We start from the raw sequence: 57,671 nt of genomic DNA on the forward strand, positions 1-57,671 counted from the left end.
ATGATTTCTACTTGATCTCCACTTTGCAATTGATGCGACAATGGATACAATTTTCCATTCACTTTTGCACCCAAACAATGGTCACCAACGTTGGTGTGAATAGAGTAAGCAAAATCCAACGAACTTGCTCCTTTTGGCAACGAATGCAAGTCTCCTTTTGGCGTAAAAACATAAATCTCTTTGGAGTACAAATTGAACTTGAAATTATCCATAAACTCAATCGCATCCTTTGTATCTTCTTGCTCCAACATTTCACGAACTTGATGAATCCATTCATCAACTTTCGTTTCGTCATCCGAGACATTTTCTTTGTATTTATAATGCGCAGCGATACCCATTTCGGCAACTTCGTCCATTCTTTCAGAACGAATTTGTACTTCTACCCAACGCGCTTGTGGTCCCATAACCGTTACGTGAAGCGATTCATAACCAGTTGTTTTGGGTTGAGAAATCCAGTCGCGCATACGTTTTGGATTTGGAATAAATAAATCCGTTACCAACGAATAAATTTTCCAAGCTAAGAATTTTTCATTCTTTTTATCCGAACGATAAATTACACGAATGGCAAACAAATCAAAAACTTCCTCGAAAGGAATTCCTTGATTAACCGTTTTTCGATAAATTGAATTGATTGATTTTGAACGACCTTTTATCTCAAATTCTAAACCTTCGGCTTCAAGTTTTTCTGAAATAGTCTTACAGAAATCATCAATGTATTTTTTTCTTTCGGCTTCAGTTTCTGTTAATTTATGTTCAATATTAAAATATGCATCTGGTTTAGTGTATTTCAAACTCAAATCTTCCAATTCTGATTTGATGTTATACAATCCCATTCTATGAGCCAAAGGCGCATAAATAAAAATGGTTTCGGATGCTATTTTCAACTGTTTATCCTCGCGCATACTTTCTAACGTACGCATATTGTGTAGACGATCGGCAATTTTGATCAAAATCACACGAACATCTTCAGATAAAGTCAGTAATAATTTTTTATAATTTTCTGATTGTATCGAAACATCTTGTTTATTTAAGACCGCAATTTTTGTTAATCCGTCTATAATTTTTGCAATCTTTTTACCAAAAAGTTTCTCAATATCTTCTAACGTAAATTCTGTATCTTCTACCACATCATGCATCAAAGCAGCGGCAATAGACGTAGCTCCAAGGCCAATTTCGTCGGCTACAATTTTGGCAACAGCAATCGGATGATAAATGTATGGCTCGCCTGTTTTTCTACGCTGATCTTTGTGCGCGTCTACAGCCAAATCAAAAGCTTTACGAATCAGCTTTTTGTCTTCATCTGATAAAGTGACATATGTATTTTGAAGCATCTCTTTATAACGTCTCGTTATCTCAATGTTCTCTCTCTCTAATTGTTCGTCTGTAATAACATGAGGCGTATCCATCTTTCTTATGTTTTTGTTGATTTAGAAAAAAGCGTTAATTCCCTTTATATATCTGCTTTCTTCGAAGGATTAAATATACAATATTTTATTTTTTATAGACTATAATATTCAACTGATTTTATCGCTTATTTTAAGTCATTATTTTTATTCAATATAAATTTATAATGTATTTTTTACACTATTAATTTAACAATAAAAGTTGATTAATACAATCTGATTTTATCAATTTACAATTAAATACTACTTTTTATTGTATAGTTGATAAATATTTAAATGTCCTAAAACAAACATTTTAAACTTTATTATTAATTCTAAACATTTTTCTAACTTAACAAAACAAATAAAACACAACACACACATAAATGGATTACAAAACTTTATACTCAAAAAGTATTGAAGAACCTGAGCTTTTTTGGAAGGAAGAAGCCCAGAAATTAGCATGGTCAACTTTTCCAGAACAAATCTTAAAACAAAATGAAAACGGATATTATTCATGGTTTGTTGATGGAAAAATAAACATGAGTCGTTTGGCTTTGGAGGAAAATATAAAAGCTGGACGTGGTGAACAACTTGCTTTAATTTACGATTCTCCTGTTACAGAAGTTGTTCAAAAAATTACATACAATCAACTTTTAGAAAAAGTGAGTCGATTTGCTGGAGGTCTTACATCATTAGGTTTATCAAAAGGTGATACAGCAATTATTTATATGCCAATGATTCCAGAGGCAATTGTTGCGATGCTTGCTTGTTCGAGAATTGGCGTTATACATTCTGTAGTTTTTGGAGGTTTTGCTGCGCCAGAATTAGCGATTCGTATTGATGATGCGCAACCAGACGTTATTATTTCGGCATCTTATGGAGTAGAAATTAATCGTCAAATTAATTATAAACCATTGATTGATGAAGCAATTGAATTAACGCTTTACAAGCCAAAAAACATTATCATTTTTGAGCGACCAAATCACACCGATGATTTATCAGCAGATAATGTGCATACTTATGATGAAATGTATCAACATCAACCTGCAGAACCTATCGAAGTTTCGAGTACACATCCATTATATATTTTGTATACTTCCGGAACAACTTCTACGCCAAAAGGTGTCGTACGTGATACGGGAGGTTATGCAACTGCTCTAAATTCGACGATGAAATATTTTTATGATTTAGAACCAGGTGATACAATTCTTACAGCAAGTGATATTGGTTGGGTTGTTGGGCATTCTTATATCGTTTATGCGCCATTAATTTATGGTGTTACAACGGTTATTTACGAAGGAAAACCAATCAAAACTCCTGATGCAGGCGCTTTTTGGAGAATGGTTGAAGAACATAAAATCAAAAATATTTTTACGGCTCCAACAGCAATTAGAGCAATCCGAAAAGAAGATCCAGAAGGAAAATTATTCCAAAAATATGATACATCAAGTCTGAAACGTTTATTCTTAGCGGGAGAACGTTGTGATACATCTACTTATTATTGGTTAAAAGAAATTTCAAAATTGCCCGTAATCGATCATTGGTGGCAAACAGAAAGCGGTTGGCCAATGTTAGGAATTTGTGCTGGAGTCGAAAATATAATGCCTGAACCTGGTGCAGCTGGATTGCCTGTTTTTGGCTATAATATTAAAATTGTTGACGACGAAGGTCAAGAAAATGATACGCGAGAAGAAGGTTCTATTGTGATTCAGCTTCCACTTCCTCCTGGTTGTATGACAAGTTTATGGCGAAATGAACACCGATTTATAAAAGGTTATTTTCAACAATTTCCAAATCATTATTTAACTGGTGACGGAGGTTTTAAAGATGAAAATGGTTTTGTATTTATTACAGGTCGAACAGATGATATTATTAATGTTGCTGGTCACCGATTAAGCACTGCAACAATGGAAGAGTTGGTTTCTTCTCATCCTGATATTACTGAATGTGCAGTTGTAGGAATTAAGGATGAATTGAAAGGTCAAATTCCAATCGGATTGATTGTTACAAAAGAAAATGCATCGAAATCGGAAGAAGAAATCGAAAAAGATTTGATTGCTTTATTACGCAAAGAAATTGGCGGAATTGCTTGTTTCAAAACATCTATAATAGTTAGCCGATTACCAAAAACGCGAAGTGGAAAAATATTACGCAAAACTTTATCTCAGATTGCAGACGGAACACCATTCACAATTCCATCTACAATTGATGATCCTACAGTTTTAGATGAATTAATTCACGAATTTTCAAGAAGAAATGTTGGCGTAGCCTTTACAACTTCGTCAATATAATCCATTTATTCATTCACTATTTCTAAAGCAGTATTCTTAGGATTACTGCTTTTTTTGTTCATTTTTACATAAATTTGGATTAGAAATATCATTCAATGCCAAATCAATCAAAATCATTAGAAGATGTGCACGAAAGTGTTCAAATCAAAAAAGGAAAGTTTAGAAAAATTCTAAGTTTTTTTGGACCGGCCTACTTAATAAGCGTTGGTTACATGGATCCAGGAAACTGGGCAACCGATTTAGCGGGTGGTAGTCAATTTGGTTATACTTTGATTTGGGTTTTGTTGATGAGTAACATTATGGCTTTGTTATTACAAAGTTTGTGTACACGTTTGGGAATTGTTCGACGAAAAGATTTGGCGCAATGCAACCGAGAAACTTATCCAAAAGGAATGAATCTCGTCTTGTACATTTTAGCCGAAATAGCAATTGCAGCCTGTGATTTAGCAGAGATTTTAGGTATGGCAATTGGTCTAAATTTACTTTTTGGAATTGATTTAATTTATGGTGTTTTAATCAGTTTCTTAGACACTTTTCTTCTACTTTATCTTCAGAAATTAGGCATGCGAAAAATGGAACTTTTCATTGTTGGTTTAATCACAATGATTGGTTTATGTTTTTTGACGGAAATGTTTTTAGCAAAACCAGATTTTGGAGAAGTTGCAAAAGGATTTATTCCATCTATTCCAAATAGCGCTGCATTGTACATCAGTATTGGGATTATCGGTGCAACTGTAATGCCTCATAATCTTTATTTACATTCTGCTCTCGTCCAAACGCGGCAAATAAAACGAGATGATTTTTCAATCAAAAAAGCACTCAAATATAACTTTTGGGATAGTGCAATTGCTCTAAATTTAGCCTTTTTTGTTAATGCTGCAATCTTAATTTTAGCTTCATCCGTATTCCATAAAAATGGCTATCACGATGTTGCTGAACTAAGTGATGCTTATAGACTATTGGGAACAACTTTAGGAACAGATTTGGCTCCAAAATTATTTGCAGTTGCTCTAATTTTAGCTGGACAAAGTTCAACAGTTACAGGAACTTTAGCTGGACAAATTGTGATGGAAGGATATTTACATTTGCGTATTAATCCTGTTTTGAGAAGAATTTTAACTCGATTATTAGCCGTTGTTCCAGCTGTTGTGGTTATTCTTATTTTTGGTGAAAAAGAAGTTGGATCTTTATTGATTTTCAGTCAAGTTATTCTAAGTATGCAATTGGCTTTTGCCGTAATTCCATTAATTCATTTTGTGAGTGATAAAGCGAAAATGGGGAATTTTGCAATCAATACAACAACCAAATTTTTTGCATGGACAATCGCTTTTATTATTTCATTTCTGAATGCGCAATTAGTGTATGAAGAGGTGAATAAATGGATGACAAATAGTGAATCTTACACTTTAAACATTTTTCTTGTAGCATTAGAAATAGGGCTTTTAGTTTTATTATTGCTGACATTTTTTATTCCAATTATGTTGAAGAAAAATGAAGAAAATCAAAAAGAAATTCATGAACCATTTGAAAAGTTTACGTTAGAAGAAATCTCAAATCAACATTTCAAAAAGATTGTGGTTGCGTTAGATTTTTCGAAAACGGATCGAAAAGTTATCAATTATGCGACGCAATTAGCTACTACTGAATCTGCCATTATTTTGGTTCATATTGTTGAAAGTGCTTCTGCGAAATATACGGGAGAGCGTACGAATGATGAGGAATCTTTATCAGATTTGAAACGTTTGGAACAATATGCAGAAATCATTCGTCCTTTGTTTAATGAAACTAAAATCGAACTAGGTTACAATAATCGAATCAATTCGATTGCTGAAATTTGTAAACGAAATCAAGCAGATTTGTTGATTGTTGGTTCGCACGGACACCGAGGTTTTATGGATTTTATTTTTGGCGAAACGATTAATAAATTAAGACATCGCGTTAATATTCCGGTGTTTATTGCGAAATAATAAAAAGGCATTCAGAGAAATTTTGAATGCCTTTTTGATTAGATTAAAAATATAAAAATTATTTGATCGATAATAACTCGATCATTTCTTTATTTTCTTGTAGAATAGCATGATCTAAAGCAGTTTTACCATTATTATCTTTAATGTTTAAATCTGCACCAGCTTCGATTAGTTTCTTAGCAATTTCGTTTTGACCAAATGTTACTGCAAAAATCAAAGCAGAAGCGCCATTGAAATTCACTTGATTGACATCAGCTTTATTCGCAATTAGTAAATTTGCCATTTCAGGAAATCCTCTAAAAGCTGCGCCCATCAACGCATTATTTCCAGATAAATCTTGCGCATTAGGGTTTGCTCCTTTTGATAATAATACTTTCGCAGCGTCTGAACTATTGTTATAAATGGCTAGAATTAAAGGTGTAAATCCGCGTTGATTTGCTTCATTTACATGCTTTCCATTCGAAATTAATTCTTCTATTTGCTTCACATTATTTTCTCTCGCCGCACTAAACAAATCTTGCGCATAAATTGAAGAAAAACTAAATAGAAATAAGGCTAAAAATATATACTTTTTCATGATAATATTGATTTTATGAAAGTCATGGAGTCGAACTCAATCGACTCCAATCCAATAGAAATTATTTTGGTAAATATTGCTTTACATCGTTCATAGAAGTATTTGTAGCCTTCATCAAACGTGTTCCATATTCTGTATTTGCTTGGTAAAAATGTGCAATCATTTTATGAACAATTACTTTATTTTTAACCGCATTCAAAGCTCCTGATAAATTTTTGATTAAGTTATCTTGATCTTTTTTAGAGAATGATTTGTACAAATCTCCAGCTTGCACAAAGTTATTTTCTTTATCAATGACGTGCTGAGTTGTTGTTGCTCCCGCAGGAAAAACAGATTTTGAATACTTAAATTTTGCATTGTCTACAACCTCAGGAAGATTAGTTGAAGGTTGATAATTTACATCACCTTTTTGCTCTCGGATCGAAATATAACCATCTTGATTGTATGTTTTCACACTGTTTTTTGGCGCATTTACAGGAATTTGTTGAAAATTACCCGTTAAACGGTGACGTTGCGTGTCAAAATATGAAAACAAACGACCTTGTAATAATTTATCTTCAGAAGCTTCAATTCCTGGAACCAAAGAGGCTGGAGCAAATGCTGCTTGTTCCACTTGTTGAAAATAATTCGTTGGATTTTCATTCAATGTCATTGTTCCAACTTTAACTAATTTTGCAACAGATTCTGGCCAAATTTTCGTTACATCAACAGGATTGAAATCTAATTTATCAAAATCTTCTCGTTTCAATAATTGAACATATAAATCCCATTTCGGAAAATTTCCTTTCTCAATTTTATTACGTAAATCTAATGTTGCATGTTCTATTGCAGTCGATTGAATTTTATCCGCTTCTTCTTGCGTTAAATTTTTAGTTTCTTGTTGAGGAACCCATTTGTATTTCACATAAGTTACTTCACCTTTTGCATTTACCCATTTGTAAGCATGTACGCCATTTCCTTCCATTTGACGAAAATTTGCTGGAATTCCGTAATCTGAAAACAACCACGTTAACATATGCGTAGATTCTGGCAAATTAGAGAAGAAATCAAATACACGATTTGGATCAGATGCGCCATTTGTTACAGGAGAAGGCTTGAAAGCATGTACCATATCAGGGAATTTGATCGCATCTCGAATAAAGAAAACAGGTAAATTGTTTCCAACTAAATCGTAATTTCCTTGTTCTGTGTAAAACTTAACAGCAAATCCACGTGGATCACGATAAGTTTCTGGCGAACCTTGTTGATGTGTTACAGTAGAAAAACGTACAAATAATGGTGTTTTTTTGCCAGCTGTAGACAAGAAATCAGCCATCGTTACATCAGAAAAATCTTTATCAGCTACAAATTCTCCGAAAGCTCCAGCTCCACGCGCATGAACAACACGTTCTGGAATACGTTCGCGATCAAATGCTGCTAATTTTTCAATTAAATGAATATCTTCCAACAAAACTTGTCCGTTGTTTCCGATTGTTTTAGAATTTTGATTATCTCCAACTGGAGCACCTGTGTTTGTTGTTAATTGTTGCGCAAATCCAATCGTAGAAAAGAATGTTAAACTTAATACTAAACTTCTTTTGATCATAATTATAGTTTTATTCTTTATTTATCATTTTAAGACAGAGCAAAACTAAATCGGCTACAACTATAAATCAAATCTATAAAATCTATGAGATATAATTAATTTTTATAATAATTACATTTCAATTATTTACAAGGAAGAAAAAGGTGATATATTATTTCGCAATAAATCAATAAAAAAAAATGATGAAGAAGTTTAGAAATAAAAAAACCGCTAAATAAGCGGTTTTGAGATATATTATTTAATTTTTTCTAAATCGTTGAAAAGACATAGAAGGTTTTATTTTTATCGATTCATTAGCGATTAATACCATTAAATTCAAGTGTTGATTAAACTTCCATAAAGAGTTTCCTTCAACCTCTACTCCTTGTGGAGTTCTGATAAGTTCTAAATTTGTGTACATCATAATCGATAATTTTTTGGTTGACGCTAATATTGTGTTAAAAATATTTATTTATGTTAATTTTATTTAACACAACTGATAAAATTAAAAGTTTCTAATAAAATTCAGTGTTTTATATTTGTTTTTAATTTACCATAAATTATACCAAAAAAATCATCTAATCATATCCTTAATGTTAAATTTTATGAAATTTGACTCCATCCTACTTTATCTTTATGATTTTCAATAAAATATTTTTTTGTTGGTTCGTAAACTGGTGAAGAAAGTGTCGGATCTTGCGAAAGAATAGTTTCCACACATTTTCTTGCTGCATACAAAACCTCTTTGTCTTTCGCTAAATCAGCAATTTTAAGATTAAGAACACCACTTTGTTGCGTTCCCATCATATCTCCAGGACCACGCAATTCCAAATCGACTTCTGCTACCTGAAAACCATCATTTGTTTGACACATCGTTTGTATACGGCGTTTCGAAACTTCGTTCAATTTTCCACCTGTCATCAAAATACAATAGGATTGTTCTGCTCCACGACCAACACGACCACGAAGTTGATGCAATTGAGAAAGTCCAAAACGTTCAGAATTTTCAATAATCATCACCGACGCATTTGGGACATTTACACCAACTTCTATCACAGTTGTTGCAACCAAAATTTGCGTTTCATTATTTTTGAAACGATTCATTTCATATTCTTTATCCGCAGGTTTTTGACGACCATGCACAATACTTATTCCATATTCTGGCAACGGAAAAGCACGAGAAATACTTTCGTAACCATCCATCAAATCTTTCAATTCTAACTTTGCAGATTCTTCAATCAATGGATAAACCACATAAATTTGACGACCTTTCGCAATTTCATCTTTCATAAATTTGAAAACACTCAAACGATGTGCATCAGTTTTATGAAGCGTTTTAATTGGTTTTCGTCCTTTTGGCAATTCATCGATCACCGAAACATCCAAATCGCCATACATTGTCATCGAAAGTGTACGTGGAATTGGTGTAGCTGTCATCACTAAAATATGTGGTGGAAGTTTAGCTTTTCTCCAAAATTTAGCACGTTGAGCGACTCCAAAACGATGCTGTTCATCAATAATAGCTAATCCCAAATTCTGAAAAATCACATTATCTTCTAACAAAGCATGCGTCCCGATAATTATTTTAAGGTTTCCATTTTCAAGGTTTTCTAAAATTGGTTGACGTTTTTTCTTTGTCACCGAACCAGTCAATAATTCAACTGAAACATCCAAACCATTCAGCAATTCTGTAATGCTTTCGTAATGTTGTTGTGCAAGAATTTCGGTTGGCGCAATTAAAGCCGCCTGAAAACCATTGTCAACTGCAATCAACATCGTTAACAACGCAACCATCGTTTTTCCAGAACCAACATCACCTTGCAACAAACGATTCATTTGCGCAGGTTGACGAAGATCAAAACGAATTTCTTTTATCACTCTTTTTTGTGCATTTGTCAATTCAAAAGGTAAATATTCATTGTAAAATGTATTGAAATAATGACCAATTTCTGGAAAAGGATTACTTCTATTCTTTTGTTTATTGACTGCTTTTTGAGAGAGATTAGCAAGATTTAGAAAGAAAAATTCTTCAAATTTTAGACGTCGAATTGCCGAATTTAATTCTGTTACATCTTTTGGAAAATGAATTGCTTTTAAGGCTTCATTTCTTCCAACTAATTTATAATGATCGAGAACATTTAATGGTAAATTCTCAGGAATATCATTATTTTCAGCAAAAAGATTCATCATCATTTTCTGAAGAACACGATTCGTTATTCCTTTTTTTGTCAACTTTTCGGTACTCGGATAAACTGGAAATAATCCAAGCGGAATATTTTTAGCATCTTCAACTAATTCAATTTCAGGATGTGTGATACTGAAATTATTATTGAATACATTTGGTTTTCCGTAAATGACAACTTCTTTGAAAAGATCATTTCTCAATTTCTCCTTTTGCCAAGAAGAAACTTTGAACCAAACCAATTCTAAAGTTCCTGTCCCATCTTGAAATTTCCCAACCAAACGTTTTACTTTTCCTTGATTAATTTCTTCTAAACTAACAATTTTACCTTTCAATTGAATTTCGGCAGCTGTTGAAGAAATTTCAGAAATTTTATAGAATTTTGATTTATCAACATAACGAAAAGGAAAATGTTGTATCAAATCTTCGTATCTAAAAATTCTGAATTCACTTTGCAATGTTTTAGCACGCTCAGGTCCAGCACCTTTTAAATATTCTATTGTTTTTTTTAATGGATTTTGATACATTTTTCTACTTTCGAAAGTCGCAATTTACCAATTTTTAACGACAAACAATGTCATCATTGTTACAAAATAAGCTCGTAGAATTGCATTATATTTGTAACAAATTAGAATCAAATGAATTTAACAGAATACATCAACAAAGGTTTATCATACGAAGATTATATCACACGCGTTGAAGATGATTTGGAAAACGAAATCGAAAACGATGATCCGAAAGAATATGTACAATATTATGCTTTGGGATTGCAACGCATGAACAGAATTTTTAAAACATTCAAATTAAATCCTGCGCAAGAAACACGCGTTAAATCAACTTCAAATAATTTAAAATTATTAGTCATTACAGAAGGTTGGTGTGGAGATGCATCTCAAATTTTACCTGTTGTAGAGAAATTGGCAAATGCGCTTCAAGTTTCGACGCATTATGTTTTACGTGATGAGAACTTGGAGTTGATGGAAAAATACAAAACAAATGGAGCGGCTTCTATTCCAATTATTATTGGAGTGAATGAAGAAAATGAAGAAGCTTTCCGTTTTGGTCCTCGTCCACAAGCTGGAATGGAAATGTTGGCGCGTTTCAAAAGTAATCCTGATACGTATTCGGCAGATGATTTTCACGAAGATTTACAAAAATATTACAACAACAATAAAGGTGAAGACATTGTAAATGAAATTTTAGATTTGATTGACGAAAACATCGGTAATTAATCATTTTTTTCAATTTGTTCAACTTGTTATTTGTTCGCATCTTTGTGTAAGATTTTATTGAAAAAGAAAAATGAAAGGAAATAAGCAAATTATTTTTGCCATCGTTGTAGTTGTCGCTTTAGTCGCTATTATGTTTACGCCAATTGGGACATTTTTTAAAGGTAAAATGGAAGACAATAGCCACGTTGCAGGCTCTGATATAGAATTAACAGAAAGTGATTATGATATTGATTTAATTGGTCATAACGGCGCTGCGAATACAAACTTGATTGATTTCAAGAAAAGTGGTGAAGTTGTTTTCCTAAATTTTTGGGGAAGCTGGTGTCCTCCTTGTGTTGCAGAAATGCCAACAATTCAGAAATTGTATGAAGCAAAAGGACAAAAAGTAAAATTTGTATTGATTGCAATTCAGGATAAACCAACGGTTTTTAATCCGTTTTTGCAAAAAAATAATTATACAATGCCAGTTTACGAGCCAAATAGTCCAATTTCAAATAATATGTTACCAAAGGTTTTTCCAACAACATATATTTTAAATAAGAAAGGTGAAGTTGTGTTGAAAGAAACAAAAACAAGAGATTGGAATGATAAAGAAATTAATGATTTATTAGATAAATTAATCGCTGAATAATTTTATTCAAAAACATAAAAAAGCCGTTATTAATTGATTAATAACGGTTTTTTTTATATCTGTAAGTTAACTCTCTTTTTAATTTTCTCTCATCAACGCTAATTGCAATAAAGCAGTTGTTGTATTTTGATTACGGGTTGTAGCACTTACATTTAGTAATTTTTCGAAAAAATTATTGGTCAATTTTGTTTTTCCATAACCAGAAGGACAATATAAATAAACAACATCATCAGCAACAAAATATTGTTCATCTTCAGTTTTTGAACTTTCAACTTTTTCAGTATTTATTTCCTCAGGTTTATTTGCCAAAAACGTATAATGCAAAAACTCTTTATCAATGCTCAAATCCTTTAAGAATGGATTATTTTCAATAATGTTTTTTAATTTTTCGATGGTAAGAATCAAAACTGGAACTTCAAAAGATAGACTTTCAACAATTTTATCGTGAATTAAATCTCCAATTTCTTTGATATCAGTCAAATTTGTCGAAAAAACCGCATTACCACTTTGCACATAAGTCGTCACATTTTCCAGTCTAAGTTCCTCCAAAAGTTTGGTCAAAACATCCATTTTGATGATTTTTTTACCACTTACATTTATACCTCTCAGGATTGCAATAAAAGTATTCATAAAACTATCTCTATTTACGAGAAACTTTGTTTAAAATTATGAAAATAAATATAATAGAAATTTTAAAACAAATCCCTAATTGTTACAATAATTTTGATAAATTAGCATCATTCTGAATAATAAAAAACTAATAAAACCTATGACTACAAATAGATTAGAAGCTTTTAGCGACGGCGTTCTTGCTATTATTATTACCATTATGGTTTTGGATTTGAAAGTTCCTCTTGGAGATGATATCATGAGTTTGAAACCTTATATCCCAAAATTTCTGAATTATTTGTTCAGTTTTATTTATGTTGGAATTTATTGGAACAATCATCATCATCTTTTTCAGGCAATTGAAAAAGTAAACGGCGGAATTTTATGGAGTAATTTACATCTACTTTTTTGGTTGTCTTTGCTACCTGTTTCGACTGGTTGGATGGGCGAAAATTACGACTCAACTTTTCCTGTTGCTTTTTATGGATTTGTCCTATTTATGAGCAGTGTAGCATTTATGATTATTGAAAAAATTGCTATAAAACAAGAAGGAAAGGAATCTGTTATTGGAAAATCTGTGAGTAGAAGTTTAAAAGAAAAAACCTCTAGTATTGGTTATTTAGTCGGAATTGGAATTTCATTTGTAAAACCAGAAATTGGTATTGTCATTTATGCTTTAATCGCTTTATTGTGGTTGATTCCAGATAGAAGAATTGAAAAATCGATGCGATAATTATTGATAATTTTCCACTGAATCGATTAATTTTTGAAGAAGATTTGATATAGAATCTTCTTCAAAATTTTTAAAAGATTGTCCTAACCATAAATTCGTGAACGCTGTATTTTCATTTAATTTCGAAGCGTTTCTCAATGGATTAGTCAATTTATTTTGATAAGGATAAGGTAAAACAAACTCGGAATTTTCAAACAAACGAATAAATTCATTCTCAATTCCTCGTGCATATCTTCCGGAAAAACTTTTTGTCAAGATAATTTCATTTTCCTTTACATTTTTTAATTGCTCTTTTTCGAACGATTTTAAAGCACTTTCATTGGAACACAAAAACAAACTACCAATCTGAAAAGCGTCTGCACCCAACTGTTTAGCTGCCAAAAGTGTTTTCGCATCATAAATTCCACCAGCAAAAATCAACGGCTTTTTCACAACATCTTTTACTTGCGAAACCAAAGAAAAACCACCAATTTGAGGCAAAATATCTGGATTAAATGTTCCACGATGTCCACCTGCTTCAATTCCTTGCACACAAATCACATCAATATTCGACTTTTCCAATTGTATCGCTTCTTCCAGCGTCGTACAAGTCCCTATTAATGTCACATCATGTTCTTTAAGACGATTAATTGAATTATCATCTAAATTACCAAAAGTAAAGCTCAAAATTTTACATTTTTCTTGTAAAATTACATCTATTTGCTCCTTATAACCATTTGGTTTTACAGCTTCAATCTCAGGAAAAACAACTGCAAAGTTTTGTTGATGCGAAAGCTCAATTAACTTATCTTTTGTTGCATTATACCTTTGTTTTAATTCTGGTGTAATTTCAGGAATATCGTTTGCAAAAATATTGACAGCAAAAGGTTTATTCGTTATTTTTTTGGTTTGATAGATTCGTTTCAACGAATTTTCTGAATCCAAATCGGCAATTGGCAAAGAACCTAAACAGTTACAATTACTCGCTGCAGCAACCATTTCTGGTGTCGTTACTCCAAACATTGGTGCTTGAATAATCGGATATTTTACACCAAATAATGCTGTTAGTTCATTTTGCCAAATCATCTTTTTTTATTTTAAATTTTCTTTCAATTTAGGCATAAAAGCTTTAATTGCAGGAAGTAAATCCTCAAAAATTGGATTATTTTTATTCTTCATTACCACTTCCAAAAATAACTTCAAACCTATTGCAAATTCCACTGATTGATTTTCATTTTCGAACGGGTTTTTAGATTTTATCATTTCAATAATCTTAAAAATCTCATCATGATTCATAAAATCTAAAACAATTGGAGCTTGTAATGGCGCATCTTTGTCTAATAATTCGGTCTGTTCTAATGTTAATTTGTAGTGATTTCCTTTTTTTGTCATAAATCTAATTTTTCCAAAAGTAACAGATTAGAATTATCAAAAATCAAAATGATTATTCGTTTAATTGATTGAATAAATCAATAATATTTATTCAAAAAAAGAGTCACATTTTTGCAACTCTTCTTTCGTTATTTATCAACTCCCTGATTTACTTGATTATGACGTTCATTCATTGCTTTCATTTCCGCCATAAATTCTTTGTCTGTCACAACTTTTCCCTTTGTTGGCAAAGTAATCACAACATCTTTATCTAAAATTTCGATTTCTTTCATCGTAAAAACAGCCTTGAATTCATCTGTTGACATTTCTGCTTTCACAATCAAGCCTGGTAAATTAGCATAACGATAAGGACCATCTCTATAAGGTAAACTCGTTGTATACCACGCAATCACCTCTTTTCCATCCTCGTCTATTCCAACTGCTTTTGTCGCGTTATAACCTGCTATTTCTGTTTTTTCTTTGGTGATTTTCCATTGATAATCAAAAATTTTATCTTTAATCAAAAAGGTTTTCACACCAAAATCTTTCACATTATAAAATTCATTTTTTTCATAATCTTTATATTGTGGATTTGCTTCTGCAGCAATAATCATCTGCGCAATAGAATTGTCATTAGATTGATTATTATCAATTTTAATTTCAGGTTTGAAAGAAGACATTTTTCCATTACTCTCCAATACAAATTTCACCGAAATTCCGCGATCTATTTCACTTTTGAAACTCGCTTGATACGCAGCAGGAATACTACTTTTGATTTTATCGAAATCTAAAATAAAATCTGTGTTATAGATTACTTTTATGTTCTCCTTTTTAGCTTGTGCAAACGAAGCAATACAAGAAATAGTCGTAAAACATACCGAAAGTATAAGTTTTTTCATGTTATAATAATTTATGGTTTTGTTAGTTTCAAAAGTAAAGAATCAAATGAAATGAATTTGTTAAATATGACACAATAAATCATATCAGATTCATAAAATATGATTTAAAAACTTAACAATTTCCTAAAGTTGAGAATCATACAAATTGAACGAATAAATATTACTTTTAAAATATATTGACAACCAAAATTTATGAAATTACAAAAAGGAATTACAGGTTTTGACGCCACTCCTAATTATACAATAGAAGATTTAGAGAAAATTCTGAAAGGAATTAATTATCCATTTATCAAGACAGAAATTGTTCTGAAAGCGAATGATTCTTCTAACTTTTATCAAATTAAAATCAATCATCAAAAGACAAAACAAGAATTTTATTTGATTGTAAATTCTACTTATTTAATCTTTGCTTGTGTCGAAAAAAATAGATGTTTCGATTTGAAATTTATTGACTTTCCTGTTGAATTAATTTCACAATTAAAAGCCGAAGTAAACTCAAGTTTAATCCTTCTGAATCCAAAAGAATTAAACAAAAAAGTTGACGTTTCTGATTTAGAATTATTAGGAGAATCAGAAATTAAACAAATCAATTATTGGAAAAGTAAAACATTGGGAGAGATAGTTTTCAATTGCTTTGATTAAACTTTTCGTTTAATAATTCTATTCCGTTTTCTTTTCTTGAAAATAATTCGAATTAAGCGATAACCATAGGTCACCTTTTTATTTTTTGTAATAATTGGGAATGCCATTGTACACATCAATGAGATGCAAGCAGTTGTACCTAACGCACCTCCATAACCATTGAAAATTTTGCTCGTATAATGCAATAAAACTGCAAATAAAATTGGAGAAAAAACCAACGAAAAATAACTGATATTTATGGTTGATGATACCATCCCAATGAAAGTTCCACCTATTACATACAACGGAATATTTTTGGTATAAAACTCAGGTAAAATTGTCGGAAAGAAATAGAAAAATCCGCCTACAATCATCGCAATCATCGCAGAAGCACGAACTGGACCTTGTTTGAAACGAATATTTAATTCGTACGTTGTTAATGAAGCTATTATTGAACACATCATTAATATTAAAAATTCAATAATCATTAGCCCGCAATTAATTTAAACAACAACATACTTAACAAAACACCTATAAATGCTAACGTTCCCAGCTTTCCTCCCACACCAACAAATAACGATTTTGTAGCAAAAAACAACAAGGCTGTAAAAACTCCTGCCGTAATAATCATCCAATAAACATACTGAAAATCAAGCGAAGTCATTCCAATGAAAGCGCCACAATAAATAGGTCCAGCAATTTGTTTTAGATATTCTGAACGAGGATTAAACTTCGTTAAAAAAGAACCTAAAGTTCCGATAATTCCAGCTGAAAAAACGCCTCCTAAACCAAGTTGATTATTGATTAAATACGTTATAATTGCCGCTATAGGAATCCATAAAACTAATGTTTTTCGATCAAATGAATATTCGTGATGATGTAACGGGAATTTGCGGTAAACAATTAACAACAAAGCACAAATCGCAACAATAATATATGGCACAACATAATGTTCTATCCGCTCGTTCATTATCGCAAATAGAAACAAAAACTGAATTACAAAAATAATCAGTATGGTGACAAATTTTATGATGCGTTTGGTTTGCACAATTATTTTTTGAAGTTGCAAAGTTAGTGACTCGTTCTAAGAAAATAGAATAATTTTTATCAGTAAAGTTGTATAATTTATTAAATTTAAGAACAATATGAAAACACTTGAAAATTTAAAATATCCGATTGGAAAATTTGAAATTCCAGCATCATTTAATAAAGAATCTATTGAACAATGGATTTCAATAATTCGTGAATTTCCACAAAAAATTCAGAATGAAATTACCTCTCTTTCAGAAGCTGAATTAGAACAACAATATCGTCCAGAAGGCTGGGCAATTAGGATTGATTTAAAAACAAATCTTGCGATATATGCTTGGCATTGCAATCATCATTTGGCGCATATAAAGCAAGCTAAGAAAAGTTAATGTATCTTTACGAAAGATTTTATAACCCATGAAATACATCAATTATTTTCTATTATTTTTATCTACAATCATTAGTGTTTTTCTGTTTTTTGTAAGCGCTAATCAAATTGAACTTGTTCCGAATAAAAATGAAGGTTATAAAGGTGAACAAATTATGCTGATTGAAAAATCGAATGATATACAGTTTGTGAAAAATATAGCAGAAACTTCAATAGATAAATATGATATAATGTACAACCAATTATCAGATTTTGCAGCAAAAATGAATACGTGGATTATTTTATTATTTATTCTTCAACTTGTTATGGGCGTGCTTTTCTTTCTACAATTTCGAAAAAATAAAATAAAAAATCTCAAGTCAATACAAGATTAACTTGAGATTATATTGACTTAAATTATCACAAAAAATAAGTCATTCTACCTAAAAAAAAATATCTATTCTTCAATTAATTCAGCTGAAAAACCAACTTCCTCAATTGTATCAATAATTTCTTCGTCTGTTGCTTGATTAATTTTTACAGACAAAACTTTATCAGGATTATCAGTATCAACTTCCCAAGCTTCTAAACCATCTAACTTATCCAAAAAAGGTTTCACTTTGCTCACGCAACCACTACAATTTATATTTGTTTTGAATTTTAATTCTTTTGTTTCCATAATTCATTGATTTTTGTTTTACAAATTTCGCTAGAATTGCTCCAAAATCATTTACAAGATTTCGCTAAATAGTTATATGATTTCTGTACTTATTAATCGTTTTGAGCTACTTTTGCATTCAAACAAAACAATTTCAATTTCTTTACAAATGAGTCAACAAAATGACCAAAATATTGTCTTAGCTATCGACGAAAAACCGAAGTTAGGACAAGGTATATTATTAAGTATACAGCATCTTTTTGCGATGTTTGGCGCAACAGTTTTAGTACCTGCTTTGACTGGAATGTCTCCAGCAATTGCATTAATTTCGAGCGGAATCGGAACTTTAGTTTTCATCTTAATTACGCGAGGAAAAATCCCTTCTTACCTTGGTTCTTCATTTGCTTTTATCAATCCAATTATCGCGATGAAAGCTTTAGAAGCAAACCCAGAAAGTGAAATTGCAACGGGTAGTTTCTTGGTAGGTAGTTTTTTAGTAGGAGTTACCTATTCATTGGTCGCACTATTTATCGCAACAGCAGGAACAAAATGGTTAATGAAACTTTTACCTCCTATTGTTGTTGGTCCAGTAATTATGGTAATTGGTCTGGGATTAGCTTCTACAGCAATTAAAATGGTGACAAATAATCCTTCAGGCGAATATGATTTAACCTATGTTACAATTGGTTTTGTTACGTTAATTATCACGATAATTACAGCAATTTTCAGTAAAGGTTTTTTGAGTGTAATTCCAGTTTTGGTCGGAATTATTGGTGGATATATTTTTGCAATTACAATGGGTGTTGTTGATTTAAATCCTGTTATAGAAGCAAAATGGTTTATGATTCCAGATTTTACGGTTCCTTTTGTAGATTATACGCCTACATTATCTTGGTATGTTATTTTCTTAATGATTCCGGTTGCAATTGTACCAATCGCTGAACATATCGGACATCAATTAGTTTTGAGTAAAGTCGTGAATAGAGATTTAATTGAAGATCCAGGTTTAGACCGATCTATGTTAGGTGACGGAATTGCAACAATGATTGCCGCTTGTTTAGGTGGGCCTCCAAACACGACGTATGGCGAGAATATTGGTGTTTTAGCTATTACAAGAGCTTTTAGTATTTATGTATTTATTGGAGCAGCTTGTTTTGCTATTTTATTTGGATTTTGTGGTAAAGTTTCAGCATTATTAAGTACAATTCCAACACCAGTTATGGGTGGCGTTTCTATTTTATTATTCGGAATTATTGCTTCGAGTGGTTTGAGAATGTTAATTGAAAATAAAGTTGATTTTAAGATAAAACGAAACCTAATCATTTCATCTGTTATCCTAATTATAGGAATTGGTGGTGCGGCAATTCACATCAGAGATTTATTTTCTTTAGAAGGAATGGCTTTGGCATCTATAATTGGAGTTGCTTTAAATTTAATTCTTCCGGGAAGAGAATTTGTCTCGTTCAAGGAAATGTTTGATGAGGAAAATTAAATAAAGATTTAGATGATAAAATTCTAATTCAAAGCGAACAAATATAAATCAAAAAGGCGAGCTGAATTCAGCTCGCCTTTTTGATTTAAAATATATTGTTCTTAAACTTAAACTTCATCAAAATCAATTGCTAAAGTAGCTGTTTTTGGACGAGAAATACACGCTAACGTCATTCCTTCTTCGTAATCAGAATCCGTTAATACATAGTTGTCTCCAATATGCACTTCGCCTTCTGTTATCTTACACATGCAAGACGAACAAACACCACCTTTACACGAGTAAGGCGCATCAATACCAGCGTCTAACATTGTATCAATCAAGTTTTTTCCTCTATCCCAAGTCACTTCAGAAGTTTCGCCATCAAGCGTTACAGTAACTTGAACCGTTTGAGGTCCTTCGTCATGTTTTGTAAAAATATCTTCTGTTTTCACTGAAGGATTAAACATTTCGAAATGAATATGTTTCTCGATAATTCCAGCTTCGTTGATTTTCTTCGCTAAAGTCAAAATCATTTGTTCTGGTCCACAAACCATTGCTTCATCTACTTCGTTGATATCAATAATTTGATTCAAGATTAAATCAAATTTCTTCTCATCAATTCGTCCATTGTAAATGAAATTCTCCTGATCTTGACGTGTATAGAAATGATGAATAAAAACATTGTTTGGATATTTTTGTTTCAATTCTGTCAAACGCTCTTTGAACATGATTGAGTTTTCGTCTCTATTCACATAAAAAATATGAAAATTTACCCACTCTTCAGTCTGCAACGTAAACTCTAACATACTCATAATTGGCGTGATTCCACTACCCGCTGTAAAAGCTAATAACGTACGTTTTTCATTTGGTTTTGTAGGAATTGTAAAACGTCCACTTGGCGTAGAAACTTCCAATTGATCACCAACTTTTAACTCATTTGCTAAATAAGAAGAAATCTTTCCATTTGGTTGAGATTTAACACCAATGCTCCATTTTTTATCTTTAGGAGATTCGCACAAAGAATAATCTCTTCGTTCTCCATTAATATTAAGAGTGATATATTGTCCAGGTAAAAAATTGTATTCTTCGTGTAATTCCTCAGGAACATCAAACGAAATTTGAACAGCATCAGCCGTTAATTTTACAATTTCTTTTACCGTTAATAAATTAAATTTCATAGTCGTATACTATTTATAATTCTGAAAACAACTCGTTATTTAAGATTGTTCTGCTAACTTTGTACAAAAGTAAGATTTTAGATTAAATAGAAAAAATATATGGAAATAGCATTGATCGCTCATGATGGAAAAAAAGCTGAAATGGTCAACTTTTTAATGAAGCATAGAGAAGCTCTTAACAAAAATAATATCACATTTATCGCAACAGGAACTACAGGAAAGTATGCAGAACAAACTGGACTAAAAGTTACGCGCTATCTATCTGGTCCTCTTGGCGGTGATGCGCAAATTGCTGCTCGAGTTGTAGAAGGAAAAACAGATATGGTTTTCTTTTTTAGAGATCCGATGGGAAAACATCCGCACGAACCAGATGTAAATATGTTATTGAGACTGTGTGATGTACACAATATTCCATTAGCTACAAACCCAGCTACAGCAGAAATGTTATTAGATCATTTAAAATAATTTTTCTTAAGCTAATCTTAAGTTTATTCTGATTGTTTTGGATGATAATTTGTTTAATATTGAATAGAAATTTTAACTGAATATAAATAACAATTCAAAACAAAATCACTATGAATTTAATTAAAAAAACAGCTATCGCGCTTAGCTTATTTGCATTTACTGGATCTACTGTAGCATTTGCTCAAACAAAAACTCCAACAAAAGCAACTAAGACAGAAACAGTAAAAACAACAACTAAAGCATCAGCAGATAAAAAAGGAACAGATGCTAAAAAGGATGTAAAAGTAACCACAACTAAGAAAACTGAAGTTACCCCTAAAGGTACAACTGATAAAAAAGTAGTTTCAGAAAAAAAAGTGGAGAAAACGACTGTAGCTAAAACTACCACTGCAGGTACTTACAATGGGCACAAAGTTTATGTAGGACCAAAAGGTGGAAAATACTACATCAATGACAATGGAAATAAAACGTATATCAAACAATAGTTTTTATCCGAATAAAAATAATAAAGGCTGTCTTATTTGTTAGGACAGCCTTTTTAAATTACATTTTTATAATAAATATTTTCTGGATTTTGAGGATCGATTAAAATATCAACCTCTTTTCCTTTTTTTAGATTCTCACTTGCGTTAACATCTCCAAAATATTCAAATTCTGTATAATAAATTTTTTCAGTATTTGGATGTTTATAAAAAACTTCAACTATATAGTCTGGCAAATGATTTTCTCCTAATAAACCTCTTTTTATTTCAATAATATGTGCTTTTACTTTTACTCCTTTATTTACTAATCTTGAGTGATTTAGGTAATCAAATAAATTGACAAAACCTAAATACCCCATAAACAAACTACAGAACAGAAAAACTACTCCAAGCAGTTGATTAAAAAATACACCAAGATTTAGAAAAGAGCATATTAGAACAAATCCTAAACTTAGAATTAAACATCCTATTGCGATTGACAATTTCATTATTCTTGTATTTGCTATCTGTTTTTCACAAACCGTACCAAAAACAAAAAATTGTCCTATAAAAATAATTTTATTATAAATTTATTCAAACACCTTAATAAGCTGCTGTAAATCTACTTTTTATATGATTGGCATTTTCAATTTCATCTGCAATCACCACTGCAACATCTTCCACAGACAAAATACTACGACCTTCTGCATTGAAAACAGGTACATCATTCCCTAAACGATACGTACCTTTTCGCTCTCCAGAAGTTCCTTGATGCATTTCTGGCGCTGGAGAAAACATTGTCCAATCCAACTCATTATCTTGTTTCAAGATATTATAATAATCTCTCGCAGCCAAAGCGCCTTGTTTTATTTGCTCAGGAAAATCTGGCGCGTCTACAATTTGCAGTTCTTTTTTATCATTCACATACAGACTTCCCGCTCCACCAACAACAATCAAACGTTTTACACCAGCCAATTTAGTTGCTTCTTCAATTGCTTTTGCGCCTTTCAAATAATCTTCATAAATATTTGGATTTGTCCAACCTGCATTAAAAGCACTTACAACCACATCAGCACCTTTCAAATCTGTCGCCAAAGCTTGCACATCGTTTACATCTAATGCCACTTTAGCTACGTTTTTACTATCCAAAACGTTGTCTGTATTTCGCGCAAATGCTTTGATAGATTGATTTCTGTTTACCAATTCTTCTACAATATGTGAGCCTACAAAACCTGTTGCTCCAATTACTGCTACTCTCATTTTATTTAATTTTATATTGTAATTAATTTTGTTACATTTAAAGATAAAAAATTTTACTGAAATTCATCACAAAATTGCTTTAAAGTTTTATGATTTAACGACTTAATCAACTCTGATTCAGCATCATAAAATAATTTTTCAAGATTGTTATTCATTTGTTTACCAACTGGACATTCTGGATTGGTATGATTCATTCTTCCAAAAACATTTTCTTGATTGACAATTTTATAGACATCGCCTAACAAAATATCAGCAGAATCTTTAACTAAGTAAATTCCTCCTTCTTTCCCTTTTTTCGAATCGATGAAACCTGCTTCTTTCAAGAATTTAATCTCACGACGAACCACAACAGGATTCACATTAATACTTCCCGCAATAAAATCAGAAGTTATTAATTGTCCCTTGAATTTTTCAGTCAAAACTAAAATATGAATCGCCGTTGCAAATCTTAAATTATTCATTTCTCTATATCGATGGGACAAATTTAGTACAAATTTTTTAATTGTAACAAATATTGATACAATTTTATTGATTAATTTCTCTTAAATTTGTTGCATACTCCTATACATATGGAAAATTATAAAAAACATTTATCAAATATTATTGATCTGACAGAAGAACAATGGGCAGAAATTGAAAAATTTTTGGTGGTAAAACACATCAAAAAGAATGAATTTATTTTAGAACCTGGCGAATATTCCGAAGATTATTTTTTTGTTGAATCTGGCGTTATTCGTTCTTATACAATAGATGAAAATGGAAAAGAACATGTCTTGCAATTTGGTACAGAAAATTGGATTGTAAGTGATAGAAATAGTGCTTTTTGTAAGCAACAATCAAAATTTTATATTCAAGCAATAGAAGATTCTACCGTTATTTTATTGAATGAAAAATTGAATGATTTAATCACTCGATTAAATCCAAATTATTTAGCTGCTCAAAATAAATTAATTCAAAATCATGTGCGTAGTTTACAAGATCGTATTAATTTGTTACTTGGTGCATCTGCAAAGACTCGTTATTTAGAATTTATGCGTCTTTATCCCAACCAACTCTCTCGCATACCGCAATGGATGATCGCTTCATATTTAGGCATCACACCCGAAAGTTTAAGTAGAGTTCGTAAAGAAATAGCACATGGATAGTTATAGTTTTGAAATTTTTGTACCAGAAAAACCTAAAAAAAATAATAAACAGATTGCAAAAGTCATCTTATCATTTCTCGCCGTTACTGTAATTAGTTTTGTGTTTTTGGAACTGAAAGTGTTCAAAAATCAAACGTATTATTACATTTTTATTGGGCTTTTAGCAACAGCTGTTGCTTATTGGAATGGTTATTTTAAGCGACCTTCGGCAGAATTGAAAGGTAATTTTGATGGAAAATTGACATTTACAAAAGATACAATTTCTGTAAAGGATCAAACTTTTTCAATCAACGATTTGTTTTCTATTGTCATTGATAATGAAGATTACAAAGGAAAAGCTGTAAAGGAATTTGGTGAGTTCGAAAATCCAGAAGGTTCGCACGGAATTAGTAATTTGATTACATTAAAAACAAAAGATAATCAATTTGTTGAAGCTTATTTTTTACAAAAATCGTTAAATGAATTTTCTAAAATCGAATCATTTTTAATTCAATATTACAAAAACAATTTACTTTCTGAAGATGATTTAATTTCGATCATGCATTTAGAATATGATATTGATAAGAACGAATTGAGAAAAAAATTAAGATAATTTAATTTTTCACTAACATATAAAAGTTGAGTTACTCTCATTATTTAATGTAATTTTGTACCACTTAAAAACAATAATTTATGCAACCAACAGCAGAATGGTTAAAAACTTGGGAATCTAAAAGAGAATTCACTTTAGCTCCTAATGATTTAGAAAAATATTTTACAGATAAAGAAATTGGAGGTGTAGAAATCGACCAAATCGAAATGGGAGAAGTTTCTTTACCATCAGGTAAAATCTTTGTAAATGATCCTTTGGGAGAATATTTATCAATGGATAAAGATCCTTATTTCCTTGAAACGCCAAAAGGTAATTTTCCTGTAACTGCAAGCATCGTAAAATTTGAAGACGATGGTGACGTTGAGAATTTGATTGGTTGTATCAAAGTTGCTTTTACAAACGAAAAACCTGTTCGTTACGAAGAAGCAATGAAAGGGATTGAGTTGATTGACGAATTACAAGAAGGAGAATATTTTGGTTTTTCTATCGAAAGTGGTTTAGCTACAATTGTTGATGCAGAAGCAAAAGATTCTTTTGTAAAATTTATTGATGAATTCGAAAGCAAAGGTGATGTAAATTTATACGATGATTATTTCAATGCATTATTCGTAGAGAACGCTAAAAATAACCCAAAATATCAGTCAGAAGAAGGAGATTGGATCAATTGGACAATTCCAAATACAGAATTCAAATCGCCAATTTTTCAAGCTGGTTTTGGAGAAGGAATCTACCCTGCTTACTTTGGTTACAATGAAAAAGGAGAAATTGTTGCATTTTATATTCAATTCATCGATGCTGAATTAGAAGATTCAGAAGATGATGACGAATGGTTGTAATTAATTTTTCGATCAAATAATATTTAAATCCTTCAAGAAATTGAGGGATTTTTTTGTTTAGAAATTTATAAGAACAATCAAATTCTTGGCTTCTATTTTAATAAAAAACTTGAAACTAAAACATATAGATTAAGTAACTATAATAAACTATTTTACACTAAAAGTCTAGAGAATAAAAATAGTTATGAATTTTCAAAATGAATATAAAATCTCTCAAAAATTCAAAGATAATTGGTATTTATTAGAACGAATTGAGTGAAAACAAAAATCTCAAAAATGCGAGATTTTTTTTATCTATTCATCCAATCCATCCAACTATTAATCTGTGTTTTACTAATAAAAATAGCTTGTTCAGCTTCTGATTTTGGTTGAAGATGAATTTCAATTTTTTGACTTGAATGTTTTATTATTTCAATAATTGCATCAATGTGAACAATAAACTTTCGATTGATTTTGAAGAAAATAGTCTCATCCAATTTATTTATAATATCCTTTATTGTGTCATCATAAATATAGGTTTGATCATCTTTCGTTTTTATAAAAAGATGTTTTCCCGAAGCAAAAAAATAAGCAATCTCGTGTTCTTCTACCGAACGTAATTTATTTCCGTTAGTTACCAAAAAACGATGCATAATCTCGGACGGAGAATTTTCTAAAACAGCAATAGATTGTAATGTTGGCGAAATATCAAAACTTGTACGAATTGTTTTAAATTTTTGCAATGCAATATGCAACTCCTCTACTTCAAAGGGTTTCAGAATATAATCAATTGTAAAATGCTTGAAAACTTTCATCGCATATTCATCATAAGCTGTGATAAAAATAATTGGCGTTAGAATCTCAACTTCCTGAAAAATCTCGAAACTTTTCCCATCACCCAAATGAATATCCATGAAGATTAAATCAACCGAATTTTCTCTAAAAAACTCTGTTGCTTGCTTTGTTGAACGCAAAATTGTAATCGAAGAAATAGCAACAATAGATTGCTCCTCTAACAGATTTTTTAGATAAGTAACCGCCAATAGTTCGTCCTCTACAATTGCAATTTTCATGAATGCAAAAGTATAAAAAAACCGTCTAAATGATGAATAAAGACGGTCTAAAAATGTTATAAATGAGGATTATTGAGCTTAGCTGCTTGTGGAATTTCTATTGTATAACGAACATCATTTTCTTGTAAAATATACTCTTTACCCGAAATTTGATGTATAATTTGTTTTTGATTTGCTCGACGTAAATCATACCAACGCTGTCCTTCCAACGCAAATTCTCTGAAACGTTCATCTAAAATAAACTTCATCAATTCAGTAGAATTCATCGCAGAAATTTCAGTTTGTAATTTTGCAAAACCAGCTGTTGTATAACGATTTTGTAAAACCGAAAATAAAGTTGCTTTTGCTTGATCTAGCTTGTTTAATTTCAAATATGACTCCGCTTTGATAAAATATAATTCAGCTACACGGAAAGACGTTTTGAACTCTGAATTTCCACCTTTGATCACTTTATATTTTGATCCACTTTTCTCAAAATAAAGAGGAAAACGTAAATCATTTTGAGTATCATAACTGCTTAATAATTCTGGCGAGACATAAGCCATATATTGTACAGCGGGATTCAATGTATTGTCTAAAGCTAAAATAGATTCGGCAGATGTGTAATGATTTGGAACTTGTTTTGTTGTGTTCAAATTTACTAAATCACCTTTGATTTTTAGTGTTGAATCAGAAAAATCAATTGCTTTTTGCCATTCATTTTTATACAAAGCGATTCTTGCTTCTAAAGCATTTAAAGCTGCATTTGAGAATCTATAATTTAATCCAGCTAATTGCTGATCCATTTTCATCAACTTTGTTGCTTGCGCTAAATCAGACTCAATATGATTATAAACTTCTTGAACAGATGAAGGTTTAAGCGTTGCTTCTAAATCTACTTTTAAATTTAAAGGAACACCTTTGTCTGTACTTGCTGTTGCCGAATTATATGGTTTTCCATATAAATTCACCAAATCAAAATACGCATACGCACGTAACGCATAAGCTTCTGCTAATAATTGATCTTTTTCAGCTGAGTTTTCCATTGTTTTTGGTCCTTCGTTGATGATTTGATTGGCATAAAAAATCACTGTATAAAAACTAACCCAAGGAAATTGAATTGAGATTTGATCTGGATTTGTATCCTTCCATTGTGCAATTTCACGGTACGAAATAAAGTCATTTGAATATTCATTCAATGTAACCTCATCCGTGCGTAAAGCTGTCAACGACTTGTGTGTTGGATATTTTGAATAAGCATTTGTTAATACCATTCGATAATCTTCTACCGTTTTTGGAATCACTTTTCCATCTGGTTCAATATCCAAATAATTGTCACAACTAACTGCTGTAAAGCTAACTGCAACTATGCTTAATAATAAAAATATTTTTTTCATTTGATTTAAAATTTAGAAAGAAACATTAAGTCCTACTGTTACAGATTTAGCAATTGGTTGTGCATAAATATTTCCATAAGTTTCTGGATCAAAATAACCTTTGTATCCATTACTAAATACAAATAAATTACGTCCTTCTAAACTAAAACGAGCACTTTTGAAACCGACAACCTCAGCATATTTGTTTGGTAAAGTATAACCAAGACGAATGCTACTGATACGCATATAACTAATTTCTTTCGCCCAAATGTCTAATAAATTGTACGCATTTGCATTGTTTCCTGCAAACCATTTGTTCGCCATCCAGCTATCGTTATCGCCTTTAATTGGACTTGTAATTCCTGGAAGTGTAGAACCTGCCTCGAAAATATCTTGTGTATAATTACGACCTGGATCCAATTCCATTCCACGATAAGAAGGCGTTTTCATTACCGTTTGTTTTAAATTGAACGCTGCAGAAATCGTTAAATCAAAATTGTGAATTTTGAAATTATTGATAATACCACCTGTAAATTTAGGATCGCGATCTCCAATGTATGTAAATAATTTACGTTTCTCTTCACTTGTTAATTTAGAATCAACAATTTCTCCTGGTAAAAAGTCTTCGTATAAATCATATAAAGCAAAGAATTCTTTTGCAGAAACTTTTTCATCTCCTTTCCAGAACATTGGATTTCCGTATTTATCAAATCCAGCTGTTTTTAAAGCAAAAATTGCATTGACAGGTAAACCTTCTCGAGATGGAACTAAACTATTTTCACGTTGTTGCTCTTTAAGAACTTTACTTTTATTGTGCGCAAAATTAATTGTTGTCGACCATTTAAAGTTTTTCTTATCAATGTTGCGTGTTGTTAAAGCAATCTCAAAACCTTTGTTTGTCAATTCTCCCCAATTCACCATTGTATATTCAAAACCTGTTTCTAATGGCGTTTCGCGCATACTAATCATATCTGTTCCTTTACGATTGTAAACATCAACAGCAAGGTTGATACGATTTTTGAAAAGACCTAAATCTAACCCAACATTTGTATTCGTTGTTTTTTCCCAACGCAACAAATCATTTGGTAAATTAATCGCATTGATAATGTCTTCTTTATTACCTGGTAAAATTGTTGCATCGTTATAATCTCCAATAAAGAAAGGTGAAGTATTACGATCAATATTTCCTTGTAAACCATAAGAAGCGCGTAAACGAAGATTCGAAATGAAGTCAACATTCTCCATAAACGACTCTTTTGAAACTAACCAAGAAGCAGAAACTGCCCAAATTGGTAAATATTTATATTTTTTATTAACTCCGAATAAATTTGTACCATCATAACGTACACTACCAAAAACTGTATATTTTCTGTCTAATGTATACGAAGCGGTTGCAAATGTAGATACATAAGCATTCTCATCCGTAGGCATTTCTCTGTACGTTTCGTAACGTTTATCTGATGCAAAACTTGAATTTGGGAAAACGATTGGCGTTCCTGTTTTAGTTATTTTATTGTAACCAAAAGCACGCGTTAAAGTCGTTTCGTTTTGTGTATGACGAATTTCTGTTCCAGCCATCAAGTCAATTTCGTGACGATTGTTAATCGTTGTACTATATGTACCTTGAAGCTTCCAGTTATATTGAAAAAATTCGTTGTCCCAATTTTGTTTAACACCTCCGTCTGGTAAGAAATACAAATATTGTCCAGATTTATAATAACGCGTTCCTTCTTTCATTTTACGCGTAAAATAAGTTTCTTGTTCTGCGTATTTTTCTGTTTTGTTACTATCGTATTGAATTCCGAATTGAGAAGTTAATTTTAAACCTTTTGCTAATTGATAATTAAGATCAATAATACCTTTTAACGAACGATTTTTTAATGTATAATTCGTATTTTCTCTTTCTTCAATAAAATTGAATGGAACAGAACGATCTTCAAATCCATCAATATCGTTGTCATAACGATAAGAACCATCTGCATTAAATGGAGATAAATATGGATTCGCATTTCGTGAATAATTAATTGGATTGATAGACGCATCTGCATCTGTTACAAAAGATTTTTTATCACTTGAAGTTGCAAAAATAGAAATCCCTACATCTAATTTATCGTTAAGTTTATAATTGTTTTTTAAAGTAAGATTATAACGTTCAAAACCAGTTCCGATCGTTGTTCCTTGCTCATCATAATATCCTAATGAGAAGTAATAATCAGAACGATCATTTCCTCCTGAAATACTCAAACCATATTGTGTATTAATTGCATTACGGTACAATAATTTTCCCCAATCGGTTGTGTTATTTCGTAAAGAATTAATTTGATTTTGCGTGATAAGATCTAAAGAATTAAATCCTCCATTACGTAAAGCATTTAATTGACCATTCTTTTGCAAAATTCGCATCACTTCACCTTTATCAGTACGATACGTTAAATCATCGCGACTAGCAAGCATTAATTCAAGATCAACTTTCTGTGAAGCATTTAATAAATTTAAACGACCAAAATCTGGACGAGCTGTCACAAATGTATTCGCAGAAAAATTAACCGTCATAGCGCCTTTTTTACCACGTTTTGTTGTAATCGAAATTACACCATTTGCAGCTCTTGCTCCATAAATAGCCGTTGCAGCAGCATCTTTAAGGATTGTAATATCTTCGATATCGTTTGGATTTAAACCAGCGATAGAAAAGTTTTGCAATTGATCGATGTTATCTTTATCACTAAAGTTTGGTACATCATTTCCTTCTAATGGTAAACCATCAATCACCCATAACGGATCTTGTGGACCTGAAAGAGAAGCAGTACCGCGAATCCTAATTTTACTTGGCGAACCAGGCGAACCAGTTTCTGTAGAAACAGCTACACCAGCAATTTGTCCGCTTAACAATTGGTCAACACTAGCAACACCAGCTTGTTGAATGTCATCCATTTTTACAGTTGATACTGCCGATGTTAGTTTACGTTTTTCAATTTTTTGATAACCTGTAACAACAACTTCTTTTAGATCATTATTTTCTGGAAGAACTTCACCTGAAGTTGATTTTAAGCTTACATGATATGTTGCTAAATCTGTAGAAAGTTCAACTAATTTAGAATCATAGCCTAAATAACTAATCAATACAGATTTTGTACCTGCAGGAACTTCTAATGAAAAGAAACCATCTTCATCTGTAACAGTACCAACCGTTACACTTTCTATAATTCCTTTTTGATCTGTTTTTGTCGAAATTGATTGAGCTTCAATTTTAACAGACGCACCAGCAATTCCAACCAACGATTTTTCGTCTTGAACCGAACCTGTAATCACTCTCTTTTCTTGAGAAAACGCAATACTTGCCGCAAAAAGTGGCAAAAGAATGAGTGTCTTTTTCATTTCTATATCTTACTTTAAAGCTTCTTTAATACGGATGATTAAATCAGCATAATGCGCTTTTGTAGACGCATCTCCATTATTCTTTTTCTTGTTTAACAAAGTCAACACGCGTTGTAATTCTGCTCTTTTATAGGTTGTCACTTCCGACACTCTTTTCATAGAAGAATAGTTGATATTACGCGCCATTTTTTCTTCGTCTAAATAATTACAGATAGTTGGTACTTGTAGGTTTTGGTCAATTGTAAGTCCCGCAACAGTTGTTTTCTCAAATAATTTGTTTGTTGAAACAATTAATGCATCAACATAATTTTTTTGAGTCATTTTTTCAAGAATTGTTAAGTTTGACTTTTTATCAAAAGCTGCACTTCTTACTTGATCAAATAAATTTTCAACTGTATATATTTTTTCGTTTGAATTTAATTCTTGGTGTTTCAATTCATTTTCTAACAAGCGCAATAAACGATCGTCGGTAAATAAATTATAAATCAATCCATATTGCATTTCTCTCGCTAATGTGTACGGTGTTTGCTCGTATGGTCCCATTGGCGAATTTTTGATTGCATACGTTTTATCTAAAATATCATTGAAGAATAACCATTTTGGTAATTGAATAACATTTTCGTTTAAATAATTAACCGCTTTGCGTTGCATATCCGCAGGAACTGGTTCGTATGCCTTTTTATCAATTCCGAAATATGTATTATTCAAATAAATTCCACCAACATTTGCTAAAACATGATTTGAATATAAATCCCATTGTCCGATAGTTTGGTAATATAATTTTCCTGTATTGATATAGCTTTTCCCATCTTCGTACGTCCATTTCAAAATATTTTCTGAAACACGTTTAAGATTTTTCATACCATATTCACTAGCCAAAACAGCATCATCACCTAAATCTTCTGATTGAGAACGCGGATCAATTGTACTTAAATAGCTTTGTTGTTCACCATAGAAATACATTGGATCATCTTCGTGTTTTTCAATCATTTTACGAAGTGAAGCTTTCTCCGTTTCTTGATTTGGAAACCAACGATATCCCCATTCGATTGCATATTTATCATACAAACCGATTTTTGGTGTAATCGCTGTAACACCATCTTCTGGCTGTGCCACATAATTGTAACGCGCATAATCCATAATAGATGGTGCAGTTCCACCCATTTTATCCGTAAATTCTCTCGAACGTAAAGATTCTACTGGATAAGAAAAAGATGCACCCATATTATGTTTCAGACCAAATGTATGACCAACTTCGTGAGAAGATACAAATCGAATTGCTTCTCCCATATGTTCGTCACTAAATTTATTTCCTCTTGCTTTTGGATCAATTGGACCAGTTTGAATACGCATCCAATCATGCAAAGAAGTCATTACATTGTGCCACCAAATAATATCAGCCTCTAAAATTTCTCCACTACGCGGATCAACAACAGAAGGTCCCATTGCATTCGATTTTGGAGAAGCTGCATACGTAATTACCGAATAACGTACATCGTCAATATCAAAATCTTTGTCATCAGCAGTTGGTTCTTTTGCGATAATTGCATTTTTGAAACCAGCTTGCTCAAAAGCAACTTGCCAATCGTGTACACCTGCAATAATTTTTTGACGCCATTGTTTTGGTGTCGAAGGATCGATGTAATAAATAATTGGTTTCTTAGGTTCTACTAATTCACCTTTTAGATATTTTTCTTTATCCTCATCTTTTGGTTCCAAACGCCATTTTGTAATAAAGCGTTGATCTTCCATTTTGTGTTGAGCATCATTAAAAAACCAATGTTTTTCTGTGAAATATCCCACACGATTATCTGCTAACCTAGGTTGCATAGGAGTTGTCGAAAGTAAAACAATATTACTTGTAACACCTAAGGTAACGGCCAAATCTACCCCTCCTTCATTCACGCTTGTCGTTAATTGAGACTTAACCACAATGTTTTCTGGAAACGTTTTCACATTTTCCACATACGATAGATTTGCCTTTACCGAACCTCCTAAACCTATGTTCGTTAATACATCATTAAAACTTTTTTGATTTCCATCAAAAATTTTGTTCACTTTAATCGCAACAGCTGTCGAATCGTTGTTTTGAGCTTCTATATCAAAAACCTCAATAATCGATTCTGAGAAATTATCTTTTACAGAAGCTGTGATTGCGTCATTTTTAGGCGAAGAAACTTGTGGAACAATTGTTTTTACCCACACTTTTTTAGCTACTTTATCGTGATAAAAAGAAATTACTTTGTTTTCGTAATTCATTCCTTTATTCAAGCCCGCTTCATTTACTTCCATCGGAACTTGAGACAATTTATTCACCACCAAAAATTGACGTCCAAATAAACTATCTGGAATCTCGAAATAGATATCAGTTTTTACTTGAATGGTATTAAACAATCCTTTCTTGTAGCTTCCTTTCTTGATTAATTCATCTATTTTTTTAACTTTCGTTACAGTAGAATCCTTTTTCTCTGTTTTATCTTTTTCAGCTTTTTTATCCTCTTTTTTTTGTCCGTAAACAACAGCCGAAGACATTGCCAAACCAAGATATAGTGCTAATTTATAATTCTTTCTTTCCTTATTATGACTCATTCGAACATTAAATTATCATTAATTATGGCATAAACTTAAGCGCAGTTTTCTTATAATAATAGTTTTTTGGAGTGAGTGGCTAGTTTTTTGGAGTGAATGGATATTTTGGTTCGATATAAGGTAAAAAACAAATAAAATCTTCATTTTCTACTTTTGTTGAGAAATTATCAACTTGATAAAAATGATAGATTTTTTGTAAATAGTTTAAACCAAATTTCTCATTTTCTGTTGCTTTATTTTTTTTCTGAAAAGTATTTTTGACGATAATCAAATCAGATTTCACAACAATATTTATAGTCAAAGGTTGATCAATTGTAGCAATATTATGTTTTATTGCGTTTTCTATAACAATCTGTAATGCTAAATAGGGAATATTTTTTTCTAAGCTTTTAGAATCTTCGATTTGTAAATCAAAAATCAATTCTTCCGAAAATCTACTTTTATACAAATCCATGTATTGCGCAATAAAATCTAATTCCTTTTTTACAAGCACTACATTCTCTTTTGGCGGAACAATAAGATATCGGTAAATTTTAGAAAGATTCATCGTGAATTTCTGCGCATTCTCTTTGTTCAAACCAATTAACATATAAAGAGAATTCAACGAATTGAATAAAAAATGTGGATTAATTTGATTCTTTAATTGTTGTAATTGCGTTAGAGTATTCGCGTTTTTAATCTTTTCGTTTTCAATTAACAACCTATTTTTTTCTTCAATTACAAACGCTTTTTCCTTGTATGTTTTAGATGTTATTTTATTGAATAACAAAAAGATAATTATAATTAAAAAAACAGTCCCTAAGAAAATAAAACCTATATAAAATTTAGTTCGTTCTACATTTTCATCAATGATATAACTCAAATGATTCACGACAATATATCCATCAAAATTTTTGGTGCGTAAAGGTTTTATATAACGCTTAATATCCGTATCTTTTATAAATTCGGACGAAGCATCATTCAACGTATATAAATCTTGTGAAAAATTAGAATTAATTGTGCTAGTTATCGTATCGTTTGGCTGAATATCTGTAAAATTGAAAACATTTTTCCCAATAAATTTTTCATCAGGATGCGTAATACAAATTCCATCTTTATTGAAAACATACATATAATTGGACGAAGTTGCATCAACTGTCGTAAAAAAATTATACAAATCAAACAGATTAATCGTCGAACCGTAATACATATTTTGTCCATCAGACAATTTGATAGAATCGTAATTTACCCAATACAAGGTATCTTTATAATCCAATAAAAAATTATCAATCTGTTGATTTTTAGTAGCATATATAGATTGAATTTTATTAACATTTGGTTGATTGATAGCTTTTGAAAGGATTGATTCATCAGGAAAATGATTTGCTTCTGGAGAATGAATAGAAAACCAATCATGACGAATTAACTTTCGATTTGAATTTAATTCATTCAAAACCAAAAAATGATCAGCTACATTTTTTTCATTTGTCTTTTTAACAACTTTTTTTAAAACTTCTTGGTATTCTTCGATGTTTTTAAACTCAAATTCAACTGCTTCATATTTTCTCAAAAAACTTTTTTTGACAAACTCATCATTATTTTTTTGACTTTCTTTATTAATCAAAAAACTCAATATAACAAGAGCAAACACAGCAATAACGCTTACAATAAGCGCTATAACATAAATGGATTTATTGGATAAATGGACTTGAAATCGAAAAGACAAACTAATTTTTTTGCAAAACTAAGGGAAGCTTTTTAATCTAAAAAATTAGAGAACATTTATCATAAAATGATAATTTTCAAACAATTGACAATATGATATAAACTAAAATATCTCCCTTACGGGAGATATTTTATGATTTTCGTCCAGTAATCAATCGATATAAAATCGCAATAACTGCCAAAACCAAAAGAATGTGGATAAAACTACCAACTGCTTCTCCAAAACCGAAATATCCAATTGCCCATAAAATAATTAATATTACCGCAATTGTGTTAATTAAATTTCCCATAATAGTATATTTTAAGTGGTTTAATGATTTAAACAATAATAATGCCTAAGTATAGATTTGATTTTAAAACATTGGATGCGGATTTGCAGATTCTTTTGGTACATCTTGATGCACGTCCCAATGTTCTACAATTTTTCCGTCTTTCAGTCTAAAAATATCTATTGTTGATTTTAGCGAACCATCTGGATTTGTATTTTTGATATGCAAGAAAACCAAGTCTCCTTCTGCCGCAATATGTTGTACATCAATTTTGGTTTTTGGAGCTCCTTTGAACCAGCCTTCCGCAGCTTTTTTGAATGCCTCAGATCCATCTGCTACATTAGGATTGTGTTGTATATATTCTGGAGCAATATATTTATCAACCGCAGTTAAATCCTTATCACCAAACATTTGTTGGTAAAAATCAAGAACAATTTTTTTGTTTGATTCAATTTCAGAATTTGAATTAACTTTCGCAGATTCAGGTTTAGGTTCAGTTTTATTTGTACAACTCATCATTTGAAGAGAAAGCAAAACTGCTGAACCAAATAATAAAGGCGTGATTATTTTTTTCATTGTAATAGATTTTCAAAATCTATTATCAAAAATCTATCCGAATAAGTTATTTAGTCTTTTCTTTCTTCGTAAATAAATGAGAAATCACTTCGAGTTTATCATGATCGAACAAACACAAACCTTCGACATAGAAAGGTGTAAAATGAAAACTTTGTTGATCTACGATTCCAAATTCTTTCAGTTTTGGTTCGTAAACGACAAAACCTGTGCGCAAAAATGGCTTTTTTGAGACTTTATATAACACAATATCATTGGTAAATAATCGTCGATTTCGTTTATCCAATATATTTATTCCAATATCTATGATATCAAATTGCAAAGCATTCTCGTGCCAAGAGAATTCGTTATAACCTTTAAAATAGGTTACTCCATCAATCTCCTTCGCAAAACCTTCTACTTTATTTTTGTTTCGTAATCGATAATATCCGATCGTTTTCATCTGGCAAATTTGCAATAAAAAAATTAAAATAGAAACGAACAATATTAAAAATAGATGATTAAATTTATCATCCGAAAACAACTAACACAATGTACAAAGTATATCCACAAAAAAGATACAATGAAACCTTAGCTTTGCTAAAGCAATTTGCTCAACCCACTGATAAAATCCTTGATTTGGGAATCAAAAATCCTTTTACAGATGTGATGTTGGAAAATGGTTTTGATGTAAAAAATACAAATGGCGACGATTTGGACTATTATTATAAGGATTTGCAAAATTATGATGCTAACTTTGTGACGGCTTTAGAAATTTTAGAACATTTAGTCAATCCAATGGAAGTGTTAAGAAATTTGCCTGGAGATAAATTATTAGCTTCAATTCCGATGCGTTTGTGGTTTTCACCTGCTTATCGTAATCAAAATGATGCGCGAGATGTACATTATCACGAATTTGAAGATTGGCAATTTGACATGTTAATGGAAAAAGCTGGATGGAATGTGATACATCGTCACAAATGGACGCATCCATCAAACAAACTGGGAATAAGACCCTTATTAAGAAGAATTACACCAAGATATTATGCTGTCTACGCAGAACGAAAAAAAGACTTTACTTACTAAATACTCTATTGTTATACCTGCACATAACGAAGAAGATTTTATTGCGATTACGCTAAATTCTCTCGTTAATCAAACTGTTTTGCCCTATGAAGTGATTGTTGTAAATGATCATTCAACCGATAAAACGCAACAAATTGTAGAAGAATTTACAACAAAATATCCGTTCATCAAATTAAGAAATATATTATCAAAAGGTGAACATCAACCAGGAAGCAAAGTGATACAAGCTTTCTTGAAAGGTTACGAAATCATTGATCCTAATTATGATATTATTGTTAAATTGGATGCAGATTTAGATATTCCGTTTAATTATTTTGAGACTATTTTAACTCATTTTAATCAAGATGAAGATATTGCAATGGTTGGTGGTTTTGCGTATATTGACAAAGACGGAAAATGGATTCTTGAAAATCTGACAGATAAAGACCATATTCGTGGCGCATTTAAGGCTTATCGAAAAAATTGTTACGAAAAAATTGGTGGATTACGCGCACATATGGGTTGGGATACAGTAGACGAATTGTTGTGTAAATATTATGGTTGGAAAGTTGTTACAGACGAATCTTTACACATCAAACATCTAAAACCAACTGGTGCTAGTTACAATAAATCGGCACTTTACAAACAAGGTGCAGCTTATTATGCATTAGGTTACGGATTTTGGATTACATTAATTGCTGGCACAAAATTGGCTTTACGTAAAAAGAAACCCACCTATATTTTGTATTATTTGAAAGGTTTTTTTGAAGCTAAAACCAATGGTACAAAAAAAATGGTAAATCGAGATCAAGAGAAATTCATCCGAGATTATCGTTGGTCGAAAATGAAACAAAAAATAAAAGGTTAAATCTAACATGCGATATTGGTTAACATACACACTATTTATCTTTCCATTCATCAGCTTTGCGCAAAATAAGTTGATTACTGGTTCTGTGGTTGTAGACGAAGGAAACGATTATATTTCCTCAGTTTCTGGTGCTCGTATAGAAAATCTGACGTCAGAAAGTAAGACATATACAAGCCCTTCGGGTTATTATTCTATCCAAGCAAATGTTGGCGACACGATTTTGTTTGAAGCAGATTTTTTGATTCCTAGAAAAATTGTAATCAACCAAAATATTTACAACAAAGGTTTTTTACAAGCACATTTGGATATTGAAACAATTGAATTGAGTGGTGCTACAATTGGTAAAGGTCCTTTACAACCTAAATATCACAAGGATAATAAAACAGATTTGTACGATAAAATGGGACTTGATCAACGTTTACGAGATTTAGAACCTAAAAGAGATATTGCCAAATTCAAACCAATGGATGTTTTAAATCCTGTTCGATTAATTGGTCATATGAATGGTTTTTACCGTGAGCAACGTCGTGTACGTAATTACGAAACAAAACTTTCTCTTGTTCAAGAAGTTAAACATTATTATCCAACAGATTTTTATACGAATCAATTACAAATTCCTGAATATAAAATAGAAGAATTTTTATATTATGTTAATGCACGTTATCCGCTCCAAGAAAAAGTTTTGAGCAGACAATTTGGTACGATAATGATTGATTTAGAATCTTATGCGAAAGATTATTTGAATGAATTGAATCAAAACAAAAATCAATAATTCTTAATAGATTTTTAAAATTTAGCCAATAAACGTTAACAAAATTGATGCTAATTTATTAAGACTTATCTTCGTACAAATAATTAAACGTATAATCACGAACAATTGAAATCACTATTTACCATTCTAATATTGCTGTTGTCGAATTTTATTTTTGCACAAGAAAAATGGGTTCAGGGAAACATTATTATTGATGATTCTGACGATACAGCAGAAGGAGTTTACGTTACAAATCTGAGAACAAATCATACAACAATTTCTAATTTTACAGGAACTTTTCTTATTCAAGCAAAAGTAAATGACACGCTTAAAATACAATCTGATTGGTATGAAAATCGACTAATTATCTTAAGACCAAATTTGTTCAATAAACAAACAATTGTAGTCCATTTAGCTGTTCAGACAATTCAATTGAATACCGCATATATTGGTCAAAAGTTGACAGGAATTCTTGAAAAAGATGTCAAAAATGGAAAAAAAGCTGATGTTGTAACAAAACTTTATAAAAGTCTTGGCGTTAATCCTGATATCAAACCTATAAAAGATACATCTTCGTTGAAAGCTGGATTTTTGAGTGGAGATATTACGTTGACGAGATTGGATATTGGACGTATTTATGATGTTTTTTCTGGTAAAGCAAAACAACGAAAAGCATTGCTTGATTATGAAGATAAGTATGACAAAATCACAAAAATCAAAAATTATTTTGGTGATGATTATTTCACAAATGATTTAAAAATTCCGAAATTCAAAATCAGAGATTTCATTGATAATGCATTAACCAATACCGAATCTAAAATAGAATTGAATGATGTAAATTATTTCAAATTACTCCAATTATTTAATTCTTACAGTAAAATATACCTCGACTTTTTATACGGAAAAGTCCCAAATAATACCAAAGTCATCAAAAAAGATACGATAGACGATTAAAAAAAGAACTTGATTAATCAAGCTCTTTTTTGGTATTTTAAAACTATTCTTTTCTAAATTTATACCTTAAACTGTATCTTTGCATCGATTTTAAAGAAACAAATGTCCAGTTATTTTCAATATTTTAAACAACCAATTACAACATACGAACTTCCTAAAAAGTTTGATTATCCATTTTATTATGAACCAACTGAAATTGCAAAACAAGCATGCAAAGAGGTACAAGAATACTTGGAAAATCAAACCGATTTTGAACATAATTTTGGTTTAGAAAATGATCTATCTTCTACTCCAATTGGTAAAATGTTTGGTGTTTTAGTTGTTCGAAATCAGGAGAACAAAATTGGTTATTTAGCAGCTGTTTCAGGGAAATTAGCTAATACTAATCAACACAAAATTTTTGTTCCACCTGTTTTTGATATGTTGAATAAAAATGGTTTTTTCTTAGAACAAGAAGAACGTTTGAATGAAATCAATCGTATTTTAGAATCATTAGAGAATAATCAAAACTATCTACAACTTAAAGAAGATTTTCTTCAATTTGAAATCAATTCTAAATTAAAAATTGAAGAAGGAAAACAACTTTTAAAATCAAATAAAAAAGATAGAAAATCTCAACGCGAAACAATTTCATCAACTTTATCTGAAGAAGAAATTCAATTTTTTGAAGAAGATTTAATCAAACAAAGTTTACGTGATAAATATGAATTCAGAGTTTTGAGTGAAAAACTTGATGCTGAAAAACAACTTTTATTAAACAAAATAAATGTTTTTGAGACTGAAATCAATTCATTAAAAGAAGAACGAAAAACAAAATCTAATTCTCTTCAAAATCAATTATTTAATCAATATAAGTTCTTGAATAAGTTTAAGCAAGAAAAAGGATTATTAGAGATTTTTTCGAACACAGTATTTCAACAACCTCCAGCTGCTGCCGGAGAATGTGCTGCACCCAAATTATTGCAATATGCATTTCAAAATGATTTAGAACCAATTTGTATGGCTGAGTTTTGGTGGGGAGATTCGCCTAAGTCTGAAGTTAGAAAACATGGACAATTTTATCCAGCTTGTACAGGTAAATGTGAGCCAATTTTAGGACATATGTTGCAAGGAATTGAACTAAATGAAAACTTATTGTTGAAGCAAAATTCAACTGTTGAAGAATTAGAAATTTTATATCAAGATGATGATCTGGTTGTTATCAATAAACCAGAAGAGTTTCTTTCGGTTCCTGGAATTGAGATTAAAGATTCGGTTTATCTTAGAATTAAACATCAATTTCCTTTGGCTACAGGTCCGATTATTGTTCATCGTTTGGATATGTCAACTTCTGGAATTCTTGTTTTAGCTTTAAATAAAGAGAGTCATAAACTTCTTCAACAACAATTCATTAAACGTAAAGTTCATAAACGTTATATTGCCCTTTTAGACGGAAATATCGAACATGATAACGGTTTTATAGATTTACCATTACGTGTCGATTTAGACGATAGACCGAGACAAATGGTTTGTTATGAACATGGAAAAACGGCGCAAACAAAATATGAAGTCATTACAAGAAAAGACAATAAAACGCTTGTTTATTTTTATCCAATTACTGGTCGTACACATCAATTGCGCATGCATGCTTCGCATCGTTTGGGACTAAATGCACCAATTATTGGCGATGATTTATATGGAAAAAAAGCAAATCGTTTGCATTTACATGCTGAATCTTTGGAATTTACGCATCCAAAAACGAAAGAATTGATGAAATTTCAGGTAGAACCAAATTTTAATCTCTAATTTTGCGAAAGAATACAAAGAATGGAAAATAAAGATTTGACAATACGAGAAGTGATTTATCGCGATATGGATACGTTGATTATGGCAAAATTGAAAAACGGATCTAACATATCGATTGATGATTTGATTGATATTTCTTCTTATTTAGCAGCAAGTTTGTTCCGTGAACGTTGGAAACAAAAAGGTGAGTTGAGCGAAGAGGAAGTGAATATCGTTTTAGGAAATTTAGGTGATTTTTGCAACGAACATTTTGGTGAATATTTTACGCAACAAGATTTTGATAAAATTGTGAAAATTTCTCAATTATTGTTACAAAAACCTACGTTTGATAACGATTCGAAAGAGTTTTTTGATGAAATATTGAAAAATTAGAGAAAAATTTAAACATAAAAAAACCACTTCTAATGAAGTGGTTTTTTATTTAAATATTTTATAAAATCCCCATCAATTCTACTTCGAAAATCATGGTAGAATAAGGTCCTAATTCTTTTGAAATCTCTCTGTCTTTGTAACCAATTTCAGGTTTTACAACAAATCTAAATTTACTTCCAACTGGCATTAATTGTACTCCTTCTGCCCAACCTTTTATTACATTTTCCAAAGGAAAAGCTGCAGGTTTCTTGCGTAGAACCGAACTATCAAAAACTTCTCCGTTGATATTTGTTCCATGATAATGACACAAAACCGTATCAGATAAAGTTGGCTTCACTCCTTCTCCAATCGTGATTACTTCATACAATAATCCACTTTCGGTTTCGGTTACACCTTCTTTCAATTTATATTCTTCTCGAAAAGCTAAACCTTCTGTTTTGTTCTTTTCGATCAATTCTTGTTTGCGTTTTAATAATAATTCAGCTACTCCCATACCGCAAATTTAAAAGGAATATTTTTAATTATAGTATATTAATGATTTCTACAAATTAGTTTACTTTTAATAAAACAATACAACTAAATGAAAAAGACAATTTTCACTTTACTTTTTACTATTATTTCAATTACTATTTTCGGGCAGAATATCGTAAAAGAGATTCCATTTCGATTAACAAAATACAATAATATTTTAGTGCCAGTTATCATCAATCAAAAAGATACGGTACAACTGATGCTACATACAGGCTCTGATTATATTACGATTATCGATGATTCTTACAAAAAAATGAAATCTATTTCGATTTCTGATACATTAAACAATGTGACATCTTGGGCGGGATATTCGGATATGAAAATGAGTAAGAACAATGTAATTAAATTTGGTAATGAAGAGTTTAGCAAAATTCCGATTTTTATCGACAAACAATCTGGACATGAAAGTGATGGAAAAATAGGTTTGAAGTTTTTCGAAGGAAAATATTTAGAAATCAATTTTGATGAGAATAAATTATTTGTCTATGATAAAGCACCTACCAAACTAAAAAAGTATACAAAATTAAATTCAAGATATTCTCAAGAAACGCTGTATATAAAAGCTTTTCCATTCATTGACAAAAAACCGGTTGAAACAGAATTTATGATTCACACAGGTTTTTCTGGTGCTTTGATGATTTCAGATGATTTTGCAAAAGAATATAAATTATTAGAAAAATTTGAAATTATTGGAGAATCTAAACTAAGTGATGCTGCTGGAAATGTAATTCTTTCCAAAAAATCAATTTTACCTGATTTCGAATTAGCAAATCAAACATTCAAAAATGTACCTATGTCATTTTTTGATAGCACAATAAAAATTCAACACAAAAATATTATGGGTGGCGATTTAATCAAACGTTTCAATCTTATTCTCAATCCAGAAAAAGATATTTTGTATGCAAAGAAAAGTAAATATTATAAAGACGAGTATTTTAAATTATAAATAAAAATCCACTTCAAATGAAGTGGATTTTTATTTATATATTTCTCAAACGTTTATATTTACTCAACAACTCTAAACCGCTTTTACACTCAGTTTTTCGTAATATATTTTTTCGATGAGTACGGACAGTATTATATGATATGAATAAGCGCTCAGATATTTGTCTATCCGATACGCCGTCTAAAATCATATTAGCAATTTCCCTTTCTCGTTTTGATAAATTCGGAAATTCATTTTTCAAGGAATCGTACATAAAAGTAGATTCTATTAAATTCTTTTTTAAATTTCTAATTGTTACAAAGTATTTATTTTGCTTAATTAAAATATCTAAATATATATTGCGATGATATGTAAAATTTATTCTACTATTATCCTCAGAAAAATTGTGAATCGTTTGGTGAACGAAATAAACAAATTGATTTAGATAATTACGAATACGAAATGCATATTCTATAACATAAATATCTTTTTTGTCAATATTTTTCAGATATTCTAATCCTTTTTTTTCTGCAAATTTCACAAAATCAATATCTTCTTTGCAATATAAATTTGTAATTTCTTGATATTTTTTCGGAAGTTTTTCAAAAGGATGTATCTCTAAAATAATTGGTTCTACATCTTTTATTTTATCTGTTTTATGATTTAAAATATAAGAATAAGAAGTTCCTAATTTCAAATCAATAGATTGCTTATCTAATTTTTTATGTGTTTTTTTAGATAAATTATTTTCATGAGAAAAAAAATCTGAAAATTCTTCTCTCAATTCTTTCATAAAGTGATTTTTTTTAGGCATAGTTAGAGTATTACAGATTATATAAAAATACAACAATTGAGGTATTTTATAGTGTTTTTTCTCATACTATTTTTGTCTCACAACAACAAAAGATATTTTTAGAAAAAATTCAGAATCAACTATATATAAATTGTTTTGATAATAAAAAAACAAACAATTCATATATTTTTTAGAAGATGAGAAAACTGGTAAGTTTAATAATGGTATTAGGAAGCTTTGTCGTAACAAACGCGCAAACGGAATCGGAAACATTAAATTGGTTACAAGAAAACAAACCAACATTAGATCATGTCAATTGCCAAGCATATAATTTGTACGGAGATTATTTCGAAATTACCGATGATTATGTAAAATTGTACAATGATGAAAAACAATATTGTAAGATATATTGGAAAGACGTTACGAAAGTAACTACGGAGGATAACTTTTTTTATTTAATTTCAAATAAAAAAGTTGATGATAAAAATGTGCAATTAAAAATGTTGATTACAAATACGCCTGCGAGAGAAAGTTTTGTAAACGCTCTGAGACATATGGTTGATTTAAAAACAACAATTGCAAAATCAAAATTATTTTAAGATAAAAAATCCACTTCAAATGAAGTGGATTTCTTATATAAACTATAGTTGTCTTTTATTTTGCTTTGAATTTGTTAATTGCGTTAATCGTAAATTCTGATAAAACTAACTCACCCGAAATTTTTGCACGCTCAATTAATAACTCATCCCAATTTTCTGTTCCTTCCCAAGAAACACGTTTTAAATGTTTCATTGCTTCTGGATTAGAATTAGCTAATTTTTTAGCTAAAATATCAATTCCTTCATCCATTTCAACTGCATTTGCATAAACTTCTGCATACAAACCTTTTTCTTTCGCCCAATCAGCCGACTGAAATTCAGTTGCATTGATTGCCATTTGTGTAAAAGCAGAATTTCCAACTTTACGTTCTACAGCAGGTCCAACTACAAATGGTCCGATACCAACTGCTAATTCTGATAACTTTACAGACGCAAATTCTGTTGCAAAAGTGTAATCTGCTGCCGAAGCAATACCAACTCCACCTCCTACTGCTTTACCTTGAATACGAGCTAAAACAAATTTTGGTGCTTTGCGAATAGCATTAATTACGTGTGCAAATCCAGAGAAAAATTCTAGACCAGTTTCACGATCTTTGATTGAAATTAATTCATCAAAAGATGCACCAGCACAGAATGTTCTGTCTCCAGCACTTTTTAAAACAATAACTTTTACTTCGTCATCTTTTCCTAATTTTTCAATCTCTTTTGCTAAGTTTCTTAATTGAGAACCTGGCATTGAATTACCTTGTGGATGAAAGAATTCAATTGTACCAATTCCGTTTTGTATATCTGATTTTACGTAAGCTTCCATAGTAATTTGAATATATGTTAATGTGATAATTTGAAAATTATTAGCTAATTAACGAATTATCACATTATCTAAATAAATTAATCTTGATTTAATTTTTTAACCATTGTTAAAATTGTTGCAATACCAACTGTTTCTCCTGTTTCGTCGTAAATATCAACCAACCAACGAACAATTCCTTTTGCCACATCGTTTTCGTCTTTTTTCTCTTGATCGATTTTTTCTTTACATGTAAAACGAACTCCAATTGTAGAACCTGGATAAACAGGCTTCACAAAACGACATTCATCTAAACCATAGTTTAATAAAACTGGTCCTTTTTTCGCTAAAACGAATAAACCTGCCGCTTTAGACAATAAATAGTATCCGTGAGCAACATTACGCTCAAAAATAGTTCCTTCTAAAGAAGTTGCATCAACGTGCGCATAAAAATTATCGCCAGATAAAGCTGCAAATGCATTAATATCTGATTGTTGAATCGTATGTTTTGCTGTAATTAATGTGTCACCAACTTTTACTTCTTCGAAGTGTTTAGCAAATGGATGTTTATCTTCTTCGATATAATCTGCTCCGTATTGATATTGTTGCGTAACCGCCGTCAATTTATTTGGAGAACCTTGGATTGCTGTACGTTGCATATAGTGTAATACACCACGTTTTCCTCCCATTTCTTCTCCTCCTCCTGCACGACCTGGACCTCCGTGAACTAATAATGGAAGTGGTGATCCGTGACCTGTTGATTCTTTGATACATTCAGCATCTAAAATAACAATACGCCCGTGTAATGAACCTGCATTTAAAACGAATTCAGTTGCAATATCATTATCAGCAGTAACAATCGAACAAACTAAAGATCCTTTCCCCATACGCACTAATTCAATTGCTTCGGCTGTTCCATTGTAAGGAATAATCGTAGAAACCGGTCCAAAAGCTTCGATATTGTGAACATCAGTTTTATTAAATGGATCGTTGTTGAAGAATAAAATTGGAGAAATGAAAGAACCTTTGTTTTTATCAGCTCCTTTCACTTCAAAATTATCTAAGTTTCCAAAAATAATTTCTTGAGATTTCGCTAATTCTTCTACTTTCTCACGAACTTCTTTCACTTGCGCTGCACCTGCCAAAGCTCCCATTCGAACACCTTCCACATTTGGATCTCCAATAGTAGTCGTTGATAAACGTTGTCCTAAAGCAATTTGCACATCTTCAACCAAATGAGCTGGAACTAACGCACGACGAACTGCAGTACATTTTTGACCTGCTTTAGTTGTCATTTCACGCGTAACCTCTTTGATGAAAATATCAAATTCTGGTGAACCAACTTGTACATCTTCTCCTAAAACACAAGCGTTCAAAGAGTCAGCTTCTAAGTTGAATGGAACACCTTCTGAAGTAATTCTTGGGTGAGCTTTTAACATTTGTCCTGTCCAAGCAGAACCTGTAAATGTTACCACATCTTCTGACTCCACACTATCTAAAATTCCGTTTGCAGAACCAGTGATTAATTGTAAAGCACCGTCAGGTAAAATTCCAGATTCGATGATTGCACGAACAACAGTTTCCGTTAAGAAAGATGTGATTGTCGCAGGTTTTACGATAGCTGGAACTCCAGCCAATAAGTTAACCGCAACTTTTTCTAACATTCCCCAAACTGGGAAGTTGAAAGCATTGATATGAATTGCAACACCACGTTTTGGTGTTAAAATATGTGTTCCTAAGAATGTTCCGTTTTTAGAAATTTTATGTGTTTCTCCTTCTACATAAAATGGTTGATCTCCGAATTGGCGACGTAAAGATGCATTGGCAAATAAGTTACCAATTCCACCCTCAATATCAACCCAAGAATCTGCACGTGTTGCTCCTGTTGCCCAAGATACTGTGTAAAATTCTTCTTTACGATCCATTAAGTATAAGGCTAATTTTTTCAACATTAAACCTCTTTCTTGGAACGTCATTTTACGTAAAACTGGTCCACCAACTGTACGTGCATAATCCATCATCGCACCAAAATCTAATCCGGCTGATGATGCTGTTCCTATTTCTTCGCCATTGATGGCGTTATATAACATTTGCCCTTCAGACGAACCTTTTGTCCATTGTCCTAAAGCATAATTTTCTAATTGTTTAGCCATTTTTATGTTGTTTGTGTATTTTATTATACGTCCAACGAAATTCGAATTTCGAAATCCGTTTTACTTTGTTTCGTTCCAAGTCTTGTAATTACTTGCCATTGACTCGTAATAATAATCTGGAACTTCTGTTAATGGTTCACAAGGTTTCAAACTCTCATGACAATCACTTGGTAATTGCATATATTGTTGAGTACCTTGATCTTTCCATTCGATCATTTGATCCGAAACTTGTTTTACGATTTTGGCAGGATTTCCAACCACAACACTTCTTGTCGGAATATGCGTATCAGCTTTTATAAATGTTAAAGCACCAACGATACATTCGTCCTCCACTACAACATTATCCATTACAACGGCATTCATCCCTACCATACAATTACGACCAATTGTTGCGCCGTGAATAATTGCTCCGTGACCAATATGTGCTTTTTCTTTTAATCGAACAGTAGTTCCCGGAAACATATGAATCGTACAATTTTCTTGTACATTACAATTATCTTCGATAATAATTTGTCCCCAATCACCACGTAATGCACAACCTGGACCGATATATACATCTTTCCCGATAATCACATTTCCTGTTACCACTGCCTGTGGATGAATAAAAGCTGTTGGATGAACAACGGGTTTATATCCTTTGAATTCGTAAATCATTTTTGTAATATAGTTTTTCGTTTGACGAAATTCGAAATTAGTATTACTCGAAAAACTAACTTCGAATTTCGAATAACTATTTTATGCTCTTTCGATAATTACAGCGTAACCTTGTCCTAAACCGATACACATTGTAACTAATGCATAACGTTTTCCTGTTGCTTGTAACTCGTAAGCCGCAGAATTTAAGATACGCGCTCCAGACATTCCAAGTGGATGTCCTAAAGCGATCGCTCCACCGTTTGGATTGATACGAGCATCATTATCCGCTAAACCTAAGGCACGCGTACATGCTAAAGACTGTGCTGCGAAAGCTTCGTTTAATTCGATAATATCAATATCATTCATTGTTAAACCAGCTTTTTCTAACGCAATTTTCGTTGCATTAACTGGACCAATCCCCATGATACGAGGCTCAACACCTGCAACACCAGAAGAAACAATACGAGCCATTGGTGTTAAACCAAAATCTTTAATCGCTTGTTCTGAAGCTAAAATATTAGCAGCTGCACCATCATTAAGACCAGATGCATTACCAGCAGTTACTGTACCATCTGCTTTGAAAGCTGGACGTAACTTTGATAAAATCTCCATAGTTGTATTATTCTTTGGGAATTCATCAGTATCAAAAATGATTGCATCACCTTTACGTTGTGGAATAATAACAGGAACAATCTCTTTCGCTAAACGTCCATTAGCTTGTGCAGCAGCCGTTTTTTGTTGCGACCAAACGGCAAATAAATCTTGATCTTCACGCGAAATATTATCACGCTCCGCCAAATTTTCTGCTGTATTTCCCATTCCATCAACACCCCACATTTCTTTCATTTTAGGGTTGATAAAACGCCAACCAAAAGTTGAATCATAAATTTGCGCATCACCACCAAATGGAGAAGCTGATTTAGAAATCACTAAAGGCGCACGAGTCATCGATTCTGCTCCACCAGAAATCATTAATTGTGCATCACCAACTTGAATTGCTCTTGATGCAGCAATTGCAGCCGATAATCCAGAAGCACATAAACGGTTTACCGTTTCACCCGGAACTGTATAAGGTAATCCTGATAACAAAGCCGACATACGTGCAATATTACGGTTATCCTCTCCTGCTTGATTTGCATTTCCTAAAATTACATCGTAAAATGCAGCAGGATCGATTGATGGATTTCTTTTTAATAATTCGGCGATTACCATTGCGCCCATATCGTCTGGACGAACAGCTGATAATCCACCTTTTAATTTACCAATTGGAGTTCTAACTCCATCTATAATATATGTTTGGTTCATTTTTATACGTTTTACGTGATACGTTTTACGCTTAACGTTCAAAGAACTTATAACGTAGAACTTATAACATTTTACTCTTCAATCAAAGGTTTACCTGTTCTGAAACAAGTTCCTTTAAATAAAGCAATTAACTCATTGTTTTGATTCGTAACTTTGATATCGTAAATACCTGTTCTTTTTGTCGAAGAAACTTCTTGCGATTCGATTGTAAATACATCACCTTCGTGTCCAGCTTTCGTAAATGAAATATGAACATCTAAAGCAACTGAAATATTATTGTACATATTGCACGAAAAAGCAAACGCAGAATCTGCCATCGCAAAAGTAACGCCTCCGTGAACAGAACCTACTCCGTTCATCATTTCTGGACGAATTGCTGCTTGTAATTTTGCATATCCTTCTCTAACTTCAATTACTTCTAAACCTAACCATTCACTAAATTTATCGTGATCAAGCATTGCATTTAATAACTTTTGTGGTTCCATGTTTTGATATTTTTTTAGTAGAATGTTTTGTTTTCTTTGACGTAATTTCTGATAATTGGACTTAAACGATAACGGTCTTCGTGGTAATAATTGTACAATTCATCTAAATCGTCTTGTACTTTTTCCAAACCATATTCATCCGCCCATTTCAATAATCCTTTTGGATAATTTACACCTTTTGTCATCGCTGTATCTAAATCTTCACGGTTTGCAATGTTTAAAAATAAAGCATCAGCTGCTTCGTTGATTAACATCACTAAAACGCGTTTGTAGATTTTTTCTAATAAAGCTTGATCTTGAGATGGTGCTTTTTTCTCCACTCCTTCTGCATAATTGTAGAATCCACGACCAGATTTACGTCCGTAATATCCCGCTTCGAATAAACGTTTTTGAGAAAAAGATGGTTTGAAACGAGGATCATAAAAGAATGATTCGAAAACAGATTCGGTTACACGATAATTCACATCATGACCGATAAAATCCATTAATTCGAAAGGTCCCATACGGAAACCTCCAACAGAAGTCATTGCAAAATCGATTGTTTCTGCATCGGCTACGCCTTCTTCTAATAAACGAATCGATTCGCTGTAGAATGGGCGAGCCACACGATTTACAATAAATCCTGGTGTATCTTTTGTGATGACTGGTAATTTACCAACAGATTGAATTAATGCTTTTACTTCGTCTGCTAATCCTTCGCGTGTTTGCACAGCTGGAATAATTTCTACCAAAGCCATTAATGGTGCTGGATTGAAAAAGTGAATTCCGATTACACGTTCTGGTTTTGAACACGCAGATGCAATTGATGCAATTGATAAAGAAGAAGTGTTTGACGCTAAAATACATTCGTCAGAAACGATTTCTTCCACTTGTTTGAAAACTGATTTTTTGATATCTAAGTTTTCAATAATTGCTTCAATCATTAAATCGATTGATGCAAAAGCTGTTAAACTATCTGCATATTCGATCTTGTTTTGAATTTCTTGTGCTTTTTCAGCAGTATATTTTTCTTTCGCCACTAACTTCTCGAAAGTCTTCGCTAAGTTTTGTTTAGAACGATCTAAAGCTTCTTTATTTGTGTCATATAAAACAACAGAATGACCAGATTGAGCAAAAACTTGCGCAATTCCAGAACCCATTGCTCCACCACCAATAATTCCTATTTTTTTCATTTCTTACTCGCCTTTAAAAACTGGATTTCTTTTCTCGATAAATGCGTCTACACCTTCTTGATAATCCGATGTATTCCCTGATTTAGCTTGAAATAATCCTTCTTGAATTAATTGTTCTTCGATTGAATTATTAAATGTTTGATTCAATAATTTCTTTGTATAAGCCAAACCTTTTGTTGGAAGATTGGCTAATTTATCTGCAATCTTTGCAACTTCAGTATCGAAAATATCATCAGCAAAAAACTCATAAATCATTCCGATTTCTTTAGCTTGAGCCGCCGAAACTTTATCCGCCAGCATCATTAAAGCAGTTGCTTTTTGAAGTCCAATTAAACGAGGTAAGAAATAAGTTCCTCCACAATCTGGAATTAAACCAATTTTAGAAAAAGCTTGAATAAAATTTGTCGATTCTTTCGCGACAACAATGTCACAAGCCAAAGCTAAATTTGCTCCTGCACCGGCAGCAACACCGTTTACAGCAGCAACAACTGGTTTGTCCATGTTTCTAATTTTAAGAACCAATGGATTGTAATTTTCTTGAACGATTTTATTGAAGTCGATTTCTTTTTCTTCTAAAACTTCGCCTAAATCTTGACCAGCGCAGAATGCTTTCCCCGTTCCAGTTAAAACCACTGCACGAACAGAAACATCTTGAGCTGCAACATCCAAGTGATGTTGAAGAGATTTAATCATTTCCTGATTAAAACTGTTAAAAACAGAAGGACGATTCAACGTAATCGTAGCAATTCCTCCCTCTTGTGTGTATAGGATTGATGTTGAATTTTCCATAATTTTTTAGTGATGACATTTGAAATAATCAAATGGTTCGTGGCAGCTATTGCATTGATACATAGCTTTGCAGGCCGTAGAACCAAATTGACTGATAAGTCTGGTATCTGTAGAGCCACATTGTGGACATTCTACATTTTGTTCATCCGAAAAAAGCGCATCAGACGAAGGATTTTTGGTTGGCGGTGCAATTCCATAAGCCTTCATTTTTTGCTTTCCTTCTTCTGTCATCCAATCAGTTGACCATGAAGGGCTCAACTGATTAATGACATTGATATTTTTGAATCCTTTTTCGATTAATTTTAAACGAACAGAAATTGAAATTGCACTCATAGCAGGACATCCTGAATATGTTGGCGTAATTGTAACATTGACACTTTGTTCGTCAATTAATTCAATTTTACGCACAACACCAAGATCGATTACACTAATCACAGGAATTTCTGGATCAGCGACTTCCTCCATGTATTGCCAAATTTCTTTTTCGGTTACCATTGCGAATTAGGATAAGTTCTTTGTAAATATTGTAAATCTGTTAAGATAAATCCTAAATGCTCTGTATGAACACCTTCTTTACCTCCTTTTTGTACAAATGCATTTTCTACATCAGCTTCGATTGTAGCTTCGTCTAAAATTGCTTTTACATTTGCGAACCAAGTTGTTTGAAATTCTTCTGGACTTGAAATTAATCCTTCTTCAACTAAAGCTTTTTGGTAAGGCGCTAATAAAAACGCTTCTTTTACATAAGGTAAAATATTGTTTACAGCTTCCTGAATTTTATCGTGAGATTCTTGTGTTCCATCACCTAAACGAATCATCCATTCTGAAGACCATTTTAAGTGATATTTTACTTCTTTCAATGATTTTTCAGCGATGGCTTGTAATTTAAGATCTTTTACTTTCAAGAATTGTTCTAACAATAACGCATGGTAAGAATCATAAAAGAATTGACGTGCAACCGTATCTCCGAAATGTCCGTTTGGTAATTCAACCAACAATAAGTTTTTATATTCACGCTCTTCACGTAACATTGCTAACGTATCTTCAGTTGCTCCATTCCCGATCATTTCCGCAGCATAGTCATAATAATTAGAAGTTTGACCTAATAGATCCAACGCCATATTAGACATTGCAATGTCTTGTTCTAAAATTGGACCATGACCACACCATTCGCATAAACGTTGCGCCAAAATTAGATTTGTATCCGCTAAATGCAAGATAAAATCGATGTAATTTTGATTGTTTTGATAAACTGTACTTGTCATAAATTACATGTTTTTAATTTCTTCTGGTACATCATAAAAAGTTGGATGACGGTAAACTTTGTCTTCTGCAGGGTCAAAAAATTGTTCTGCTTCATCAGGATTAGAAGCATGGATATTAGCAGATTCTACCACCCAAATACTCACACCTTCTAAACGACGTGTATATACATCGCGTGCATTTTCTAGTGCCATTGTAGCATCAGCAGCATGTAAGCTCCCAACGTGTTTATGGTCTAACCCTTGTTTACTTCTAATGAATACTTCCCATAAAGGCCAATCTCTATTTTCCATCTTTTTATGCGTTTTTGCGTTGTTCTTTTTCTAATTCTCTTTGTTTTCTTTTTTCGTGGTAAGCTGTTGCTGCATCACGAACCCAAGCTCCTTCGTTGTGTGCGTTACGGCGAGCATCCAAACGTTGTTTGTTACATTTACCGTTTCCTTTCACAACATTCCAGAATTCTTCCCAATCAATTTCTCCGAATTCGTAGTGACCTGTTTCTTCGTTGAATTTTAGATCAGGATCTGGAATAGTTAATCCTAAATATTCGGCTTGAGGAATAGAAATATCTACGAAACGTTGACGTAATTCGTCATTCGAGAAACGTTTGATTCTCCATTTCATTGATAATTCTGAGTTTGAAGATTCTTCATCTTTTGGTCCAAACATCATTAATGTAGGCCACCACCAACGATTCATTGCATCTTGCAACATCGCTTTTTGTTCTGGTGTTCCTTTTGATAATACCACTAATGCTTCGTAACCTTGTCTTTGGTGGAAAGATTCTTCTTTACAAACACGTACCATTGCGCGAGCATAAGGTCCGTAAGAAGTTCTACATAATGGAACTTGATTCAAAATCGCAGCTCCATCTACCAACCAACCAATCATTCCGATATCTGCCCAAGTAAGGGTTGGATAATTGAAGATTGATGAATATTTTGCTTTACCTGAATGTAAGTCATTTAAAGTTTGGATACGAGAAACACCTAATGTTTCTGCTGCACAGTATAAATATAGACCGTGTCCAGCTTCGTCTTGAACTTTCGCTAACAAAATTTTCTTTCTATTTAACGAAGGCGCTCTTGTAATCCAGTTTGCTTCTGGTAACATCCCAACAATTTCTGAGTGAGCATGTTGAGAAATTTGTCTAATTAATGTTTTACGGTATGCGTCTGGCATCCAGTCTTTTGGTTCGATACGAACTTCATTTTCAATCTTATTATCGAAGATTTCTTGAAAATCAATTTCTTTTGCACTCATTTCTAAACGTTTTTAAAGTTGATTATTTGGCATCAAAATCTACCACGACTTCTGCAGAACGAGGGTGCGCTTGACACGCTAATACAAATCCTCTTTCTAATTCATCTGGCTCAAGTGAGTAGTTGATGTCCATTTCTACCTCACCCTTCTCTACTTTACACTTACAAGTTGCGCAAACACCACCTTTACAAGCATAAGGTAAATCAGCTCCGTTTTGTAAAGCCGCATCTAAGATTGTATCGCCATTGTAACCCAAATCAATCTGTAAAGCTGTTGCATCTAATTTGATGGTTACTTTACTCATTGTATCATCTGATTGTTTTACAGCTTTTTGACGCTCTACCTTTTTCGCTTCTGCAGATGCACTATAGAATAATTCGAAATGCAAATGTTTTGCATCAACTCCTGCTTCTACAAAAGCGTCACGACCGCTTAAAATCATTTCTTCTGGACCACAAAGGAAAACTTCGCTTACTTCTTTTGGATCGATGATATTTTGCAAGAAATATTCAATTTTTGCTTTATCAATACGACCACTCAAAATCTCAGCATCAGCCGTTTCGCGACTCAAGATATTGTAAACGCTAATGCGTTCCATGTATCTATTTTTTAATGCTTCGATTTCTTCTTTAAAAATAATCGAACCTTTGTTTCTGTTTCCATATAACAGTACAAATTCACTGTTAGGCTCTGTTTGTAGAACTGTTTTGATGATAGAAAGTACAGGTGTAATTCCTGATCCCGCCACAATTCCTACATATAATTTTTTGTTGTCTTCGTGTACTTCTGTAAAGAAATTTCCTTGTGGAGTCATTACATCAAGAACATCGCCAACTTTGATTGTATCGTTAACAAATGTCGAGAAAATTCCATCCTCAATTTTCTTTACAGCAACTCTTAATTCATTATCCAAAGGACTTGAACAAATTGAGTAAGAACGTCTAATTTCTTCGTTATTGTGAAAATTCTTAAACGTTAAATATTGACCATGTTTGAATTTGAATTCTTGGTTTAATTCTTCTGGCACTTCAAATGTAACGGATACACAATCTGGTGTTTCCTTTTTTACATTTTTAACGCGTAATTGGTGAAAATTTATAGCCATATTATTTTTGAAATCCGTTAATTAATAGTGTCATTAAGTCATTTTCTAATTGCTCTGGTGAGATATCTCGTCCAGGTTTGTACCACAATTCTATCCAACGTAATGATGATAATAAAGTAAATAAAGCAACCGAAACATTCAAGTCTTTAAATTCGCCTGCTGCAATTCCTGCTTTGATAAGATTAGCGATTCTTTTTTCGTATCCTTTTCGAATTGTTTTGTACAATTCTTTTTTCGTATCCGAAAGATTTTTCCAATCATTATTTGCAACAGAAACTTCGTTTGGCTCATCAATAATCATTCTGACATGCAATTGAATTAAATCTCTCAATTTCTGAACATTTGATTCGTTTGTATCTTCGATCGAACTAATGTGAGAAACATATTGATTAGCAACTTTAAAACAAATCTCTTCTAAAATTTCGTCTTTCGAACGAATGTGATTGTATAAACTTGCGGCTTCCATTCCAACCTTTTCAGCCAGTTCGCGCATTGATGTTGCCGAATAACCTTTTTGTTTAAAGATTAAGGCAGCTTCTTGAATAATCAGTTCTTTTTTACTTTGTTTAGGCATATATTTATAAATGTCTGTTATCGATGATTCGGTTTAATTTTCCTCCTTCACTTTTCGGAAGTCCATCAACTTGATACAATTTAACATTCATTCCTAATCCAATATTGTCTCTAATTTTTTTGTGAATGTTAGAGATTAATTTGCAACATGCATGATTAGATTCGTCGTTCAAATTATCACAAGTGTAACCTTGGGCTGCAAAATAGTCAGGATTAATTTCAAATCCAACTTCTACAGCATCCATATTTTTAGGTTTTGTTAAAACTACTTGATAATTTGGTGATAATTCTGGGAATTCTGGAATAAAATCAGCGATTTGTGTGTGAAAGAAATTTACACCTCTAATAATCATCATATCATCTGCACGACCAATAATTGGTCCCATTTTGATATGCGTTCTTTTCTTAGAATGTTCGTACGTAAGGGTTGTAATATCTCCCGTCCAATAACGCACCAATGGTAAAGCTTCTTTTGTTAACGTTGTAATCACTAAAACTCCAGGTTGTCCGTAAGGCACAGGCTCTCCTGTTTTCTCGTCTACAATTTCTGGAAAGAAATGATCTTCCCAAATATAAGATCCTGTTCCTTGTTCTTCGTAATCTTCGTTAGATACACCAGGTCCGATAATTTCGCTCAATCCATAGATATTAGAAGCTTTGATGTTCAAACTTCCTTCTACTTCTTGACGTAACGCTTCTGACCAAGGTTCTGACCCTAAAATAGCAACCTTTAAATTAAAATTATCCAAAGATTCTCCTCTTTTTTTGATTTCCTCTGCTACTGTTAATGCATACGATGGTGTTGCACAAATCGCATCAGCTTGAAAATCTTTCAACAACATGATTTGTTTTTCAGTATTTCCACCAGAAATAGGAACAACTGTCATTCCTAATTTTTCTGCTCCATAATGTAATCCCAAACCTCCTGTAAACAAACCATAACCATAGGCATTTTGTAATGTCATTCCCGGTTCGCATCCAGAAGCCGCTAAAGAACGCGCTACTACTTCTGAAAATAATTCGATGTCGTTTTTGGTATAACCTACAACAGTTGGTTTTCCTGTTGTGCCGCTTGAACAATGTAAACGGATTACGTTG

Annotated in this window: 62 protein-coding genes (2 of these 62 cut by a window edge); 22 read left to right on the top strand and 40 right to left on the bottom strand. The window is 31.9% G+C overall.

Annotated features, from left to right (window positions below):
- Positions 1 to 1,406, bottom strand: the 5' portion of a protein-coding gene (locus HXZ74_RS02120; protein WP_280061450.1) for a RelA/SpoT family protein. 829 nt of this gene lie to the left of the window's left edge; only the first 1,406 of its 2,235 coding nucleotides appear in the window; its start codon is at positions 1,404 to 1,406; its stop codon lies beyond the left edge, outside the window.
- 362 nt (positions 1,407 to 1,768) lie between these two features.
- Here HXZ74_RS02120 and HXZ74_RS02125 point away from each other — a divergent pair, with 362 nt between their 5' ends.
- Positions 1,769 to 3,676, top strand: a complete 1,908-nt coding sequence (locus tag HXZ74_RS02125) for an AMP-binding protein (protein WP_286473602.1) — start codon at positions 1,769 to 1,771, stop codon at positions 3,674 to 3,676.
- A gap of 95 nt (positions 3,677 to 3,771) precedes the next feature.
- Positions 3,772 to 5,643, top strand: a complete 1,872-nt coding sequence (locus tag HXZ74_RS02130) for an Nramp family divalent metal transporter (RefSeq protein WP_280061452.1) — start codon at positions 3,772 to 3,774, stop codon at positions 5,641 to 5,643.
- A gap of 58 nt (positions 5,644 to 5,701) precedes the next feature.
- Here the strand turns inward: HXZ74_RS02130 and HXZ74_RS02135 are convergent, their stop codons facing one another.
- From HXZ74_RS02135 to recG, 4 genes are all read right to left on the bottom strand, one after another.
- A complete protein-coding gene (locus HXZ74_RS02135) occupies positions 5,702 to 6,220 on the bottom strand; it encodes an ankyrin repeat domain-containing protein (RefSeq protein ID WP_286473604.1) in 519 nt (172 codons plus the stop codon).
- Positions 6,221 to 6,281: 61 nt separating this feature from the next.
- Entirely contained in the window at positions 6,282 to 7,805 is a 1,524-nt protein-coding gene (locus HXZ74_RS02140; RefSeq protein WP_286473606.1) for a catalase, read from the bottom strand.
- Positions 7,806 to 8,043: 238 nt separating this feature from the next.
- Entirely contained in the window at positions 8,044 to 8,208 is a 165-nt protein-coding gene (locus HXZ74_RS02145) for a hypothetical protein (RefSeq protein WP_160279595.1), read from the bottom strand.
- 179 nt (positions 8,209 to 8,387) lie between these two features.
- Complete coding sequence (gene recG, locus HXZ74_RS02150) at positions 8,388 to 10,493, bottom strand: ATP-dependent DNA helicase RecG (protein ID WP_286473608.1); 2,106 nt, start codon at positions 10,491 to 10,493, stop codon at positions 8,388 to 8,390.
- A gap of 111 nt (positions 10,494 to 10,604) precedes the next feature.
- Here recG and HXZ74_RS02155 point away from each other — a divergent pair, with 111 nt between their 5' ends.
- Together HXZ74_RS02155 and HXZ74_RS02160 are read left to right on the top strand one after the other, a co-directional pair.
- Positions 10,605 to 11,198 carry a thioredoxin family protein gene (locus HXZ74_RS02155; RefSeq protein ID WP_180906762.1) on the top strand — a complete coding sequence of 198 codons (594 nt, stop codon included), beginning with the start codon at positions 10,605 to 10,607 and terminating at the stop codon, positions 11,196 to 11,198.
- A gap of 70 nt (positions 11,199 to 11,268) precedes the next feature.
- The gene (locus tag HXZ74_RS02160; protein WP_180906761.1) at positions 11,269 to 11,829 is read left to right on the top strand and encodes a TlpA family protein disulfide reductase; all 561 of its coding nucleotides are present in this window, start codon (positions 11,269 to 11,271) and stop codon (positions 11,827 to 11,829) included.
- Positions 11,830 to 11,907: 78 nt separating this feature from the next.
- Here HXZ74_RS02160 and HXZ74_RS02165 read toward each other — a convergent pair whose 3' ends face one another.
- On the bottom strand, positions 11,908 to 12,459 hold the full coding sequence (locus HXZ74_RS02165) for a DUF1697 domain-containing protein (RefSeq protein WP_180906760.1): 552 nt from the start codon (positions 12,457 to 12,459) through the stop codon (positions 11,908 to 11,910).
- Positions 12,460 to 12,598: 139 nt separating this feature from the next.
- Between HXZ74_RS02165 and HXZ74_RS02170 the strand changes: the two genes are divergently transcribed.
- The gene (locus tag HXZ74_RS02170) at positions 12,599 to 13,171 is read left to right on the top strand and encodes a TMEM175 family protein (protein WP_280049503.1); all 573 of its coding nucleotides are present in this window, start codon (positions 12,599 to 12,601) and stop codon (positions 13,169 to 13,171) included.
- On the opposite strand, the gene HXZ74_RS02175 is transcribed toward HXZ74_RS02170, so the two are convergent.
- From HXZ74_RS02175 to HXZ74_RS02185, 3 genes are all read right to left on the bottom strand, one after another.
- Positions 13,172 to 14,236 (bottom strand): NAD(P)H-dependent flavin oxidoreductase, encoded by a 1,065-nt coding sequence (locus HXZ74_RS02175; RefSeq protein WP_286473611.1) that lies wholly within the window; start codon positions 14,234 to 14,236, stop codon positions 13,172 to 13,174.
- 6 nt (positions 14,237 to 14,242) lie between these two features.
- A complete protein-coding gene (locus HXZ74_RS02180) occupies positions 14,243 to 14,542 on the bottom strand; it encodes a DUF3861 domain-containing protein (protein WP_115000261.1) in 300 nt (99 codons plus the stop codon).
- 128 nt (positions 14,543 to 14,670) lie between these two features.
- Positions 14,671 to 15,420, bottom strand: a complete 750-nt coding sequence (locus HXZ74_RS02185; RefSeq protein ID WP_280061461.1) for a GLPGLI family protein — start codon at positions 15,418 to 15,420, stop codon at positions 14,671 to 14,673.
- Positions 15,421 to 15,612: 192 nt separating this feature from the next.
- On the opposite strand from HXZ74_RS02185, the gene HXZ74_RS02190 reads away from it, so the two are divergent.
- The gene (locus HXZ74_RS02190; RefSeq protein WP_125349355.1) at positions 15,613 to 16,062 is read left to right on the top strand and encodes a hypothetical protein; all 450 of its coding nucleotides are present in this window, start codon (positions 15,613 to 15,615) and stop codon (positions 16,060 to 16,062) included.
- On the opposite strand, the gene HXZ74_RS02195 is transcribed toward HXZ74_RS02190, so the two are convergent.
- Both HXZ74_RS02195 and HXZ74_RS02200 read right to left on the bottom strand, forming a co-directional pair.
- Positions 16,059 to 16,505, bottom strand: a complete 447-nt coding sequence (locus HXZ74_RS02195) for a hypothetical protein (RefSeq protein WP_280061462.1) — start codon at positions 16,503 to 16,505, stop codon at positions 16,059 to 16,061. The genes HXZ74_RS02190 and HXZ74_RS02195 overlap by 4 nt on opposite strands.
- A 23-nt stretch (positions 16,506 to 16,528) precedes the next feature.
- Positions 16,529 to 17,011, bottom strand: coding sequence for a hypothetical protein (locus HXZ74_RS02200; protein ID WP_280038000.1), 483 nt, complete (start codon positions 17,009 to 17,011; stop codon positions 16,529 to 16,531).
- Between the two features lie 175 nt (positions 17,012 to 17,186).
- Between HXZ74_RS02200 and HXZ74_RS02205 the strand changes: the two genes are divergently transcribed.
- On the top strand, positions 17,187 to 17,459 hold the full coding sequence (locus HXZ74_RS02205; RefSeq protein ID WP_280061463.1) for a DinB family protein: 273 nt from the start codon (positions 17,187 to 17,189) through the stop codon (positions 17,457 to 17,459).
- A 28-nt stretch (positions 17,460 to 17,487) separates the two neighbouring features.
- Entirely contained in the window at positions 17,488 to 17,832 is a 345-nt protein-coding gene (locus HXZ74_RS02210) for a hypothetical protein (protein WP_286473614.1), read from the top strand.
- 62 nt (positions 17,833 to 17,894) lie between these two features.
- Here HXZ74_RS02210 and HXZ74_RS02215 read toward each other — a convergent pair whose 3' ends face one another.
- The gene (locus HXZ74_RS02215; RefSeq protein WP_038335762.1) at positions 17,895 to 18,116 is read right to left on the bottom strand and encodes a heavy-metal-associated domain-containing protein; all 222 of its coding nucleotides are present in this window, start codon (positions 18,114 to 18,116) and stop codon (positions 17,895 to 17,897) included.
- A gap of 148 nt (positions 18,117 to 18,264) precedes the next feature.
- Here HXZ74_RS02215 and HXZ74_RS02220 point away from each other — a divergent pair, with 148 nt between their 5' ends.
- On the top strand, positions 18,265 to 19,587 hold the full coding sequence (locus HXZ74_RS02220) for a solute carrier family 23 protein (RefSeq protein ID WP_286473617.1): 1,323 nt from the start codon (positions 18,265 to 18,267) through the stop codon (positions 19,585 to 19,587).
- Between the two features lie 107 nt (positions 19,588 to 19,694).
- Here HXZ74_RS02220 and HXZ74_RS02225 read toward each other — a convergent pair whose 3' ends face one another.
- Positions 19,695 to 20,744, bottom strand: a complete 1,050-nt coding sequence (locus HXZ74_RS02225) for a 2Fe-2S iron-sulfur cluster-binding protein (protein WP_286473620.1) — start codon at positions 20,742 to 20,744, stop codon at positions 19,695 to 19,697.
- A gap of 99 nt (positions 20,745 to 20,843) precedes the next feature.
- Here HXZ74_RS02225 and HXZ74_RS02230 point away from each other — a divergent pair, with 99 nt between their 5' ends.
- A complete protein-coding gene (locus HXZ74_RS02230; protein WP_286473621.1) occupies positions 20,844 to 21,209 on the top strand; it encodes a methylglyoxal synthase in 366 nt (121 codons plus the stop codon).
- Between the two features lie 110 nt (positions 21,210 to 21,319).
- A complete protein-coding gene (locus HXZ74_RS02235; RefSeq protein WP_286473623.1) occupies positions 21,320 to 21,694 on the top strand; it encodes a hypothetical protein in 375 nt (124 codons plus the stop codon).
- A 53-nt stretch (positions 21,695 to 21,747) separates the two neighbouring features.
- On the opposite strand, the gene HXZ74_RS02240 is transcribed toward HXZ74_RS02235, so the two are convergent.
- The 3 genes from HXZ74_RS02240 to HXZ74_RS02250 all read right to left on the bottom strand — a co-directional run bounded on the left by HXZ74_RS02240 (position 21,748) and on the right by HXZ74_RS02250 (position 23,391).
- Complete coding sequence (locus HXZ74_RS02240; protein ID WP_152606146.1) at positions 21,748 to 22,179, bottom strand: DUF3592 domain-containing protein; 432 nt, start codon at positions 22,177 to 22,179, stop codon at positions 21,748 to 21,750.
- A gap of 94 nt (positions 22,180 to 22,273) precedes the next feature.
- Positions 22,274 to 22,930, bottom strand: coding sequence for an NAD(P)-dependent oxidoreductase (locus HXZ74_RS02245; protein ID WP_038335757.1), 657 nt, complete (start codon positions 22,928 to 22,930; stop codon positions 22,274 to 22,276).
- A gap of 53 nt (positions 22,931 to 22,983) precedes the next feature.
- Positions 22,984 to 23,391: an RrF2 family transcriptional regulator gene (locus HXZ74_RS02250; protein ID WP_286473625.1), complete on the bottom strand. Its 408-nt coding sequence runs from the start codon at positions 23,389 to 23,391 to the stop codon at positions 22,984 to 22,986.
- A 108-nt stretch (positions 23,392 to 23,499) separates the two neighbouring features.
- On the opposite strand from HXZ74_RS02250, the gene HXZ74_RS02255 reads away from it, so the two are divergent.
- From HXZ74_RS02255 to HXZ74_RS02265, 3 genes are all read left to right on the top strand, one after another.
- On the top strand, positions 23,500 to 24,075 hold the full coding sequence (locus HXZ74_RS02255; protein ID WP_038335750.1) for a Crp/Fnr family transcriptional regulator: 576 nt from the start codon (positions 23,500 to 23,502) through the stop codon (positions 24,073 to 24,075).
- Positions 24,068 to 24,667 (top strand): hypothetical protein, encoded by a 600-nt coding sequence (locus tag HXZ74_RS02260; protein ID WP_038335749.1) that lies wholly within the window; start codon positions 24,068 to 24,070, stop codon positions 24,665 to 24,667. The genes HXZ74_RS02255 and HXZ74_RS02260 overlap by 8 nt, the downstream gene beginning before the upstream one ends.
- Positions 24,668 to 24,747: 80 nt before the next feature.
- A complete protein-coding gene (locus tag HXZ74_RS02265) occupies positions 24,748 to 25,503 on the top strand; it encodes a DUF4241 domain-containing protein (RefSeq protein WP_038335748.1) in 756 nt (251 codons plus the stop codon).
- 290 nt (positions 25,504 to 25,793) lie between these two features.
- Here HXZ74_RS02265 and HXZ74_RS02270 read toward each other — a convergent pair whose 3' ends face one another.
- The 8 genes from HXZ74_RS02270 to HXZ74_RS02305 all read right to left on the bottom strand — a co-directional run bounded on the left by HXZ74_RS02270 (position 25,794) and on the right by HXZ74_RS02305 (position 36,862).
- On the bottom strand, positions 25,794 to 26,555 hold the full coding sequence (locus tag HXZ74_RS02270; protein ID WP_280061470.1) for a LytR/AlgR family response regulator transcription factor: 762 nt from the start codon (positions 26,553 to 26,555) through the stop codon (positions 25,794 to 25,796).
- 56 nt (positions 26,556 to 26,611) lie between these two features.
- On the bottom strand, positions 26,612 to 27,931 hold the full coding sequence (locus HXZ74_RS02275) for a RagB/SusD family nutrient uptake outer membrane protein (protein ID WP_286473627.1): 1,320 nt from the start codon (positions 27,929 to 27,931) through the stop codon (positions 26,612 to 26,614).
- 12 nt (positions 27,932 to 27,943) lie between these two features.
- Positions 27,944 to 31,285 carry a SusC/RagA family TonB-linked outer membrane protein gene (locus HXZ74_RS02280; RefSeq protein ID WP_286473630.1) on the bottom strand — a complete coding sequence of 1,114 codons (3,342 nt, stop codon included), beginning with the start codon at positions 31,283 to 31,285 and terminating at the stop codon, positions 27,944 to 27,946.
- A 9-nt stretch (positions 31,286 to 31,294) separates the two neighbouring features.
- Positions 31,295 to 33,874 (bottom strand): zinc-dependent metalloprotease, encoded by a 2,580-nt coding sequence (locus HXZ74_RS02285; protein WP_115000287.1) that lies wholly within the window; start codon positions 33,872 to 33,874, stop codon positions 31,295 to 31,297.
- Positions 33,875 to 33,953: 79 nt separating this feature from the next.
- A complete protein-coding gene (locus tag HXZ74_RS02290; RefSeq protein ID WP_286473633.1) occupies positions 33,954 to 35,423 on the bottom strand; it encodes a histidine kinase in 1,470 nt (489 codons plus the stop codon).
- 286 nt (positions 35,424 to 35,709) lie between these two features.
- Positions 35,710 to 35,868 carry a lmo0937 family membrane protein gene (locus HXZ74_RS02295; protein ID WP_038335736.1) on the bottom strand — a complete coding sequence of 53 codons (159 nt, stop codon included), beginning with the start codon at positions 35,866 to 35,868 and terminating at the stop codon, positions 35,710 to 35,712.
- A 63-nt stretch (positions 35,869 to 35,931) separates the two neighbouring features.
- Positions 35,932 to 36,423 carry a nuclear transport factor 2 family protein gene (locus HXZ74_RS02300; RefSeq protein WP_260392441.1) on the bottom strand — a complete coding sequence of 164 codons (492 nt, stop codon included), beginning with the start codon at positions 36,421 to 36,423 and terminating at the stop codon, positions 35,932 to 35,934.
- A 46-nt stretch (positions 36,424 to 36,469) separates the two neighbouring features.
- Positions 36,470 to 36,862, bottom strand: a complete 393-nt coding sequence (locus HXZ74_RS02305; protein WP_115000291.1) for a hypothetical protein — start codon at positions 36,860 to 36,862, stop codon at positions 36,470 to 36,472.
- A gap of 89 nt (positions 36,863 to 36,951) precedes the next feature.
- Here HXZ74_RS02305 and HXZ74_RS02310 point away from each other — a divergent pair, with 89 nt between their 5' ends.
- From HXZ74_RS02310 to HXZ74_RS02335, 6 genes are all read left to right on the top strand, one after another.
- Positions 36,952 to 37,485 (top strand): class I SAM-dependent methyltransferase, encoded by a 534-nt coding sequence (locus HXZ74_RS02310; RefSeq protein WP_115000293.1) that lies wholly within the window; start codon positions 36,952 to 36,954, stop codon positions 37,483 to 37,485.
- Entirely contained in the window at positions 37,445 to 38,332 is an 888-nt protein-coding gene (locus HXZ74_RS02315) for a glycosyltransferase family 2 protein (protein ID WP_115000295.1), read from the top strand. The genes HXZ74_RS02310 and HXZ74_RS02315 overlap by 41 nt, the downstream gene beginning before the upstream one ends.
- Before the next feature lie 7 nt (positions 38,333 to 38,339).
- Positions 38,340 to 39,104 (top strand): hypothetical protein, encoded by a 765-nt coding sequence (locus HXZ74_RS02320; RefSeq protein ID WP_147279985.1) that lies wholly within the window; start codon positions 38,340 to 38,342, stop codon positions 39,102 to 39,104.
- 105 nt (positions 39,105 to 39,209) lie between these two features.
- Entirely contained in the window at positions 39,210 to 40,037 is an 828-nt protein-coding gene (locus HXZ74_RS02325) for a hypothetical protein (protein WP_236688212.1), read from the top strand.
- A gap of 102 nt (positions 40,038 to 40,139) precedes the next feature.
- Complete coding sequence (locus HXZ74_RS02330; RefSeq protein WP_286473636.1) at positions 40,140 to 41,822, top strand: RluA family pseudouridine synthase; 1,683 nt, start codon at positions 40,140 to 40,142, stop codon at positions 41,820 to 41,822.
- A gap of 21 nt (positions 41,823 to 41,843) precedes the next feature.
- Positions 41,844 to 42,194, top strand: a complete 351-nt coding sequence (locus HXZ74_RS02335) for a hypothetical protein (protein ID WP_038335727.1) — start codon at positions 41,844 to 41,846, stop codon at positions 42,192 to 42,194.
- A gap of 58 nt (positions 42,195 to 42,252) precedes the next feature.
- On the opposite strand, the gene HXZ74_RS02340 is transcribed toward HXZ74_RS02335, so the two are convergent.
- Positions 42,253 to 42,687, bottom strand: coding sequence for an FKBP-type peptidyl-prolyl cis-trans isomerase (locus HXZ74_RS02340; RefSeq protein ID WP_052217810.1), 435 nt, complete (start codon positions 42,685 to 42,687; stop codon positions 42,253 to 42,255).
- Positions 42,688 to 42,774: 87 nt separating this feature from the next.
- On the opposite strand from HXZ74_RS02340, the gene HXZ74_RS02345 reads away from it, so the two are divergent.
- On the top strand, positions 42,775 to 43,671 hold the full coding sequence (locus HXZ74_RS02345; RefSeq protein ID WP_038335725.1) for a pepsin/retropepsin-like aspartic protease family protein: 897 nt from the start codon (positions 42,775 to 42,777) through the stop codon (positions 43,669 to 43,671).
- Between the two features lie 34 nt (positions 43,672 to 43,705).
- On the opposite strand, the gene HXZ74_RS02350 is transcribed toward HXZ74_RS02345, so the two are convergent.
- A complete protein-coding gene (locus HXZ74_RS02350; RefSeq protein WP_286473638.1) occupies positions 43,706 to 44,443 on the bottom strand; it encodes a LuxR C-terminal-related transcriptional regulator in 738 nt (245 codons plus the stop codon).
- Positions 44,444 to 44,640: 197 nt separating this feature from the next.
- Between HXZ74_RS02350 and HXZ74_RS02355 the strand changes: the two genes are divergently transcribed.
- Positions 44,641 to 45,042: a hypothetical protein gene (locus HXZ74_RS02355; protein ID WP_125350276.1), complete on the top strand. Its 402-nt coding sequence runs from the start codon at positions 44,641 to 44,643 to the stop codon at positions 45,040 to 45,042.
- Positions 45,043 to 45,097: 55 nt separating this feature from the next.
- On the opposite strand, the gene HXZ74_RS02360 is transcribed toward HXZ74_RS02355, so the two are convergent.
- From HXZ74_RS02360 to HXZ74_RS02425, 14 genes are all read right to left on the bottom strand, one after another.
- Complete coding sequence (locus tag HXZ74_RS02360) at positions 45,098 to 45,853, bottom strand: enoyl-CoA hydratase/isomerase family protein (protein WP_286473640.1); 756 nt, start codon at positions 45,851 to 45,853, stop codon at positions 45,098 to 45,100.
- A gap of 77 nt (positions 45,854 to 45,930) precedes the next feature.
- On the bottom strand, positions 45,931 to 47,982 hold the full coding sequence (gene paaZ, locus HXZ74_RS02365) for a phenylacetic acid degradation bifunctional protein PaaZ (protein ID WP_286473641.1): 2,052 nt from the start codon (positions 47,980 to 47,982) through the stop codon (positions 45,931 to 45,933).
- 60 nt (positions 47,983 to 48,042) lie between these two features.
- The gene (locus HXZ74_RS02370; RefSeq protein WP_280061477.1) at positions 48,043 to 48,636 is read right to left on the bottom strand and encodes an acyltransferase; all 594 of its coding nucleotides are present in this window, start codon (positions 48,634 to 48,636) and stop codon (positions 48,043 to 48,045) included.
- 81 nt (positions 48,637 to 48,717) lie between these two features.
- On the bottom strand, positions 48,718 to 49,923 hold the full coding sequence (gene pcaF, locus HXZ74_RS02375; RefSeq protein ID WP_286473642.1) for a 3-oxoadipyl-CoA thiolase: 1,206 nt from the start codon (positions 49,921 to 49,923) through the stop codon (positions 48,718 to 48,720).
- A 71-nt stretch (positions 49,924 to 49,994) separates the two neighbouring features.
- Positions 49,995 to 50,408, bottom strand: a complete 414-nt coding sequence (paaI, locus tag HXZ74_RS02380; RefSeq protein ID WP_180906691.1) for a hydroxyphenylacetyl-CoA thioesterase PaaI — start codon at positions 50,406 to 50,408, stop codon at positions 49,995 to 49,997.
- A 14-nt stretch (positions 50,409 to 50,422) separates the two neighbouring features.
- Positions 50,423 to 51,580: a 3-hydroxyacyl-CoA dehydrogenase NAD-binding domain-containing protein gene (locus HXZ74_RS02385; protein WP_180906690.1), complete on the bottom strand. Its 1,158-nt coding sequence runs from the start codon at positions 51,578 to 51,580 to the stop codon at positions 50,423 to 50,425.
- Between the two features lie 3 nt (positions 51,581 to 51,583).
- The gene (locus tag HXZ74_RS02390) at positions 51,584 to 52,369 is read right to left on the bottom strand and encodes an enoyl-CoA hydratase-related protein (RefSeq protein ID WP_180906689.1); all 786 of its coding nucleotides are present in this window, start codon (positions 52,367 to 52,369) and stop codon (positions 51,584 to 51,586) included.
- Between the two features lie 6 nt (positions 52,370 to 52,375).
- Complete coding sequence (gene paaD / locus HXZ74_RS02395) at positions 52,376 to 52,864, bottom strand: 1,2-phenylacetyl-CoA epoxidase subunit PaaD (RefSeq protein WP_180906688.1); 489 nt, start codon at positions 52,862 to 52,864, stop codon at positions 52,376 to 52,378.
- Entirely contained in the window at positions 52,858 to 53,634 is a 777-nt protein-coding gene (paaC, locus tag HXZ74_RS02400) for a 1,2-phenylacetyl-CoA epoxidase subunit PaaC (RefSeq protein WP_180906687.1), read from the bottom strand. The genes paaD and paaC overlap by 7 nt, the downstream gene beginning before the upstream one ends.
- Positions 53,635 to 53,637: 3 nt before the next feature.
- Complete coding sequence (gene paaB / locus HXZ74_RS02405; protein ID WP_038335709.1) at positions 53,638 to 53,925, bottom strand: 1,2-phenylacetyl-CoA epoxidase subunit PaaB; 288 nt, start codon at positions 53,923 to 53,925, stop codon at positions 53,638 to 53,640.
- Between the two features lie 4 nt (positions 53,926 to 53,929).
- Positions 53,930 to 54,895, bottom strand: a complete 966-nt coding sequence (gene paaA, locus HXZ74_RS02410; RefSeq protein ID WP_038335708.1) for a 1,2-phenylacetyl-CoA epoxidase subunit PaaA — start codon at positions 54,893 to 54,895, stop codon at positions 53,930 to 53,932.
- 22 nt (positions 54,896 to 54,917) lie between these two features.
- On the bottom strand, positions 54,918 to 56,000 hold the full coding sequence (gene paaE, locus HXZ74_RS02415; protein ID WP_286473649.1) for a 1,2-phenylacetyl-CoA epoxidase subunit PaaE: 1,083 nt from the start codon (positions 55,998 to 56,000) through the stop codon (positions 54,918 to 54,920).
- Position 56,001: 1 nt separating this feature from the next.
- Complete coding sequence (locus tag HXZ74_RS02420) at positions 56,002 to 56,574, bottom strand: TetR/AcrR family transcriptional regulator (protein WP_280037669.1); 573 nt, start codon at positions 56,572 to 56,574, stop codon at positions 56,002 to 56,004.
- Between the two features lie 4 nt (positions 56,575 to 56,578).
- Positions 56,579 to 57,671, bottom strand: partial view of a phenylacetate--CoA ligase family protein gene (locus tag HXZ74_RS02425; RefSeq protein ID WP_286473650.1) — the 3' portion only. It continues 245 nt past the right edge of the window; the window shows 1,093 of its 1,338 coding nt (coding positions 246-1,338); the start codon falls outside the window, past its right edge; it ends in the stop codon at positions 56,579 to 56,581.

Origin of the sequence: Empedobacter sp. R750 (assembly GCF_030324345.1) — a bacterium.
In the GTDB taxonomy this organism is placed as follows: Bacteria; Bacteroidota; Bacteroidia; order Flavobacteriales; family Weeksellaceae; genus Empedobacter; species Empedobacter falsenii_C.

Bases quoted from the DNA above. Each gene is read 5' to 3' on its own strand.
- HXZ74_RS02125 (WP_286473602.1), top strand. From the start codon at position 1,769: ATGGATTACAAAACTTTATACTCAAAAAGTATTGAAGAACCTGAGCTT.
- HXZ74_RS02130 (WP_280061452.1), top strand. From the start codon at position 3,772: ATGCCAAATCAATCAAAATCATTAGAAGATGTGCACGAAAGTGTTCAA.
- HXZ74_RS02135 (WP_286473604.1), bottom strand. From the start codon at position 6,220: ATGAAAAAGTATATATTTTTAGCCTTATTTCTATTTAGTTTTTCTTCA.
- HXZ74_RS02140 (WP_286473606.1), bottom strand. From the start codon at position 7,805: ATGATCAAAAGAAGTTTAGTATTAAGTTTAACATTCTTTTCTACGATT.
- HXZ74_RS02145 (WP_160279595.1), bottom strand. From the start codon at position 8,208: ATGATGTACACAAATTTAGAACTTATCAGAACTCCACAAGGAGTAGAG.
- recG (WP_286473608.1), bottom strand. From the start codon at position 10,493: ATGTATCAAAATCCATTAAAAAAAACAATAGAATATTTAAAAGGTGCT.
- HXZ74_RS02155 (WP_180906762.1), top strand. From the start codon at position 10,605: ATGAATTTAACAGAATACATCAACAAAGGTTTATCATACGAAGATTAT.
- HXZ74_RS02160 (WP_180906761.1), top strand. From the start codon at position 11,269: ATGAAAGGAAATAAGCAAATTATTTTTGCCATCGTTGTAGTTGTCGCT.
- HXZ74_RS02165 (WP_180906760.1), bottom strand. From the start codon at position 12,459: ATGAATACTTTTATTGCAATCCTGAGAGGTATAAATGTAAGTGGTAAA.
- HXZ74_RS02170 (WP_280049503.1), top strand. From the start codon at position 12,599: ATGACTACAAATAGATTAGAAGCTTTTAGCGACGGCGTTCTTGCTATT.
- HXZ74_RS02175 (WP_286473611.1), bottom strand. From the start codon at position 14,236: ATGATTTGGCAAAATGAACTAACAGCATTATTTGGTGTAAAATATCCG.
- HXZ74_RS02180 (WP_115000261.1), bottom strand. From the start codon at position 14,542: ATGACAAAAAAAGGAAATCACTACAAATTAACATTAGAACAGACCGAA.
- HXZ74_RS02185 (WP_280061461.1), bottom strand. From the start codon at position 15,420: ATGAAAAAACTTATACTTTCGGTATGTTTTACGACTATTTCTTGTATT.
- HXZ74_RS02190 (WP_125349355.1), top strand. From the start codon at position 15,613: ATGAAATTACAAAAAGGAATTACAGGTTTTGACGCCACTCCTAATTAT.
- HXZ74_RS02195 (WP_280061462.1), bottom strand. From the start codon at position 16,505: ATGATGTGTTCAATAATAGCTTCATTAACAACGTACGAATTAAATATT.
- HXZ74_RS02200 (WP_280038000.1), bottom strand. From the start codon at position 17,011: ATGAACGAGCGGATAGAACATTATGTTGTGCCATATATTATTGTTGCG.
- HXZ74_RS02205 (WP_280061463.1), top strand. From the start codon at position 17,187: ATGAAAACACTTGAAAATTTAAAATATCCGATTGGAAAATTTGAAATT.
- HXZ74_RS02210 (WP_286473614.1), top strand. From the start codon at position 17,488: ATGAAATACATCAATTATTTTCTATTATTTTTATCTACAATCATTAGT.
- HXZ74_RS02215 (WP_038335762.1), bottom strand. From the start codon at position 18,116: ATGGAAACAAAAGAATTAAAATTCAAAACAAATATAAATTGTAGTGGT.
- HXZ74_RS02220 (WP_286473617.1), top strand. From the start codon at position 18,265: ATGAGTCAACAAAATGACCAAAATATTGTCTTAGCTATCGACGAAAAA.
- HXZ74_RS02225 (WP_286473620.1), bottom strand. From the start codon at position 20,744: ATGAAATTTAATTTATTAACGGTAAAAGAAATTGTAAAATTAACGGCT.
- HXZ74_RS02230 (WP_286473621.1), top strand. From the start codon at position 20,844: ATGGAAATAGCATTGATCGCTCATGATGGAAAAAAAGCTGAAATGGTC.
- HXZ74_RS02235 (WP_286473623.1), top strand. From the start codon at position 21,320: ATGAATTTAATTAAAAAAACAGCTATCGCGCTTAGCTTATTTGCATTT.
- HXZ74_RS02240 (WP_152606146.1), bottom strand. From the start codon at position 22,179: ATGAAATTGTCAATCGCAATAGGATGTTTAATTCTAAGTTTAGGATTT.
- HXZ74_RS02245 (WP_038335757.1), bottom strand. From the start codon at position 22,930: ATGAGAGTAGCAGTAATTGGAGCAACAGGTTTTGTAGGCTCACATATT.
- HXZ74_RS02250 (WP_286473625.1), bottom strand. From the start codon at position 23,391: ATGAATAATTTAAGATTTGCAACGGCGATTCATATTTTAGTTTTGACT.
- HXZ74_RS02255 (WP_038335750.1), top strand. From the start codon at position 23,500: ATGGAAAATTATAAAAAACATTTATCAAATATTATTGATCTGACAGAA.
- HXZ74_RS02260 (WP_038335749.1), top strand. From the start codon at position 24,068: ATGGATAGTTATAGTTTTGAAATTTTTGTACCAGAAAAACCTAAAAAA.
- HXZ74_RS02265 (WP_038335748.1), top strand. From the start codon at position 24,748: ATGCAACCAACAGCAGAATGGTTAAAAACTTGGGAATCTAAAAGAGAA.
- HXZ74_RS02270 (WP_280061470.1), bottom strand. From the start codon at position 26,555: ATGAAAATTGCAATTGTAGAGGACGAACTATTGGCGGTTACTTATCTA.
- HXZ74_RS02275 (WP_286473627.1), bottom strand. From the start codon at position 27,931: ATGAAAAAAATATTTTTATTATTAAGCATAGTTGCAGTTAGCTTTACA.
- HXZ74_RS02280 (WP_286473630.1), bottom strand. From the start codon at position 31,285: ATGAAAAAGACACTCATTCTTTTGCCACTTTTTGCGGCAAGTATTGCG.
- HXZ74_RS02285 (WP_115000287.1), bottom strand. From the start codon at position 33,874: ATGAGTCATAATAAGGAAAGAAAGAATTATAAATTAGCACTATATCTT.
- HXZ74_RS02295 (WP_038335736.1), bottom strand. From the start codon at position 35,868: ATGGGAAATTTAATTAACACAATTGCGGTAATATTAATTATTTTATGG.
- HXZ74_RS02300 (WP_260392441.1), bottom strand. From the start codon at position 36,423: ATGAAAAAAATAATCACGCCTTTATTATTTGGTTCAGCAGTTTTGCTT.
- HXZ74_RS02305 (WP_115000291.1), bottom strand. From the start codon at position 36,862: ATGAAAACGATCGGATATTATCGATTACGAAACAAAAATAAAGTAGAA.
- HXZ74_RS02310 (WP_115000293.1), top strand. From the start codon at position 36,952: ATGTACAAAGTATATCCACAAAAAAGATACAATGAAACCTTAGCTTTG.
- HXZ74_RS02315 (WP_115000295.1), top strand. From the start codon at position 37,445: ATGCTGTCTACGCAGAACGAAAAAAAGACTTTACTTACTAAATACTCT.
- HXZ74_RS02320 (WP_147279985.1), top strand. From the start codon at position 38,340: ATGCGATATTGGTTAACATACACACTATTTATCTTTCCATTCATCAGC.
- HXZ74_RS02330 (WP_286473636.1), top strand. From the start codon at position 40,140: ATGTCCAGTTATTTTCAATATTTTAAACAACCAATTACAACATACGAA.
- HXZ74_RS02335 (WP_038335727.1), top strand. From the start codon at position 41,844: ATGGAAAATAAAGATTTGACAATACGAGAAGTGATTTATCGCGATATG.
- HXZ74_RS02340 (WP_052217810.1), bottom strand. From the start codon at position 42,687: ATGGGAGTAGCTGAATTATTATTAAAACGCAAACAAGAATTGATCGAA.
- HXZ74_RS02345 (WP_038335725.1), top strand. From the start codon at position 42,775: ATGAAAAAGACAATTTTCACTTTACTTTTTACTATTATTTCAATTACT.
- HXZ74_RS02350 (WP_286473638.1), bottom strand. From the start codon at position 44,443: ATGAAAGAATTGAGAGAAGAATTTTCAGATTTTTTTTCTCATGAAAAT.
- HXZ74_RS02355 (WP_125350276.1), top strand. From the start codon at position 44,641: ATGAGAAAACTGGTAAGTTTAATAATGGTATTAGGAAGCTTTGTCGTA.
- HXZ74_RS02360 (WP_286473640.1), bottom strand. From the start codon at position 45,853: ATGGAAGCTTACGTAAAATCAGATATACAAAACGGAATTGGTACAATT.
- paaZ (WP_286473641.1), bottom strand. From the start codon at position 47,982: ATGGCTAAACAATTAGAAAATTATGCTTTAGGACAATGGACAAAAGGT.
- HXZ74_RS02370 (WP_280061477.1), bottom strand. From the start codon at position 48,636: ATGATTTACGAATTCAAAGGATATAAACCCGTTGTTCATCCAACAGCT.
- pcaF (WP_286473642.1), bottom strand. From the start codon at position 49,923: ATGAACCAAACATATATTATAGATGGAGTTAGAACTCCAATTGGTAAA.
- paaI (WP_180906691.1), bottom strand. From the start codon at position 50,408: ATGGAACCACAAAAGTTATTAAATGCAATGCTTGATCACGATAAATTT.
- HXZ74_RS02385 (WP_180906690.1), bottom strand. From the start codon at position 51,580: ATGAAAAAAATAGGAATTATTGGTGGTGGAGCAATGGGTTCTGGAATT.
- HXZ74_RS02390 (WP_180906689.1), bottom strand. From the start codon at position 52,369: ATGGAAAATTCAACATCAATCCTATACACACAAGAGGGAGGAATTGCT.
- paaD (WP_180906688.1), bottom strand. From the start codon at position 52,864: ATGGTAACCGAAAAAGAAATTTGGCAATACATGGAGGAAGTCGCTGAT.
- paaC (WP_180906687.1), bottom strand. From the start codon at position 53,634: ATGACAAGTACAGTTTATCAAAACAATCAAAATTACATCGATTTTATC.
- paaB (WP_038335709.1), bottom strand. From the start codon at position 53,925: ATGGAAAATAGAGATTGGCCTTTATGGGAAGTATTCATTAGAAGTAAA.
- paaA (WP_038335708.1), bottom strand. From the start codon at position 54,895: ATGAGTGCAAAAGAAATTGATTTTCAAGAAATCTTCGATAATAAGATT.
- paaE (WP_286473649.1), bottom strand. From the start codon at position 56,000: ATGGCTATAAATTTTCACCAATTACGCGTTAAAAATGTAAAAAAGGAA.
- HXZ74_RS02420 (WP_280037669.1), bottom strand. From the start codon at position 56,574: ATGCCTAAACAAAGTAAAAAAGAACTGATTATTCAAGAAGCTGCCTTA.